Below are 57,671 nucleotides of genomic sequence, written 5' to 3'. Positions count from 1 at the left end.
GCAGCAGCGCCGTCGCCAGGCGCACGCCGAAGATGCCGAAGCGGGAGAGCAGTTCTTTCCGCGCCTTCTCGCTGAGGCTCACCGCGTCCGTCGGCCTGACGAACCGGTCGGCGGAGACGAGCAGCCGGTCGCGGTCGGCCTTGTCGAGCGCCGCCAGCTCGCGGAAGGCCGCGAACTCCTTCTCCTTCAGGGTGCGGGCACCTTCGGCGAGGAGCCCCGCGACCGGGATGACGCCGAGCGCGAGGGAGGCGAGATCGCCGTCGTTCTCGTACCGGCGGGCCACTTTGCCCGCCGACAGCAACGAGTCGATCCGGCCCGAACCGACCTCATCGGCACGGGAGAGCACCGCGAGCGCGTTCACGGTCTGCGACACACCCGCCGCGGTGTCGCGGAAGGCCTCGAGGAACTTGAGGTCGGACGCATGCAGGTGCCGCAGGAGGTACACGATCGCGTCGGCGGAGGACGGGGACTGGTCCGGCGTGAGGAACGTCGTCGACCGGGCCGAGGTCGACTGCGAGATGGAGGCGATTCCGGGAGTGTCGATCAGGATGACCGAGCGCAGCCCCGCCGAGGGCCAGCCGACGTCGATCCAGTGCACCTCCTCCGGCGCGACCCCGCCGAGGGTCAGTACGAGGTGTCCCTTGTCGCGCTTGACAGGGAGTCGCCTGGTCTCGCCGTCGTGCAGGTGCAGCGTGACGGACGGAGTGTCCGAATACCGGTACCACGTCACGACCCGCGTGCACTCGCCCGCGTCGGTCGGGGCGATCTCTTCACCGAGCATCGCGTTCAGCAGTGTCGACTTCCCGGCCTTCACCATGCCGGCGAGTGCGAGGCGCAGCGGCTCGCGCAGGCGCCGATCGAGGTCGCCGAGGATCTCCCGCGCCTGCGGATCGTCGTCGTAGAGGGCGGACGCCGCGGCGATGAGTTCGCTCGCGTCCTCGCGTACGGTCCTCACGTGGTGATGGCCTCCTGCTTCTTCGCCGCGGCCACGGCCTTGCCCTTGCCGGCCGGCAGGACAGGGATCTCGGCGCGCAGGTTCTCCAGCTGGCCGATCTGGTTCCGCAGCTGCGCCATGCGCTGGTCACGGTTGGCGGTGAAGACGCCTGCGGCCTGCTTCGCGGCGAGCACGGCATCCGACAGCGAACGATGGTGCTCGTCGGCGATCGCCCCGAAGTGGTCGCGCGCCGCGCGCTGCACGGTGCGCAGTCGGTCCTTGAGCTGCTTGCTCACCTGGAAGGTGACCTCGTCGATGTACTTGCGCACGAGCGTCTTCGCTTCGAATTTGCGCCGCGACAGGCGCGAGCCCATGTCCTCGCGATACGCGCGACGTCCCACCAGGATGCCGGCGAGCAGCGACAGCGGATTGATGAGCGAGAGTCCGATGAGGCCGGTGACCAGACCCACCATGAGCACACCGCCGTAGGAGCCACGGACGCCGATGTAGATCTTCTCGGCCGCGCCCATGCGTCCGGCCTCGAGGTGGGAGACCCCCTCGACGGGGTCCAGCACCCCGTCGGTGTTGCCCACGTCGATGTAGGGCAGTTCGGTCTCGCCCTCGCTGAACAGCTGGGCGACCTCCTCGCTGAGCCACCGGCCGCGTTCGTCCGTCCAGACGAACGTCTCCGAGACCGCGGCCGACACGCGCTGGTCGAGCCACTCGGTGATCTGATCCCAGATCGGGCCGGGGTCGCCCTCTTCGATCGCGTTCTCGGCTTCGCGCTGCACTTTGCGCAGGCGGTCGCGCAGGTCATGCTCCATGTCGGAGATGAGGTCGGCGACGCCGTCGTTCAGGGTGATCTGCCAGCGCGAGGAGCGCCCACGGAACTCGTCGGCGCGCGCCTTGGCGTCCTCGAGCTGAGCGATCAGGCGCGGGGTGTCCTCGGGGTGTTCGAGGGCGGCGAGTTCGGACTTCAGCGACATCGTGAGCTGGTCCACGACCGAGGCCAGATCATGGATCGCCGCGCGCTCGTGGATCACCTCGGCCTTGCCGAGCACTTCGCGCCGCAGGTGCGCGACCAGGGCCGGGAAGCCGGACTCGTCGTTGAGCTCGCGGTCCTGCAGTTCTGCCGCCAGGAGTCGCAGGTCGCTCGAGACCGTGAACATCGGCACGTCGCCGACCCCGTCGAGGTGGCCCTTGTCGATCTTCTCGATCTCGCGCCAGTGCGGGTAGAGATCGGTCTTGGCGAGCACGGTCGCGACGTTCGGCGACACGCGCATCGCGTGCTTGAGGAACTGGATCTCGGGCTCGGTGTACTCCTGCGACGCATCCGAGACGAGCAGCACCGCGTGCGCCGAGGACAACGCCGACAGGGTCGACAGGGAGTTCGAGGACTCCAGTCCGCCCACGCCGGGCGAGTCGATGATGCGCAGGCCGCCCTTGAGGATCTCTCGGGGGATCAGCACTTCGGCCGAGACGATGTTGCGCTCATTGCCGGGGTTCCCTCGCTCGGACACGAGCGCGCCGAGCTCCTCCAGCGGCACTTCCTGCCGTTCGATGCTGTTCGGCCCGCCCTCTTCGTGCTGGATGAGGATCGAGGCGGACGGCTCGTCGGCGTACCCCACCGAGGTCGGCACGCTCGTGGCGATGTCGTCATCCACCGGGCAGGCGGGGGCGTTGACGAGCGCGTTGATGAGCTTGCTCTTGCCCTGTTTGAATTCGCCGACGACGATGACCCGCACGTTCGGGTCGCGCAGGCGCGCCTGGGTCTGCTCCAAGCGTGCCGAGAGGTCTTCCCGCCCCGCGGAAGCGGCGAGCTTTCCGACGTTGCCGATCACCCGCACGAGTTGGTCGGTCCGTGGCGTCGAGGCCGGCACGACCGCGTCGATCTGGGCCTTCTTCGTCACGCGTTCGGTTTCGGTTCCCACTGCTTCACCCATCTCCCTCGGTGGCGTCGCCCCTCCAGGCTACGCCGCATGTGCCCCATCCGGAGGCGCGAACGCCGCTTGCCCGGCTGCCCCGAAGGGCAACCGGGCAAGCGGTTGGTGAGCTGACGGACTCAGAGGTCGATGTCCGAGTCGGCGATGCCCTGCGGGCTGAAGAAGTTGCCGCTGTTCTCCCACTCGCTGCTGTTGTCGATGTCGGTGTCGACGTCGTTGAACGAGTCGTTGATGTCGACGTCCAGGTCGGCGTTCATCGAGTTGTCGGTCATGGAGTTGTCCGAGTTGTCGTTGAACGAGTCCTCGTAGTCGTTGTCGACCGAGTTGTCCCACTCCTGCGAGTAGTCGTTGAACGAGTCGCTGATCGTGGTCTCGATGTTCGTGTTCCCGATGTTCATGTCGCCCATCGTGTTGCTGGTCCACGAGTTGTCGACAGCAGCGTCACCGCCGGCCGCAGCCGCGCCGTCACCCGAGGCGACGATCGCCGTGTTGCCGAAGGCCTGGCCCACGTCGCCGCCGGCGTTGATGACCTGGTTCACCGACTGGTCGGTCAGGGTGGACCGGTTGTCCAGCGTGAGGTTCAGGTCGCTGCCGCCGTGTCCGCCGCCGGCCAGACCCGCTCCACCGAGCATGCCGCCCAGGTTGAAGTCGCCGAAGCCGGTGTTGTACTGGCGGACGCCCACCGTCGTGGAGTAGTCGTTCAGCGTCTGCGTGTTGAACGAGCTCGTGACGTTGAACGAGTCCTGGTTGCGAACCGAGTTGTCGGTGCTGTTGTCGGTGTTGAACGAGTCGTCGATGTCGACGTCGATGTCCGTGTTGACCGAGTTGTCGGAGTTGTCGGAGTTGTCCGAGTTGTCCGAGTTGTCGTTGAAGGAGTCCTCAGCCTCGTTCTCGACCGAGTTGTCGGTGTTGAAGGAGTCCTCGGCGTTGGCCTGGTCGTTGTCGGAGTTGTCGGAGTTGTCCGAGTTGTCCGAGTTGTCCGAGTTGTCGTTGAAGGAGTCCTCAGCCTCGTTCTCGACCGAGTTGTCGACGGAGTTGTCGTTGCCCGAGTCGGCGATCCCGACGGCGATGTTGCCGTTGCCCGAGCCGTTGCCGTTGCCGGAGTCGTTCGTCGAGTTGTCGGAGTTGTCCGAGTTGTCGGAGTTGTCCGAGTTGTCGGAGTTGTCCGAGTTGTCGTTGAAGGAGTCCTCGGCCTCGTTGTTGAACGAGTCCTCCGCGTTGGCCTGGTCGTTGTCCGAGTTGTCGGAGTTGTCGGAGTTGTCCGAGTTGTCCGAGTTGTCGTTGCCCGACAGGTTGCCCGAGAAGTTGCCGTTGCCCGAGTCCGCGATGTCAGTGGACGCGTCGGTGTTACCCGAGTCGTTCACCGAGGCATCGACGTTGCCCGAGTCGTTGACCGAGTTGTCCGAGTTGTCGTTGAAGGAGTCGTTCGACTGGAGGCCCAGAAGATTGACGTTTTCATCAGCCATGATGTGTTCCTTTTCTCAAGTGCCCGATGGCGTGTAGTACGAGTGTGGAGCGGCATCCGATCCGCAACATCGGTGATCTCCCCCCGGCATCCCCGTGATCCCCCCGGGGTTCGGTAGGGGTTTTCGCACCCGCGGTAGGGGGTCCGGGGTCCGGGCCGGCGATGCCGGGCGGGGCGCCCTGGATAGGCTGACCCGATGGATTCGACCGAGCTGACCGCCCTGCTGACCCCCGAGGGACTGCGGCTCCTGGACGAGATCGGCCCGATCCTCTCCACCGACGACGTCGCGCGCACCGTGTCCCGACTGCGCAAAGACGGGCACGCCCCCGACCTCGTCTCGGCGGTCGTCGGCCAGGCCCGTCTGCGTGCGAAGGCGCAGCCGAAGTTCGGCGCGTTCGCCGACCGGATGCTGTTCACGCGCGCCGGCCTCGAACAGGCGACGCGCCTCGGCGTGGCGGCGCAGCACGCCGGCCGGGTGCGTCGCGCGGGGATCGGCACGATCGCCGACCTCGGCTGCGGGATCGGCGGGGACGCGCTCGGGTTCGCCGGGCTCGGCATCCGAGTGCGGGCGATCGACGCCGACGACGTGACGGCCGCGATCGCCGCGTACAACCTCGCCCCGTTCGGCGATGCCGTCACCGTTGCCCACGGCCGCGCCGAGGACGCCGACCTCGACGGCGTCGACGCGGTCTGGCTCGACCCCGCCCGTCGGACGGCCGGCCACAGCGAGACCTCCCGCGTACGCCCCGAGGACTATTCCCCCGCCCTGGACTGGGCGTTCGAACTCGCCGCGCGCATCCCCACCGGCATCAAGCTCGGGCCGGGGCTGGACCGCGGGCTGATCCCCGCCGATGCCGAAGCGCAGTGGGTGAGCGCCGACGGCTCGACCGTCAAGCTCGTGCTGTGGTCCGGCGCGCTCGCGCGCGACGGCGTGCGCCGCGCCGCGCTCGTGCTGCGCGGCGAAGCCGCGTGGGAGCTCACCGCCCCCGCGGACGCCGAGGACGAGGCGGTGCGCGAACTCGGGGCGTTCGTGCATGAGCCGGACGGCGCGGTGATCCGCGCGCGCCTGATCGGCGACGTGGCCCGCTTGCTCGACGCCGGGATGCTCGCGCCGCAGATCGCCTATCTCACCTCGGATGCCGCGCTCACGAGTCCGTTCGTGGCCAGCTTCCGTGTGCGCGAGGTGCTGCCCGCCGATCCGAAGCCGCTGGCCAAGGCGCTCCGCGACCGCGGAATCGGGCGGCTGGAGATCAAGAAGCGCGGCGTGGACATCGATCCCGCGCGGTTCCGCACCGCGCTCAAGCTCCGCGGCGACGAGTCCGCGACACTCATCCTCACGCGCGTCGACGGCAAGCGCCGTGCGATCCTCGCGGATCGGGTGGCCGCCGGATCAGCCGAGGCGGGCGGCTGAGGCGAGGCTGCCCGCTCAGGCGAGGAACGCGAACAGGGGCCCGCGGCTCGTGGCGTAGAGGATCCAACCCGCACTGTAGGCGAGTGACACGACGCCGAGGACGAGCGCCCAGACGGCGATCTGACGGCTTTCCAGCGGACGCCGCAGCGCGACGATCGCCGTGACGATCGCGACGAGTCCGAGCGGGAACCCCCACCCGACGAACATCGCGACCACGAGACCGGTGATCGCGAAGCCGAGCGCCCATGCCGCCATCCCGCGCGCCGGAGCGGCCGGCTCGGCCGGCGCCCACAGCACGGGGGCGTCCAGGTCGGGGGCGCTCACGGTCGGGGTGACACCGACCGGCGCGGTCGGCCAGCGTTCGAATCCGCCGCGGTGGTGGCCCGGCAGCGCCGACTCCGCCGCCACGGGGGCGACGTCCTCCGACGGCGGCTCCACCGCCGGTGCGGATGCCGGGGGCACGGCATCCGCCCGCCTCTGCTCGTCGCTCACGCCCGACCCACCAGGATCTCGGTGACCGGGAGCGTCGAGTCCGCGCCGAATGCGAGGTGGGAGGGTTCGCGTCCGGCCATGATGAGCTCCGCGGCGAGCGCGGCGATCATCGCACCGTTGTCGGTGCAGAGCGACAACGGCGGGATCCGCAGGGCGACACCCGCCGCGGCGGCGCGCGCGGCGGCGACGTCGCGCAGCCGGCGGTTCGCGATCACGCCGCCGCCGAGGAGCAGCCGGGGCACACCGTGGTCGGCGCACGCCGCGAGCGCCTTCGTCACGAGGACGTCGACGACCGCTTCGCGGAAGGATGCCGCGACATCGGCGATCGGCACCTCTTCACCCGCCGCCTCCCGCTGCTCGGTCCACCGCGCGACCGCGGTCTTGAGGCCGGAGAAGGAGAAGTCGTAGCGGTGCTTGGCCATGTCCGACGCGCGGGAGAGGCCGCGCGGGAAGGGGATGGCCTTCGGATCCCCGGTGGCGGCCGCGCGGTCGATCTCGGGCCCGCCCGGATACGGCAGGCCGAGAAGCCGCGCGACCTTGTCGAACGCCTCGCCCGCCGCGTCGTCCACGGTCTCGCCGAGGAGCTCCACGTCGGAGGTCAGATCGCGCACCAGGAGGAGGGAGGTATGTCCGCCGCTCACCAGCAGCGCGACGGTCGGGTACTCGAGCGGCTCGGCATCCGCGTCGAGGATGTCGGCGGCGATGTGCCCGACCAGGTGGTTCACCGCATAGAGAGGTGTACCGAGCGAGACGGCGAGCGCCTTCGCCGCGCCGATGCCGACCATGAGCGCGCCCGCCAGGCCCGGGCCGGAGGTCACAGCGACGGCATCCAGATCCTGCAGGGTGACGCCCGCCTCGGCGAGCGCCGCGTCGATCGAGGGCGCGAGGGCCTCGAGGTGGGCGCGCGCGGCGACCTCGGGCACGACGCCGCCGTACCGGGCGTGCTCGTCCATGCTCGAGGCGATCGTGTTGCTCAGCAGCGTCCGGCCGCGGACGATCCCGATGCCGGTCTCGTCGCAGCTGGTCTCGATTCCGAGCACGAGTGGTTCGGTGCGGTTCACGTGCACGCCCCCGCGTCCGTGTTCGGGCTCGGAACAGGCGTTTCGGCGAGCACAGGCCGATCAGCGCCCGGACCCACCTGTGTCGGCCGAATCGCCTGTTCCGGCACGGGCCGCGCCGCCCACCCGCGCAGGTCGAGCTTCATCACGAGCGCGTCGACGTCGTCGGGCTGGTAGTAGCGCGGGCGCCGGCCGACCTCGGCGAAGCCCTCCGAGGCGTACAGCTTCTGCGCCACCGGGTTGTCGGCCCGCACCTCGAGGAACACCTCGCGGACCTTTCGGCGGGCGGCCTCCTCCAACAAGGTGCGCAGCAGCGCCCGGCCGCGCCCCCGACCGCGGGCGCCCGACGCGATCGTGATCGTCTGGATGTCGGCATCCGCCGCCCCGCGCGCCGCGCGCAGGCCCGCGTAGCCGACGAGGCGTCCGGCCTCCTCGACCACGACGTACCAGCCGTGCGGCGACGCGAGCTCTTCGCGCATCATCGCCTCGGACCACGCGTCGGACGGGAATGAGGCGTGCTCGAGCGCCATGATCGCGTCGAGGTCCTCGAGCGTGGCGCCTCGGAGGCTCACGCGGTCACCCGCTTGGGTCCGTGCGGCATCGTCACGTCGGGCGAGCGGAGGTACAGCGGCTCGGTGCTCTCCGGCACCCGGCCGGCCGCGAGGAGCCGCGCGGCGATGAGCGCGACGAGGGCACCCGGAACGGCCGCGGCATCGCGCCGAGCCGCCCCGAGCTCGTCGAGCCTGGTCTCGAGCTGGTCGCGCGGCAGGAGCGCGGGCTCGGTGGCCCGCACCGGCAGGCCGTCATCGTCCACGCCGTCGAACACCGTGTAGGCGTACTCCCGCCGCCGGGCGTCGGTGACGACGGCGAAGCGGCCGGGCTCCGTACCGGTCAGCGCGCCCCCGAGCAGCACCTCGAGCGCGATCGCATCGTGGCTGACGACCGGGATGACCGGGATGCTCCGCCCGAGCGCGAATGCGCGTGCCGCCGCGATGCCGACGCGCAGTCCCGTGAACGGCCCCGGCCCCATGCCCGCCGCGACGTGCGTGATCTCCCCCGGCGCGTCGGCGAGCGCGGACTGCAGCAACCCGCCGATCGCCTCGGCGTGCCCGAGCGGGTTCGCGCTGTCGCGCTCGACGCGCACGACGCCGTCGGCGTCGATCACCGCGACGGCGGTGCCGATCGAGGTGTCGATGGCGAGGAGCACCCCTCCAGGGTAATAGGCGTGCCGCGGCGGCATCCGTTCGCCCGGCCGTGACGAATCACCCACATGACTCCTCTGCCGCACCCCCTGCCGTTGCGCACCGACCCGGCGAGGCTCGGGCTGCGTCGGTTGGTCGTCCCGACGTCGGCGGGCGAGATCGTGGTGCACGCCGGCCGCGAGACCGGTGGCCCCGCGCTCCTGCTGCTGCACGGCGCGGCCGGCTCCTGGACGACCTGGACGCCGGTGCTCTCGGCATCCGATCTGTCCGGTGCGCCGCTCACCGATGTCGTCGCCCTCGACCTGCCCGGCTGGGGCGCCAGCGGCGGGTTCGAGCGGGTGGGCTCGGTGGAAGACATGACGGATGCCGTCGCCGAAGTCGCGCGCGCACTCGGGTACACGTCGTGGCGGGTGGTGGGGCACTCGCTCGGCGGGTTGATCGCGCTGGATCTGGCCGCGCGCCACCCGCGGGAGACCGTGGCGGTGACCCTGGTCTCACCGACCGGCGTCGGCGTGCTCGATGCCGTGCGGCGCCCCGTGCGCGGGGGGCTCGCGCTCCCCTGGTTCGCCGGGATGCTGCTCGCGATGCGCGGCCTTGCTCTTCTCGGCGGCGCCGGACGGGCGCTCGTGCGGGCGCTCGACCGGTGGGGGTGGATGCCGACCCTCAGCGCACCGCTCTTCGCCGGCGCGGTGCACCCTTCGGTGATCGCCGCGCTCGCGGGCGAGCTGCGCCCCGCGGCGTTCGCGCACGCGGCTCGGCTCGCCGCGGATTACGAGCCGCGCACCTGGACGGCGATCGTGTGTCCGGTCCGCGCCGTGCGCGGCGCACGGGACGTCTTCACCGGAGAGCGGGACGCGGGCGTGTTCGCCGCGCTGATCCGCGACTTCCACGAGGTGCGCCTCCGCGACGCCGGACACTTCGCGAACGTCGAACGACCCGACGCCGTCGCCGCGGCGATCGCCGCCTCAGGGCCGGCGCGAGAGCGTCACGGTGCGCGGGGCGTCGGCATCCAGGTCGGCAGCCTCGCCGCACATCGTGTCGGCGCCGCGACCGCCCCGCTCGCGTTCGAGCTCGATCTCCCACCACGAATCGCGGATGCCGTCCACCATCCCCTTGCCCCACTCGACGATCACGACCGAGCGGTCGGCGTCGATGTCGAGGTCGTCGAGCTCGAGCGCTGAGCTGAGCCGGTAGGCGTCGACGTGCACGAGTGGAGCACCGCCCACGAGTGACGGATGCGTGCGCGCGATCACGAACGTCGGGCTCTGCACGGGCCCGCGGACGCCCAGACCCGCCGCGATCCCGCGGGTGAGGGTGGTCTTTCCCGCACCGAGCGCACCGGTGAGCACGATCAGGTCGCCGGGGCGCAGCATCCGCCCGATCTGCTCGCCGAAGGCCTCCATATCGTCCGGCGAGGCGACCTCTCGGGTGCCGAGGAGGGCGTCCAGACTCACGACGCCACCTGCCGACGGGCGACGCGGGGTCCGATGCGGGTCACGATCTCGTAGTTGATGGTGCCGGCCGCCGCCGCCCACTCGTCGGCGGCGGGCACGCCGAGCGTCGGGTCGCCGAAAAGCACGACCTCATCGCCCACCGAGACGCCGTGGTCGCCGACGTCGACGACGAACTGGTCCATCGCGATCCGCCCCGCCACGGTGAAGCGGCGGCCGCCGATCACGACCGGTCCGGCACCCGATGCGTGCCGCGGCACCCCGTCCGCGTAGCCGAGCGGCACGAGGGCGAGGGTGGTCTCGCGCTCGGTGCGGTAGTCGTAACCGTATGAGACGCCCTGGCCGCCCGGTACGCGCCGCACCGCGACGACCGGGGCGCGGAGCGTCATCGCGGGGCGCAGGCCGAGGTCGGCGGAGGAGCGGTCCGCGAACGGCGAGAGCCCGTAGATGCCGATGCCGATCCGCACGCAGCCGAGCCGCGCCTCGGGCAGCGCGATCGCGGCGTGCGTTGCGGCGATGTGCCGGAGGGGCGGCGCCAGACCCGCCGCGGAGGCTGCGCCGACGGCATCCTGGAACACGCGCAGCGCCCGGCGGTCATCGTCCGCCGAGGCGTTGGAGAGGTGGCTGAAGAGCCCGATGACCCGGAGCCGCCCGATGCGCTCGAGGCGCGCGGCCTCGGAGAACGCGACGCGGTAGTCCTCGGGCGCGATGCCGTTGCGGCTCAGCCCCGTCTCGAGTTTGAGGTGCACGCCGACGGGGCGATCTCCGGATGCCGCCGCCGCAGCCTGCAGCAGCTGGTCGATGCTCGAAATCCCCAGTTCGACGCCGGCCGCCGCGGCCTCGGCGAACGGGGCTCCCGGTGCGTGCAGCCAAGCGAGGATCGGTGCCATGATCCCGCCGCGGCGCAGGGCGAGGGCCTCGCCGATGTCGGCGACCCCGAGCCGGGCGGCGCCGCCCTCGAGCGCGGCGGCGGCGGCGCGCACGGCACCGTGTCCGTATCCGTCGGCCTTCACGACCGCGATGACCTCGGAGTCCGTGAGCCGGCGCAGGTGCCGCACGTTCGCGGCGATCGCGCTCGTGTCGATCACGGCTTCGCGCATCGCGGCGGTCATGACTGCCGCTCCGTCGCACCCGGCACGAGCCCGGTCTCGCGGCCCGTTTCCGAAGACGTGCCGCGAGCCGCAGGGCGTGCCGCGATGCCCGGCGCGGGCGGGGCGGATGCCGCGGCATCCGCTTCGGCGACGACGTAGGCCGTCGCGAAACCGGCGTCGTGCGACATCGACAGGTGCAGGGTCGTGATGCCGCGCGCGGCGACGGCGTCGGCGGTGGTGCCGGTGAGGGTGAACCAGGGCCGCCCGGATTCCTCGGGCGTGATCTCGATCTCGGTCCAGTGCACGCCGTCCGAGCCGCCGAGTGCCTTGATGAGTGCTTCCTTGGCGGCGTACCGCGCGGCGAGGGACCTCGGCGGGCGGGTCTGCTCCGCCGGGGAGAAGAGCCGGTCGAGAAGCCGCGGCGTGCGCTGGATCGTGCGCTCGAATCGTGCGATGTCGACGAGGTCGACGCCGATACCCACGATCACGCGCGTCCTCTTCTCAGCACTCCGCCACTTTATCCCTCCGCCGAAACGGTGCCTCTTCCGCCGAGATGGTCCCTCTTGCGCCGAGATGGTCCACTTTCCGCCGAAACGGTCCCACCATCTCGAGCCAAAACCCACCATCTCGGCGAAGACCCACCATCTCGGCAGGAAACTCACCACCCCGGCGACGAGGGCACCGGCCCGGACGGGCTACTCCACCGTGACGGACTTCGCGAGGTTGCGCGGCTGGTCCACGTCCAGACCCTTGGCCATCGACAGCCCCATCGCGAAGATGTGCAGCGGCACGACGGCCAGCAAGGGTTCGAAAAGAGGACCGGCGAGCGGGATGTGCAGCACCTCGTCGGCATACGGCAGCACGGCCGCGTCGCCCTCTTCGGCGATCGCGATCACGCGGGCACCGCGCGCGCGGATCTCCTCGATGTTCGAGACGACCTTCTTCTGCAGCTCCGCCGACTCACGCGGCGACGGCACGATCACGAAGACCGGCTGGCCTGGCTCGATCAGCGCGATCGGTCCGTGCTTGAGCTCGCCCGCGGCGAAGCCCTCCGCGTGGATGTACGCGAGCTCCTTGAGCTTGAGCGCCCCCTCGAGCGCGATCGGGTACCCGACGTGCCGCCCGAGGAACAGCACCGAGCGGGTGTCGGCCATCCAGTGCGCGAACTGCTCGATCCGCTCCTGCTCGTTCGAGAGGATCCGGCGGATCTTGTCGGGGATCGATTCGAGCTCGAGCACGTGCTGCGCAGCCTCGGTCGCGCCGACCGTGCCGCGGACCCGTCCGACGTGCAGCCCCAAAAGGTAGAGCGCGGTGATCTGCGCGACGAAGGCCTTCGTCGAGGCCACGGCGACCTCGGGACCCGCGTGCGTGTAGACGATCGCGTCCGACTCCCGCGGGATCGTCGCCCCCTGCGTGTTGCAGATCGACAGCGTGCGCGCTCCGCGCTCGCGGGCGTACTTGACCGCCATGAGCGTGTCCATCGTCTCGCCCGACTGCGAGATCGACACGACGAGCGTGTCCGCCCCGATCACGGGGTCGCGGTAGCGGAACTCATGCGCGAGCTCCACGTCGACCGGCACCCGCGCCCACTGCTCGATCGCGTACTTGCCCACCATGCCGGCGTAGGCGGCGGTTCCGCAGGCGACGATGATGACGCGCTGGATGCCGGCGAACAGGTCATCGAGACCGTCGAGCTCCGGGATCACGACCTGCCCGTCGCGCGTGCGTCCGAGGATCGTGTTGGCGACGGCCTCGGGCTCTTCGCTGATCTCCTTGGCCATGAAGCTCGACCAGCCGCCCTTGTCCGCGGCGGCGGCATCCCACAGCACTTCGAACGGCTCGACCTCGACCTCGTCGCCGAAGAAGTCGGTGACGGTGACGCCGGACGGGGTGATCGAGACGATCTGGTCCTGCCCGATCGCGAGCGCGTTGCGCGTGTGCTCGACGAACGCGGCGACGTCGGAGCCGAGGAAGTTCTCGCCCTCCCCGAGACCGATCACGAGCGGGGAGTTGCGTCGGGCCCCGACGACGAGGCCGGGGTGGTCCTCGTGCATCGCGAGGAGCGTGAAGGCTCCTTCGAGACGGCTGACGACCGCGCGGAACGCGGCTTCCAGGTCGCCGCCGGCGGCACGGTACTCCCGACCGAGCAGGACGGCTGCCGCCTCGGTGTCGGTTTCGCTCCGGAACGTGTAGCCCTCCGAGAGCAGGTCGGCCTTGATCTCGGCGAAGTTCTCGATGATGCCGTTGTGGATGACGGCGAGCTTGTCGTCATCAGCGAGATGCGGGTGGGCGTTCGTGTCGGTCGGACCGCCATGGGTCGCCCAGCGCGTGTGTCCGATGCCGGTCGTGCCGTCGGGCAGCGGGTGGGCTTCGAGGTCGTCCCGCAGCATCTTGAGCTTGCCGGCGCGCTTGCGCATCCCCAGGTCGCCGTCGCCGTCGATCACGGCGATGCCGGCGGAGTCATAACCCCGGTACTCGAGCCGCGAGAGCCCGGCGAGGAGGATGGCCTGGCTGTCGCGAGGGCCCACGTATCCGACGATTCCACACATGGGCTCAATCCTACGGGGGCGGGGTGCGAGCAACCTGAGGGGCGCTTGCCGGGCCCGCCGTGCGAGCATCCTGAGCGCGGCACCCGCCTCGGCGGGGTACGAACCTGCGGGCGGATGCCGCACTCACAGGGGACCGGGATGCTTGGGTGGAGTCGGAACGGGATGCCGCGGTCCCCACTGCGGCACCCCGTTCCGGGTCTGGATCTGCATCGCGGCGACCGCTCGGGGTCGGCGACGCAGGAGATTTCAGAGGTCGGTCGACCCGTCGCTGTCGATCGGCGTACCGCCCGTCGGCGGGACGAGCAGTCCCTGATCGCCGGAAGGCGCGACGCTGCGTGCCGAGAGCGAGCGCGAGGTCGGACCGGTGGGGGTGACGCACGCGTTGTAGCTGAGGTTGCCGATGCCGACGTGCTGGTTGCCGGAGTTGCCGGTGATGCCCGCGACGTAGCGGATGACGACGGTCTGGACGGGGCCGGCCCACGTGAGCCGGATCGCGTTCTCGCCGCTGTTGATCGGGTAGTCGCCGTTCTGAATGGGGCGGAACGGGTTCGCTTCCGAGCCGGTGCCCTGGATGTTGGTGGGGCTGCCGAGGTTCGCGGTGTAGCCGGCCGTGCGGACGTTGATGAGGTCGCGCCACCCCGACTGCGTCTGGTCGATGTCGTGGATGATGAACGAAAGGTTCGTGACGGGCTTGCTCATCGTGATCGTCAGCTGAACCCAGTCGCCCTGCGTGAGCGCGCGCTGCCCGTTGCGCTCCATCTCCATCTCCAGATAGCGCCACGACGGGGTGGTGCTCGTCTGCGCGACCTCGCCGGTGTTGCCGCGGTTGACCTGGTTCGACGACGAGGACCACGCGAGGGATGCCGTCACCGGCGGGTTCTCGGAGGGGAAGAAGGTGATCGAGGAGGGCTTCGTGCCGACGGCGAGCGAGTCCAGGGCCGTGGTGGGCGTGCAGCGCGAAGCCGCGAACGCGGGAACCGGAGCGGCGAGGGCGATGACCGGGACGGCCCAGGCCGCACCCTTTACCAGCGTGCGACGGCTGACGCCGGTCGCCGTGGGCGTTTCGTTTTCGGGCGCGCCAATGGCCATGTTCATCCCCAGATCTCACAAGCGATACGGGTGCGCTTCGGGTGCACAGCCGCAGTATCGTCACCCCAATGACGGTACGAGGGTGAACCTAGCACAGCCCCCGACGCGGGCGCCAATGCCGGGTTGCGAATGACGCGGAGGCGTCACAATTTGCGCAGCAGCACCCGCTCGACGGTGTGCCCGGCGCCCTTCTGCAGGATCAATCGCGCCTGGTGTTTCGTGGGCAGCACGTTCTCGCGCAGGTTCGGCAGGTTGATGTCGTTCCAGTACCCCATCGCGGTCTGCACCGCTTCGTCGTCCGAGAGGTGCGAGAAGACATTGAAGAACGAGTTCGGGTTCGCAAACGCTCCGCGGCGGAGCGCAAGGAATCGGTCGACGTACCACGACGCGATGTGATCGGTGTCGGCATCCACGTAGATCGAGAAATCGAACAGCTCGCTCACCGCGATGTCCCCCGGGGACGGAGAGGGCTGAAGGACGTTGAGGCCTTCGACGATCACGACGTCCGGCCGCCGGACGGTCACGTGCGCGTCGGGCACGATGTCGTACCGCATGTGCGAGTAGAACGGAGCCCGCGCTTCGGCGGCGCCGCTCTTGACCTCGGTGAGGAAGCGGACGAGCGCGCGGCGGTCGTAGGACTCGGGAAAGCCCTTCCGCTCCATGAGTCCGCGGCGCTCGAGCTCGGCGTTCGGATAGAGGAAGCCGTCGGTCGTGACGAGCTCGACACGCGGGGTGCCGGGCCAGCGGCTCATGAGCTCGCGCAGAAGCCGCGCGATCGTGGACTTGCCGACCGCGACGCTCCCCGCGACCGCGACCACGAACGGCGTCGTGGTCTCGGAATCGCGCAGGAACGCGCTCGTGTCGGCGCCCAGGCGCTGGGTCGCGTTCGCGTACAGGCTGAGGAGCCGGCTGAGCGGCAGGTAGACCTCGCGGACCTCGGCGATGTCGAGCCGATCGCCGATGCCGCGGATCTGGACGATCTCGGTCTCGCTGAGCGGCTGCGCCATGTCCGCCGCGAGGCGCGCCCACTCCGCTCGGTCGATCTCGCGGTACAGCGAGGGGGCGGGGGCGGCTGCGTCGACGGACATCGGAGACATCGTATCGGGGCACGTGCCGCTAGCCTGTGATCCGTGCGCCTCGGAGTCCTCGACATCGGCTCGAACACCGTCCACCTGCTCGCCGCCGACGTCCACCCGGGCGGCCGCCCGCTCGCGACGACGAGCCAGCGCACCGTGCTGCGGCTCATGCGGTACCTCGACGCGGACGGCGCGATCACCGAGGAGGGCGTGCGCGCGCTCGTGGATGCCGTCGCCGAAGCCCGCAGAACGGCCGAGGCCGAGGGGGTCGACGAGCTGCTCGCGACGGCGACCTCTGCGGTCCGCGAGGCGACGAACGGCCCCGAGGTGATCGCCCGGATCGAAGCGGCCCTCGGACAGGAGCTGCAGGTGCTCGGCGGCGAGACCGAGGCGCGGTACACGTTCCTCGCGGTGCGGCGCTGGTTCGGCTGGGCGGCGGGGCAGATCCTGCTGTTCGACATCGGCGGCGGATCGCTCGAGATCGCGGCGGGGGCCGACGAGCTTCCGGATGCCGCGGAGTCGGTCCCGCTCGGCGCCGGGCGCATGACCGTGCAGTTCCTCCCCGAGGACCCGCCCGGTCCCGATGCGATCGACGCGCTGCGCGCCCACGCCGCGAGCGTGCTCCAGCCGGTCGCCGAGCGCTTCGCGGGGCTCCCCCGTCCCGATCACGTCGTGGGCTCGTCCAAGGCCATCCGGTCTCTCGCGAAGCTCGCCGGATACCCGGCGCCGGGCTGGTCGAGCATCGAGAAGATGATCCTGCCGCGCAAGGAGCTGAAGGCGTGGATCCCGCGCCTCGCGCGCATCCCCGCCGAGATGCGGCAGGAGCTGCCCGGGATCACCGCGGACCGCACGTTCCAGATCGTCGCGGGCGCGGTCGTCCTTCATCAGGCGATGAAGATCATGGACGTCGACGAGCTCGAGGTCTCACCGTGGGCGCTGCGCGAAGGCGTGCTCCTGCGTTACATCGAGTCGCTGAACTGGAACGCCCCGACGCCCTGAGGCTCCCCGGACGAGCAGAGACCCCCGGATCTGGGGGAAACCGGGGGTCTCTCTTCCGCTAGGGGGTTATGCCAACCGCCTCAACCCGAATGTCGGCGGCTGCAGCATCAGCGGGGGGATGCTCACGTTCGAGCCTACGGACGCGATCGGACGCTGTCTGTCGGCACTTCGGGGGACATTCCGGCCCCTGCATACGTCTTCCTGTCCCCCGTTCGGCGGACATCCGCAGCACCACCGATAGCGTGGCCCGATGAGCGCGCCCATCTCGCACACCCCGGTCACCCAGTTCGCCGTCCTCGACGCCCTCCTCGTGGGCGCATACGAGTCGGGCATCGGCGTCGGCGAGGTGCGCGCGCTCGGCGACTTCGGCATCGGCTGCGTCGACCACCTGGGCGGCGAGGTGATCGTCCTGGACGGCGAGGTGTTCGAGTGCACGGTCGACGCAACTCCCGAGCGGATGACCGATGAGCAGATCCTGCCGTTCGTCGACGTGTGCCCGGGGCCGGACGCGTCGGCGGAGGCCGTGCGCGACGCCGACCTGGCAGCCCTCACCGCCCAGGTGGAGGCAGGGCTGGCGAGCCGCAACCTGTTCCATGCGGTGCGCCTCGACGGAGAGTTCGCGAGCGTGCGCGTGCGCGTGACGCCGAGGCAGCGGCATCCGTTCCGCCCCCTCGCCGACGTGACCCGCAGCCAAATCGAGACGGTACTCGAGGGGGTTCGCGGCACGGTGGTCGGGTTCTGGGCGCCGGCGATCTACCAAGGCATCACGGTCGCCGGTCTGCACATGCATTTCCTGGCCGAGGACCGCCGCTCCGGCGGCCACGTGCTCGACGTCTCGGTCGCCGACGCCGCGCTGCGCCTGGCTGCGCACGCGCGGTTCGATCTGCGGCTGCCGACCGACCCGGTGTTCTTGTCGACCGAGCTCACGCACGGCGAGGACCACCGGATCGCCGTCGTGGAGGGCGGCATCGGGCGCTGAGAGCCGCCGGCGGTTCTTTACTCCCGCAATCCGCGCGCAGGCATGGACCGGCGCCGCGGATTTCTGCGGTTCCGACGCACCACGACGAGCAGGTTGCGGGAGTTATGCACGCCGGAGCGCGGCGACGCGTAGCACGACCACCCGTTTCGCGCCACGGGATGCCGCCACGCGGGCGGACGCGTACGGTCCGGCTATGGATGAGACCACGAACACCAGCGACGACGGCGCGCTCGAAGGCCCCGACGTCGAGACTTCCCCCACCGGCGGCGCGGAGCCCGCGCCCAAGCCCGACGGGCTCGGGCAGGACGGCACGATCCCGAACCATCCAGACGGCGTCGCCGCGGGTCACACCGGCGAGGTGTCGACCTTCGAGCCCGAAGAGGACGAGGCCGCGCCCAACTGACCTGCGACGTTCATCCGTCACCTGCGCACGCGAAACGGCTCGATGCGCGTGCGCGGGTGACGGATGAGCTACAGCGCGAGCCGCTCGCGCACGACGTCGGCCAGGCGGTCGGCGTAGTCCTGCGCGACGTCCGCGGACGCCGCCTCCACCATGACGCGCACCATCTCCTCGGTGCCCGACGGGCGCAGCAGCACGCGGCCCGAATCGCCGAGCTCGGCCGAGACCTCCGCGACCGCGGCCGCGACGCCGGCATCGGATGAGGCCCGAGTCCGGTCGACGCCGCGCACGTTCACCAGCACCTGCGGGTACACGGTCATGATCGAGGCGAGGTCGGCGAGCGATCGGCCGGTGCGCGCCATTTCGGACATGAGGTGCAGCCCCGTCAGCAGCCCGTCGCCGGTGGTGGCGTATTCGCTCATGATCACGTGGCCGGACTGCTCGCCGCCGAGCGAGAATCCGCCCTCGTTCATGCGCTCCAGCACGTAGCGGTCGCCGACGCCGGTCTGCTCGACCGTGATGCCCGCGTCGGCCATCGCCCGGTGCAGACCCAGGTTGCTCATCACGGTCGCGACGAGCGTGTCGTCCACGAGGTGTCCGCGCTCCTTCATCGACACCGCGAGAATCGCCATGATCTGGTCGCCGTCCACGATCCGACCGCGGGCGTCCACCGCGAGGCAGCGGTCCGCGTCGCCATCGTGCGCGATGCCGACGTCCGCACCGACCCGCACCACGTGCTCAGCCAGCAGGTCGAGGTGCGTCGAGCCGACGCCGTCGTTGATGTTCAGCCCGTCGGGATCGGCGCCGATCACCGTGACCCGGGCCCCCGCGTCGCGGAACGTCTCGGGCGAGACTCCGGATGCCGCGCCGTGCGCGCAGTCGAGCACGACGTGCAGCCCATCCAGGCGGTGGGGCAGCGACGCCAGGAGGTGGACGACGTAGCGGTCCTCGGCATCCGCGAACCGTCGGATGCGGCCGACTCCGGCGCCGGTGGGCTGCAGCTTCGGGGCCGAAAGGGCCGCTTCGATGCGCTGCTCGACCTCGTCGGGGAGCTTGACGCCGCCGCGGGCGAAGATCTTGATCCCGTTGTCGGGAGCCGGATTGTGGGACGCCGAGACCATCACGCCGAAGTCGGCGTCGATGTCGGCGATCAGGTACGCGGTCGCCGGGGTCGGCAGAACGCCTGCGTCGAGCACGTCCACACCGGACGAGGCGAGCCCCGCCGCAACGGCGGCAGCGAGGAACTCACCCGAGACGCGCGGGTCGCGCGCGACGACGGCGGTGAGACGCTTGCCGGCGGCCTTGCGGGCCTCGGCAGTACGGCCCTGGCCCAGGACGACGGCGGTCGCCTGGGCCAGGGTGAGTGCGAGATCGGCGGTGAGGGGGCCGTTGGCCAGCCCCCGCACCCCGTCCGTGCCAAAGAGCGGCATACGGAGGGTGTTCCCGATCAGCGCTTCGAGTACTGAGGGGCCTTGCGGGCCTTCTTGAGACCGGCCTTCTTGCGCTCCTTCACGCGAGCGTCGCGCGAGAGGAAGCCGGCCTTCTTCAGGGTGGCGCGGTTGTTCTCGACGTCGACACCGTTCAGCGAACGGGCGATGCCCAGGCGCAGCGCCCCGGCCTGACCGGAGGGGCCGCCACCGGAGATGCGCGCGATCACGTCGTACGCGTCAGTGAGGTTGAGCACGGTGAACGGATCCTTCACGAGCTGCTGGTGCAGCTTGTTCGGGAAGTAGTCCTCGAACGTGCGGCCGTTGACCGTGATGACACCCGTACCGGGGACGATGCGCACGCGGGCGATGGCCTGCTTGCGACGACCGACCGCGGCGCCGGGGACGCTGAGCACGGGGCGCTCAGCAGCAACGGCTGCCTGGTCGACCGCGGTCTCGGTCGAGTAGGAGGTTTCGGTGGATTCTTCGATGTTCGCCACGAGTATGTCCTTCGTCAGTCTGGGCGGCGCTTACTGGGCGACCTGGTCGAGGGTGAAGGTCTTGGGCTGCTGCGCACCGTGGGGGTGCTCGGCGCCGCGGTAGACCTTGAGCTTGGTGAGCTGCTGCGCACCCAGGCTGTTCTTGGGGAGCATGCCGCGCACGGCCTTCTCGACGGCCCGCTCGGGGTTCTTGGAGAGGAGCTCGTCGTACGTGACCGACTTCAGGCCGCCCGGGTAGCCCGAGTGGCGGTAGGCCTTCTTGTTCTGGAGCTTCTGGCCGGTGAGGGCCACCTTCTCGGCATTGATGATGATGACGAAGTCGCCCATGTCCATGTGGGGGGCGAAGGTCGCCTTGTGCTTCCCGCGGAGGAGTGCTGCCGCGTGCGAGGCGAGGCGGCCGAGAACGACGTCGGTGGCGTCGATGACCAGCCACTCGCGCTGGGCTTCGCCAGCCTTGGGGGTGTACGTGCGCGTCACAGTAGTGCTGCTTTCTTGTTCGAACGGAGATGTTCGTGAATCCCGCTCCGGGGTGGTTCTCCGACCAGAAGGCCGGCGGAACACGCCAGTGGAGGGCTCACGTTCGCGGTGCAGGGCCAGCAGGGCGCAGGCACCAATGGATCAGCTTACACCACTCAGGCGACTCGCACCTCGACCGGCAAGGCTGTCGAGCATGCGGCAGCCCCTCATCGTTTCGACTCTCGCCCTCGCGGCGCTCATGATCGGCGGCTGCGCAGCATCGGCCGAGCCGCGCGGCGCTGCGGCCGAGAGCGAGATCATCGCCACCGACCTCGCGGCACCGTGGTCCGTGGCGTTCCTCGCGGACGGAACCGCGCTCATCAGCGAGCGGGACACCGCGCGCATCCTCGAACTGCTGCCCGACGGCACCACGCGGGTCGTCGGCACGGTCGAGGGCGTCACTCCCGGTGGCGAGGGCGGCCTGCTGGGCCTCGCCGTCGATGCGGAGGAGCGCCTTTACGCCTACTCCACCGCGGCGAGTGGCAACCGCATCCAGCGGTTCCGGCTGTCGGGCTCGCCGCTGCGCCTCGGCAAGCCCGAGACGGTGCTGGACGGACTGCCCTCGGCGCGCACGCACAACGGCGGGCGTATCGCGTTCGGCCCGGACGGGATGCTGTACGCCACGGTCGGCGATGCCGGGGAGCGGGCCGCCGCGCAGGATCCGGCCTCGCTCGCGGGGAAGATCCTGCGGATGACCCCCGACGGCGCGGTGCCCGCCGACAACCCCCTGCCTGGGTCGCTCGTCTACAGCCTCGGCCACCGCAATCCGCAGGGGATCGCCTGGGATGCCGAGGGCACCCTCTACGCCGCCGAATTCGGTCAGGACACCTGGGACGAGCTCAACGTGATCGAACCCGGCCAGAACTACGGATGGCCGATCGTGGAGGGCATCGCGGACGATGACCGATTTGTCGATCCGGTCCAGCAGTGGAAGCCCGCCGACGCCTCGCCGAGCGGCATCGCGGTCGTCGGCGACGATCTTCTGATCGCGAACCTGCGTGGAGAGCGACTGCGGAGTGTGCCGCTGGATGACCTGAGCGCATCGACCGACCGGTTCGTCGGCGAGTACGGGCGTATCCGCGACGTCGTGCGCGCGCCGGACGGGTCGGCGCTCTTCGTCACCAGCAACCGCGATGGGCGCGGGGACGTGCGGGAGGGTGACGACGTCCTGGTCGGCGTGGACTGAACGCCGTGCTCTCCGCGCGGATCTCGCGTCCCCCTGATCCGCGCCCATCCCGCGTCCCCGAGGCGCGCGCATACCGCACATTCCCGCGGTGTGCGAGCCCGGCGGCACCGGAAAGTCGGCGTGCTGGCTTCGCCGACCGTGCCGACGTCTGAGAGATTGCGATCGCTCGGCGGTCTGCGCGGAGTCGCGGCCGCCGTGGTCGTCATTTCACCATTCGCTCCTGACGTTCCCGTCGCTCGCCGACGCGTACTACGCCACCGCCGGCGGCAACCCCGTCGCCTCGAATGGGAGCATCTGACGAGGACCATGCGCGGGCATCGCGATCTCCGTGCCGCTCGCCTTGCTGGTCGCGCAGCTGTTCGCGTCGTACGTCGAAGCGCCGTCGCACCGGCTGGCGAAGTGGCCCGGAACCCGCACCGCACACGGTCTGCAGCCGGCGCGCGAACCCGCCGAACCGGGGCGCTGATGTCAAGGGGCCGCTGGGGCCCGGCCTCGACCGCGTCGCCACTGTACGAACGCGACGATCAGCAGGCCCAGCGCCGCCCCGGTGAGGTTCGCGACGATGTCCATCACGCTGGGCGTGCGCTTGTCGAGCATCAGCGCTTGAAACGACTCGATCGCGACCGTCGACACGAGGGCGATCGGCAGGATCAGGTAGCGCTGCCGCAGGATGAGGGCGAGCAGGATGCCGAGCGGCACGAACAGCAGGATGTTGGCCCCGAACTCGATGCGCGCGTACGTGGCGAACGGGAAGACCCGCGTGATGCGGCGCAGCAGCCCGCCCGCACCGCTGTCGACCGGCACCGGCCACACCGCGATGAGCGTGAGCACGACGAGGTACGCGGCCAGCAGCACACGCGGGTTCCGCACCGCGGAGCGCAGCCGCGAGGGACGCGTCAGAGGTGCGGGCCGCGGGGGGCGGGGAGGGATCGACGGATGCCGCGCCACCGGCGCCGCGGCGACGCCGAGCCGACCGCTATTGATGTGCCGGCCCGCGGCGGCAGGCGCCGGCACATCCGCGGCGGCAGGCGCCGGCACCGGGGCACCCGAAGCACCGGGAACGACCGGCGCACCGGGCAACGGCGGCCGCGGCGGGATCGACCCCGCCGGTGTGTTCGGCTGTGCGTTCACGCGACTCCTCACCCTCGGACGCCGCGTCGCTGCCGCTGAAGAATGTCCGCGCCGACCGGCACCGGACTGATTCACGGCATGATACCCGGGCCCGCCCGTGCTAGAGATGACAGCAACGTCCTACCCCCGGAGGAGTCCCCGTGTCCGCGACGCGCCCGCGCACCCGAACCGACAGGCGCCGCGGCGTGCTCATCGCCGGCATCGCGGTGGGGGCGGTCCTCCTCATCGTCGCGGTGGTCGCCGTCGTCATCGCGGTCCTGCCCAAGCCCGCGGCCGCAGGCCCGGCACCCGGGACGACGCTGCTCGTCGCCGCCGACACCGCCGCGGCCGCGGCATCCGATTCCGGCTCCGCCGCCGCCCGCGAGGCCGCCGCGTACCTGGCCGCGCAGCCGACCGCGGTGTGGCTGACCCCCGAGGAGTTCGGCGTCGGTGAGGTGGGCCCTGCCGTCACCGCCCTCGCCGACGAGGCGCGGCAGCAGTCCGCGATCCTCACGCTCGTGGTCTACGGCCTGCCCGAGCGCGACTGCGGGCAGTACTCGGCGGGCGGGCTGCCGCCCGCGGACTACCCGGTCTGGACGACCGAGATCGGCGAGGCGCTGCGCGCGGCATCCGATGTGCACGCGATCGTCGTCCTCGAGCCCGACTCGCTCGCCCTCGCGCCGGAGTGCGGCAACGTCGACGAGCGCACCGCGCAGCTGCGCGCGGCGATCGAGGACCTGCAGGCCGACGGCGTCTGGGTCTACCTCGACGCCGGGCACTCGAACTGGCTCCCCGTCGACCAGATGGCCGACCTGCTGCGGCAGGCGGGCGTGCAGGACGCGCGCGGATTCGCGACGAATGTGTCGAATTACTACGACTCGGATGCCGAGATCGACTACGCCCATCGCCTCGCCGACGCGCTCGGCGGATCGCACGCGGTTATCGACACGTCCCGCAACGGAGCGGGGTCGGACGGGCAGTGGTGCAACCCGCCGAAGCGGCTGGTCGGCGATGTCGGCGGCACGTTCGGCGACGACGTGGTCGATGTGAACCTGTGGATCAAGCCGCCCGGCGAGAGCGACGGCGAATGCAACGGCGGACCCGCCGCCGGGCAGTGGTGGCCGCAGAGTGCGATCGAGTTGACACGCGCGTCGCTTGAGTGACATATGCGTGTGAAAGAATCGCCTCTCCAGCACCACTCCAGTCGTCTTCGGACGGTCGTTTCCCTGCGACGCCACACGGCATCCGGAGCACCCGTACCGAACTCGGCACGACTGGAGTAAGTGAATGACCGAAACCACCGACAGCGGACGCACGGCGGTCATCGTCGAAGACGATGCCGAGCTCAGGCACCTGCTGGTGGACGTCCTGGAAGCAGCCGGTTTCTCCACCGTCTCGGTGGGCAACGGCATCGACGGCATCCAGGCGGTGCTGTCGTATCAGCCGATGATCACGACGCTGGATGTCAACATGCCCGGCATCGACGGCATCGAGGCGGCGCGGCGCATCCGCGCCCACAGCGACACGTACATCGTCATGATCACCGCGATGGGCGAGGAGGCGGATGTCGTCCTCGGACTCACCGCCGGGGCCGACGAGTACATCACGAAGCCCTTCCGTCCCCGCGAGTTCCGCGCGCGCATCGACGCGATGCTGCGCCGCGGGCGGGTGGCGGCGCCGGCGCCGGTGCGCACGCAGGAGAGCGCGGGCCCGTCGTTCCCGTCGGCTCGCCCCGCCGCCGCGCCCGTGGCGGCCCCGGCACCCGCGGCGGCCCCCGCCGCACCGCAGGAGGTCATCGTGCACGAGGCGGGAGCCACCGGCACCGGCGCGCTCGAGCTGCACAACGGCGAGGGCCAGTGGCTCGCGCACCGCAACCTCCGGCTCGACCTCGACAGCCGCATCGTCCTGATCGACGACACCGAGGTCGACCTGACCCGAACCGAGTTCGACCTGCTGGCCGCACTGCTGGAATCCCGCCGGCGCGTGCGCAGCAAGGCCGACCTCACGCTGCTCCTGCGCGGCGAGTCGTACGTCACGACGTACTTCGTCGGAGATGCCGACAAGCGGGCGGTCGAGGCGCATATGACGAACCTCCGCCGCAAGATCGGCGACAACCCCGCACAGCCTCGATTCATCGAGACCGTGCGGGGTGTCGGGTACCGCCTCACCTCAGAGGTCACTCCTCCCCCGGCGTGACCTTCGGATCGCGCTCCCCAGCTGCGTATCCGAGTGAGTGAGGGGTCCTGAGCCGTTCGGGCGACTCAGACCTTGTATCCGTGCTGGCGACGGATGAGCTTGGTGAACATCAGGAGCGTCTGCAGGACGGTCACGACGCCGACGATCGGCCAGCCGATCCAGAGGATCGTGGACTGCACGACCGGGCCGAGCATCATCCAGATCACCGCGACGGCGACCATGACGGCGATCGCGACGATGAGGGGCACCCAGTGTCCGTGGCCGCCGCCGCCCTTCTCCGCCTTCGCCTGCGCCGCCCAGTTGTCGACCTTCTTCTTGGAGAGGAAGCTCGACCAGGCGCGGGTGAAGTGCGACAGCCGGATCCACATGTAGACCTCGGCGGGCACGATGAGCAGCGCGAAGAGCACGTCCTTGCGGGTGCGGTTCGCCATCGTCATCGCCATGCGCAGGTTCAGCATCACCGCCATGCCGATCGGGATCAGCCAGACGGGCGAGAACACGAACGCGCCGATCGACAGCGACGCCGCGAGCAGGAGGAGGAACGCCACGCGCACGAACAGGTTCGTGAGCATGCCGAAGTTCTCCGCCCACCGGATCCGCAGGTTCGGGTGCAGCGGCTGCCCCTTCGTGTCGCCCCGCTGTCCCGGCCACATCAGCTCGATCGCGCCGTAGGTCCACTTGACCTGCTGCGCGTCCAGCGCCCGCAGCGTCGTCATCCCACCGACGTCGGCGCGGGCGGCCGGGCTGATCTTCGTCAGGTACCCGGCGCTCTTGATCTGCAGAGAGAGCAGCGAGTCCTCCACCTCGCTGTCCTTGACCCACGGCGTGGACTGGTGGTTCTGTTCCATGACCTCGCGCAAGGCATGGGTGGAGAACACCGAGAACTGTCCGCCGAGCACGGCCATGTTGCGGCCGCGCAGCAGGTTCTGCAGGTTGAAGGCGGCGAACTGCGAGCGCTGGCCGCTGATGAGGAACGAGGCGAGCCCCTTGAAGGGCTTGTTGTCGATCGAGTAGATCGCCGAGATGCCGCCGATGCGGCTGTCGCCGATGATCTCGGTCTCGAGGTACTCCACGGCGTGCTCTTCGGCGATCGTGTCGCCGTCGACGCCGAGGAGGTAGTCGTAGCCCTCGACAAGGGCGTAGCCGTAGTTGAGCGCGCCGACCTTCTTGTCGGGGTTCTTGCCGATGTCGTGGACGAACACCTCGGTGAACTGCTCGCCGAGCTCGGTCGTGATCTCGTGGGCACCGGCGTACTGGGACGCGATCTGCACCGTCTTGTCGGTCGTGTTGTTCACGACGACGTGGATGACGTCGGGGACGCGGGTCTGCGCGAGGAGCCCCTCGATCACGGCCGCGATCGACTCCTCCTCGTTGTACGCGGGGATGACGCATCCGATCGTGGAGCGCTGCGTGGTCGAGCCCTCGAAGACCGAGTCGAAGTCCTCGGGGAAGGCGTGGTCGAACACGGGCTCGGAGGGCACGACGACCGGGGCGCGGTGGTGGGCGCGCAGGGCCAGCTCGCTGCGGGAGGAAGCCGGGGTGGTGATCGTGGTCATGTCCGTGTCCTTCTCGAGGTACCGCGTGTCCCCCGAAGGGGGGACGGGGGCCGGAGCACCTCGTTGGAGACCAGCTTGTTATGCTCAACTCCACGTAGCACCCGTGGTTCGTCCAGGCGACCACAACGAATCCGCAAGGTTTGCGCAACGCCCCCGAAGCCCCTCCGGGACGCCGGGTGCGGACCAGACGACAGGTGAATGGATGATCACCCTGTACACGGTCACCCTCACGGTGGCGTGCTGCGTGGCCGTGGCTCTGGTGATCGTTTCCGAGCGCCGCGCCCGCTCCACCGACGGGCCGTGGGCGTCGGCATCCACGCTGTCCGTCCTCGGGGCCAGCAGCGCGACGCTCTCGACGCTCGCATACGCGATGTCGGGGCCCGACGACGAGCACCTGATCCCACTCCTGATCGGCGACATCTCGATGCCGCTGTCGATCGGGTTGATCCTGGCCGCCGTCAGAGTCGCCGGCGGGATGCCGCGGACCTGGCTGATCCTCTCCGGTACGGTCTCGGTCGCGGTGGGTGCGACGACCCTCCTGCTCTCCCCCGAGACCGGGCAGGCCGTGAAGCTGGTCGCGCTGGCGCTCCTCAGCTTCCTGACGGTCGCCTCCTGCGTGCGCGGGAAGCTCCCCGAGCTCGGTGCGTGGCTCGTCGGGGGGACGCTCGCCGTCTACGGCACGTACTGCGTGGCCCGGTTCGTCGCACCGCTGCTGCAGATCGAGCTGAACCGCTGGGTCGTGCTCGGCTTCTCGCGCGGAGTCGCGACGATCGTCGCGGCGACCGCGGTCGGGATGGTGGCGTGGGGCATGATCGTGATCATCCGGCGCGCTCAGGGGCCCGATCCGACGGCGATCGTGAGCAACGAGACCCTGACGAACTGGATCGAGGCGCTTCTGGCGCAGCGCAACGTCGTGCTGGCGATCACGGTGACGGTTCCGGCGCTGCCGCTGCACCGTGCGGCGTTCGGCCGGGCCTGGGCGCAGGCGATCGCGACGGCGGTGACCCGCGCATCGGCGGACGTGCTCCCCACCGGCAGCGTGATCGGGCGTGCCGCCCCGGGGTCGCTCGTGGCGCTGCAGTTCGGCACGAACTTCGACCTCGACGCGATCCGCGCGACGCTGCAGCAGACCTTCGAGAGCCTGCTGCCCGATCCCTCCCCGACCGACCCGCCCGACCTCGAGGTGGCGCAGCTCAACATCACCTCGACCTCCGACGTCCGCCGGTTCGCCCGACACGCCCGCTCGGCGGCGCGACGGGTGCTGACCTCTCAGGGAGTGTGAGCGTATGACCACGCCCGCGTCCCTGCCCGTCGGCACGCGCACGTACTCGATCTGGCTGTCGCAGCTGCTGCTGTCGATCGTCGTGGTCGTCATCGTGCTGCTCGTGCAGGCGCTCGCCCCCGAGACGCTGGGCATGTGGACCTTCACGGTCGGCGTCTCGATGATCGTGATCCTGACCGGACTCGCTCTCGCCGTGCCGTGGCAGAAGCTGCCCCGCTGGGCCGTGTTGGCCGTGCCGCTGCTGGACATCATCGCGGTCGGTCTCATGACCCGGGACACCCCGATCGACTTCGCGTTTCTCTGGGTCTTCCCGGTGACCTGGATCGCGTCGCACTTCCCGCTCTGGGCGACCGGCACGGCTCTCGGGACGGTGGCGGTGCTCGTGCTCCTGGAGGAGCTCAACCACCCCGAGAACCCCAACGGGACCCTGCGCCTGATCATCATCACCCTCTCGCTGACCTTCATCGCGATCAGCACGCAGAGCGCCGCGCGTCAAACCCGGGCATTCAAGCGGCTGCTGCGCCGTGAGGCCACCAAGCTCAACGAGACGCTGTCGCGCTCGACGCGGCAGGAGCGCGAGCTCTCGCGCGTGCTGGGTTCGCTCGATGTCGGCGTCGTCCGCCTTTCCGCCGACGGAGAGATCGTGGAGGCGAACGCGACCTACCTGGCGCTGTACGACATCGTGCCCGACGATCTGACCTTCGCCCCACGCTCGGTCGAGTACGACGGCTTCGAGGGCTCACCGCTCAGCCCCAGCCGCCGCCCCATCAACCGCGCCCGCAGCGGCGAGCAGTTCGAGGACGAGCGCACCTGGCTGTTCACGACGGATCTCACGTGGCGGGCGCTCGCGGTGACCTCGATCCGTCTCCCGAACGATCAAGGCGTCGCCAGTGGCGACCGCCTGATGATCGTCCACGACATCACCGCGATGATCAGCGCCGAGCGCGCCCGGGCCAACCTCGCGACGCGCGTCTCCCACGAGCTGCGCAATCCGCTCACCACGATCCTCGGGTTCTCCGATCTGCTGCTCGAGGACACGACGCTCCCCGAACCGACCCGCGTGCGAGTCGAGGCGATCACGTCGGCGGCGGAACGCATGCTCACGCTCGCGAACGAGATCCTCGCGTCGGGCAAGCAGGCGCAGAAGGCCGAGGCGACCGTCACGAGCACCGACCTGGCGAAGGTCGTCGCCGACTCGGTCGAGTCGTTCACGCCGGCCGCGGAATCGGGCGGCATCCGCGTAGTGCTCGCCGTGTCCGATCATGTGAGCGTCATGGGCGACGCGTTCCGCCTGCGCCAGGTGTGCGACAACCTGCTGAGCAACGCGATCAAGTACACCCCGAAGGGCGGCCGGGTCACCGTCGAGGTGTTCCGCTCCGGCACCGAAGGCGCCTCGCGGGCGAACGACCAGGCCGTGCTGGTGATCACCGACACCGGAATGGGCATGTCGCCGGAGGACCTCGAGCGCATCTACGAGCCGTACTTCCGCAGCGCCGCCGCCGAGGCGAGCACGATCGCCGGTACGGGCCTGGGTATGGGCATCGTCCGCTCGCTCGTGGCCGAGCACAAGGGCGAGCTGAGCATCGAGAGCGCGGTCGGCCGAGGGACCGTGGCGACGGTGAGCCTGCCCGCCGAAGACGCGCCGGATGCCGGCGTCCTGGCCGATGGATCGTGGAGGGCCCGCACCGATGCTTGATCCCGTGACCACGACGATCGCCACCGGAGACCTGGTGGTCGGCCTGACCGTGACGATGACCACGTGCGTGGCTCTCATGATCTGGGTGGGCCTCCTCGGTCGCGCCAGCCGCGCGACGCTCCTGTGGACCTTCGCTTTCCTGCTGGGACTCCTCGCCGCCTACGGCTCCCTGGCCTCGGCGGCGATGGGCACGGACGTGCTCCTGCATCCGGTGGGCCTGGGATTCCTGTGCGGCATGCCGACGGTGATCTGGTCGGGGCTGCGAGCCGCCCAGGGCAAGCGCCCGCACGCGTGGATCGGATTCGCGCAGTCCGCGCTGTCGGTCGGGATCCTCTGGGCGACGACGAACGCGGAAGCCGGCTTCGCCGTGTTCCGCTGGCTGTTCCTGGCGTCGGCGATCGGAGCGGCACTCGCCGCGGTCGAAGTGCTGCGCGGCGCGTTCCAAGGGTCTCGATTCGGGATGCCGCTCGTCGTGGCCGCGGGTACCCTGCTTCTTCTCGCGTCGGTCGGTGCGGCCGGGACGGTCGCGGGCTCCAGCACGGCCACGGATCTGTTCTTCGTGCGCGGCATCGTGATCGCCGTGACGATCTACGCGATCTGCGCGACCGTGAGCCTGCTGTTCCTCGCGAACCGACGTCCCGGTGCCCGCGATGTGCTCGAGGCATTGGACGCCTTCCTGCCCGAGCCGGCGATGCGCGCCGTGGTCCGCGAGCGGCTCGTGCGGGCCCGCGCCCGCGGCGAGCACTCGTGGTCGTTCGTGGACCTGCAGCTCGACGACGCGAACGACCTGCGCGAAGCGACCGGTGAGGCGGGGTACGCCGCGATGACCCGCCGCTTCGAGGAGATCGTCGCGGCGACCTTCCCGGCGGAGGCCGACCTGTGCCGCGTCTCGCCCGGTCACGTCACCGCGTTCGCATCCCAGCCGTCCGGGGCCGTCCGCGAATACGTGCGGGCGATCCTCAACGATGTGTCGGTTCCGCACGAGCAGGCGCCGACGAGTCTGCGCATCACGGCGAGCGCCGGGATCGTGACCGTGGACACCGCGTCCGACCGGTACGAGACCCTCGTTGCTGCCGCCGCTGCGCAGACGGCCGCGGCACAGGAGGCCGGGGGCGATCGCTGGCGCCGAGCGGATGCCGATCTCTCGGCATCCTGATCGGGATTACTTCTGCGCGATCGCGACGGTGATCGTGTCGGTCGCAGTCTGCTTCGCGTAGTCGCTCGAGGTCGGCGTGGACTGCACGAGGTATTCGTAGGTGAACTCGAGCGAGACGTAGGTCGCGTCCGCCGGCGTCGGTCCGACCGTGAAGGTCTGCGAGTAGCTGTACGGGTCGAGGACCAGATAGCCCGGGTTCGTCGTCGCGCTGTCGACCTGGGCGCTGAGCGGATCGAAGGTCTCGGTCGCCGCCATCGGGGTGGCGATCATGGTCGCGCGCTGGAGGTAGACCTTCTGGCCGTCGTTGGGCGTGATCTGCGTGATCATCGAGAGGCTGACCGGCTTGAGGGCGTCGGCGGTCCACTTGTCCATCGTGAGGGTGGACCAGTAGTCGATCGTGATCGTGAGCGGCCCCGCGGTGAGTCCGCGCTCGGTGGATCCCGACGACAGGTCGTTCGGGACGGGCTGAGGCACCTCAGTGGAGGTGGGCGTGGGAGTCGGCGAGGCGGTCGGGGTCTCCCACGGGGGCGAGCTGCATCCGGCCAGCGCGACGGCAAGTGCAGCAGCCGCGGCGAGCGCGGTCGTTCGTCGTGGAAAGCGCATGTGCGGCCCCTCTGTGCCCGAGTCCCCCGAACGGGGTGATGTCAGCGGAATGTTGCGTCACCAGGCACCTGCGACCGGGTCCGGCCAGTCTATGCGGGGGTGGGGTCGAGACCGGTGTCCCCTCTTCGGGGGACACGATTGGGGCTTCTCCCTGGTGAGGCCGCTTTTCGGTGTCACCACCCGGAAACATGGCATTCACGCGGAATCGGTACGGTTCTTCCATGACCTCCCCCACCATCAAGGCCGTGATCCCCGCAGCCGGTCTCGGCACCCGTTTCCTTCCCGCGACGAAGGCCATGCCGAAGGAGATGCTGCCGGTCGTCGACAAGCCGGCCATCCAGTACGTCGTCGAGGAGGCGGTCGCCGCCGGGATCGACGACATCCTCGTGATCATCGGCCGCAACAAGAACGCGCTGGCGAACCACTTCGACCGCGTGACGGAGCTGGAGCACACGCTCGAGGCGAAAGGTGACCACGGCAAGCTGGCCCGCGTGATGGAGCCGAGTTCGCTCGCCGACATCCACTTCGTGCGGCAGGGCGACCCGAAGGGTCTCGGTCACGCGGTGCTCCGCGCGAAGAAGCACGTCGGCAACGAGACGTTCGCCGTGATGCTGGGTGATGACCTGATCGACGCGCGCGACCCGCTGCTGTCTCGGATGATCGAGGTGTCGCTCGGTCGTTCGGCGACGGTCGTCGCGCTCATGGAGGTCGACCCGTCGCAGATCCACCTGTACGGGTGTGCTGACGTGGACACGACCGACGAGTCCGACGTCGTGAAGATCAAGGCGCTCGTCGAGAAGCCGTCCGCCGAAGAGGCGCCGAGCAACCTCGCGATCATCGGTCGCTATGTGCTCAAGCCCGAGATCTTCGAGGTGCTCGAGAACACGGAGCCCGGCAAGGGCGGCGAGATCCAGCTGACGGACGCTCTGGAGGAGCTGGCCGCCGACGAGTCGATCGCGGGTCCCGTGCTGGGCGTGATCTTCTCGGGTCGTCGCTACGACACCGGTGATCGCCTGGACTACCTGAAGTCGAGCATCCTCCTCGCTCTGGACCGTGAGGACCTCGGTCCGGGTCTCGCCGGCTTCATCAAGGAGATCGCACCGACCCTCCCGGAGTGATCCGGGTCGTCATCGCGCCGACCCTTCCGGGGTGACCCTCGTCGGGGCTTTTCGTCGCTACGGCGTGGGCACGGGCGGTGGCGGCTCCGTGGGCGTCGGAGTGGGTGTGGGTGTGGGTTCCGGGGTCGGCTGGGGCACCGGATCGGGTGCCGGCGCGGGATCGGGTGCTGGTGCCGGATCGGGTACCGTCACCGGCGGTGTGACGGGCTCGACGACGCCCTCGGCGCGTTTCTGGTCTTCTCTGAGCGCCGTGACCGCGGCCGCGTAGGCGAGCAGTTCGGCGTCTCCGGATCCGCCGGCATTCTGCGCGGCCGGCACGGCGACGGATGCTGCGACCACCGCATCGCGGAACCTCTGCTGTGCCCGCCGATTCTCCTCGACGATGACGAGTGCCGCGTCGGGCACTGCGACCCCGAGCGCGACCTGCGCTGCTCGCAGCGCTTCGCTCTTTTTCTGCACCGAAGCCTGCGCCGCGGTGAGCGCGCGGACCGCGGCAGCGACCGAAGCGAGGTGCTCTTGGGCGCGGCCGGTGGCGTCTGTGATCTGTTCGATATCGGTTTCGTCGATGTCTGCCCGCACGTACGCCTCCGGGATGCCGGTCGGGCCGCCCCGGTCGAGTTCGTCGGTGAGCGCGGTCAATGCGGCGTTCGCCTCATCGAGCGGAGCCTGCGGCACCATCCCCGCGACCGCCGCGAATGCAGATGCCGCGCTCGACGCGGCGATGTTCGCCGCGTCGACGGTCTCCGTGTAGTCGTCGACGGCCGCATCGAGGAGCGTCTGAGGTTCGGTCGCCGCGTTCTCCGCCTCTTCCCACAGCGCGATCGCGGTCGCGAGCTGCGCCGCCGCGAGGTTGCTCGCCGCCACTCTCTGCGCGACGAGGGCCGATGCGCCGACCACTCCGGCGAGCAGGACGATCGCGGCGACCGCCGCCCATCTCGCCTTCGTGCTCGACGTCCGAAGCCTGCGCTTCTCTGTGACGGGTCTGCCGAAGACACCCCGGGTCGCCGCCCCCCGGGCTCCCGGTTCCGACACCGGCGCGACCGGATCCTCCCCCTCCGGCATCCCCGCCTCGGGCGCGACCGGATCCCGCGTCCCCGCCGCGGACACCGAGACCGGCGCGACCGGATCCTCCCCCTCCGGCATCCCCGCCTCGGACACGACCGGGCGCCGCACCACCTCCGCGGGCACGGTCGGATCCCCCGCCGATTCCTCCGGCGATGACGGCACCGCCACCCCCGACAACAGGGTGGTCGGCACGTCGGCGTCCCGCACCATGCCATCCGGCACGTCCGGTTCCAGGGCCGAAGTCTCCGCCATCGCCTCGGGCATGGCCGGGACCGCGTCACGCGGTGCGGGCACCGCCGCCGGATCCCACGCGAACTGCGGCAAGTCCTCTGCACCGTCGCCGAATCGGTCCGATGACGGCTCCGGCGCCGAGCCCCACGCCGAGACCGGCTCCGGCAATGGTTCGGCCGTCGCTCGCGACGGCTGCTCTTCCGTCGAATCCGCATCGACCCTGGCTGCGGCGCCGCCGAACAACGCCGCCAGGCTCGCCCGGCGGGCCTCCGAGTCGGCGTCCCTCGCCTCACCCGAATCCGCGTCCTCGTCGAGACCGCCGAAGAGCGCCGCGAGGTCGTCCGCGCGCGCGGCATCGCCGTCGAACCGGGCGTCGTCGCGCTGCGGTCCGCCGTGGTGCGAGTCGGGCGGTTCGGGTGCTGTCACGCGTATTGCCTTGCTCCACGGGTCGGAGCGGCGCCAGCCTACACCGCAGCTCGATCCCGCACCCCTCAGTCACGACGTGAGCGGATGAGATGGTGTTTACCCACCCCGCACCGCCCACCCGCGCCGCCCACCCGCACTGCCCACCCGCGCCGCCCGCCCGGCCGTCTACCCCGCCCCGCACCGCCCGCCGCGCGCCGTTCACCCCGGGCCGTTCACCCCGCCGACTGACACCGCCCGCCGTAAAACCACCCGACGACTCAGGCCGCCCGCCACCCCGTGCGACCGCCGGACGGTGGCGGATCCCACGCCCACCTCACCGCGGACTTCGACTGCAGCGGGATGGGCTCCCCCGCCCCACCAGGTGGCCGATGCAGAAGAAACGGTCCTTTGCCGACCCGCAGAATCCGCCATCCCGCGTTGTGCAGAAGCATGTGGTGGAACCGGCAGAGCAGGATTCCCGCGTCGATATCGGTCTTGCCGCCCGTCGCCCAGTGCTCCGAATGGTGAGCCTCGCAATACGACGCGGTGACGCGGCATCCGGGCCACACACACCCTCCGTCGCGCACGGCGAGCGCGAGCTTCTGCCGCGGAGTGAACAGCCGCTGCTCGCGGCCCACATCGAGCGGGTTGCCGCACGAGTCGACGGTGACCTCGACGGCGCCCACCTCGCACAGCGCTCGGTCGATCACCGAGCCCGCCAGGGCGTCGCCACCGTCCTCGAGATGACCGGTCGCGAGCATGCGTCCGAGCGCATCACGCGGCCCGATGGCATCTTTCACGACGACCATGCGGACGCCCGGCCGGCGGACGCCGAAGACATCGGATGCCGACGCCAGGGCCCCGGCACGGAACACGTCCGTGATCAGGTCGTACGTCAACTGCTCGTTGGTTCGCGGATCGGCGATGAGGTCGTCGGCGGCCGCGCGCTCGGCGTCGGTCATGAACCGGGGTCCTCCGCGGCGGGGTCGCAGCGCGGACGAGATCACGGAGTTCCAGAAAGCGGCGTCCTCGTCGGCGAAGTCGATGCGTGCGTGGTGCCCGCCGTCCGCGTCGGTCCAGGTCCGCAGCGAGCGCGCCGCGAATCGCCGCGACTGTCGCTCCTCCAACCCCGCCGGATCCAGCGCGTCGCGCACCTGCCGTGCGCGCCGGGCGAGCTCTTCGACATCGATGCCGTCGGATTCTGCGACCAGCTGCGCTGCGGCGAGCGCCCAGACCTCGTCGAGCTCGCTCTGCGGCTCTCCCAACCCGCGGCGGATCGCATCGTGCTGTGCGGAGGTCAGCGACCCGGCGAGCAGAGCCCGGTCGAGACAGTCGTGCCAGCACGAATCAGCCGCCACATCCGACTCTATGTTCGATACATCCGCATTTTCGAGCAACGCCTCGCCCACCCGCACCGCGCGCACGGCATCCGCTCGCGTACCACCCGAGATCGACTGCACCAAGGAGACGGGAGTGGGATACCCGCGCACCGCCGCCGCGCCGGACTGGCCGAGCTCGCGAGTGGATCTCTCGGCGACGATCGCGGCACCGACAGCGATCAGGCGGTCGGCATCATGCTTGATGCCCGACGCGATCGAGACCAGGTCGACGACGTCATCCGTGCTCAGCACCCGGATCGCGTCGAGCAGAGCTCGCCCCTCGGCATCCGTCCCGCCACACGATTCCAGCGCGGTGACGCGCTGCTTCATGTCGCTGAGGATGCCCATGACTCATCGTTGCACCAACCGCCGACATTCATACACATGTGCGAAGACCTGTGGATAACATCCCGTGCCCGCCCGTCTGGGGAGGAGCGGCGCTTGACGCCACCACGCCCCGCCACGAGCATGGAGGCCACCGTCCGCACGCAGCAGGGGGGCTGCCATGGCAGGACCACGCACGACGGAGTCCATCGCGGCGCCTGAGCGGCCCGCGGCGCGCATCGCCTTCGGAGCGGTCGCCGTGACCCTCGGGGCGGCGGCGCTCGGCATCCTCACCCTCGTTCTCTGGGCGCAGACGGCCACGAGCGCACAGACGCCACAAACCCCGCAGCCGACCCCGACCCCGACCCCGACCCCGACCCCGACCCCGACCCCGACCCCGACCCCTACCCAGACCCCCGCCGTCCCCGAACGCCTCGGCTCCGCATGGGACACCTTCTGGACCGACTCGCTTCTCCCCTTCGCGGGCGCGCTCGCATTCGCGCTCGGGGTCGTCCTCTTGTTCTTCGTCCTGGCGCGGCTGATGGTCGAGTCGCCGATCATTCGCCGGCGCCGGTCATCGACAGCCGAGCGCGCCCTCCTCGGCTGGACCGGCTGGCTGGTCGTGATCACCGCCGCGGTCGGGGCCGTCGTGATCGGCATCCAGCTCACGATAAGCAGCACCGCGACGAACCCGCTGTGGGTCCTCCTCACACTGGCCGCGTTCGGGATGCTGGGCTCGGTCGCACTGGCGATGTGGCTCGGTGCGCGCCTGCGTCTGGACGTGAGCGTCGCGGCGGGCGGCGAGACGGCCGACAAGAAGGATGCGTCGGTCATGGACCGCGCCGATGTGATCACGCGGATCCGCGCGCTTTCAGTGCCGTCGTCACGACTCCTCGAGGTGCCGTCGGGAATGGACCTCGCCGGCGTCGCCACGGGACTCGGCGCTCTCTCGGATCACCCGCTCGCGAAGGCCGTGCAGGGCATCGTGCTCTTCGTGATCGGCGTCGTGCCGTGGAAGGTGTCGGTGACGCAGCTCTCCGCCACCGAGGCGACGGTGCAGATCGTTCGGCACGGCCGGGTCCAGGCCGAAGAGCGCCTATCGGTCGCGGCCTCTCCCTACGACGTCGCCCCCCTGCGCGCGATCACGTCACCCCCGCCTGATCCGCCGACGACGGCACCGGATGCCGCTCCGCACGGTCCCGAGACAGTCCCCTCCGCCCGCGGCGCGAAGCACAGCGCGACGCGCGGAAGCGCGAAGCCGGGAAAGAAGCGCCGCAAGAAGTCCGAGACTGCTCAGAGGGGCGCCGCGCCCGACCCGACCGTGATCCGCAGTGCGCCCGAGCCACCGGAGCCCGCGCCGACGCCGAAGCCCGCGACGCGGGATCTGCTCGCGACCGCGATCGCCGCGCGCGTGGTGGTCGCACTGCGCGACACCGAGACGTATGACGTCGATCGGGCACTGATGGGGGCGACGTCGGCCCCGAGCATCGGCCTGCGCACGATCGCGGCGACGTGGTTCCTGAACGACCGGACGGAGGCGGAGGAGATCCTGACGAAGGCGATCGAGCTCGACCCGTTCAACCGCCTCGCGCACTCCACTCAGGATTGGGTGCAGAGCCGTTCCTGCACCGACCCCGATGAGATCGACGCCTTCTGCGACCGACTGATCGCGCGGCTCCGCGATCGGCGTTCGGAGCTCGGGCTCCGCGCGGCCGCCGGCGACGCCTTCTACGCGTCGACGCTCATGACCCTCGCCGCGATGTCTCGCAACGGCGCGGCGAAGAGGCCCAACCGGGCTCGACTCGACACCGCGAGCAGCCTCCTCTCCGACTGGATGTCGCTGGCCGAGCGTTCGTCGACGAACCGGGTGCGCCGGGCGCGGGCCGAGATCGACCTGCTGGCCCTCGATGCTGCCCGCGGACGCGCGCGCCCGCACGGACGCTTTCTCGCGGATCCGGCCGTCGCGGTGACTCCGTCCCTGGGCTACTCGCTGGGCTGCTACCTCGTGCGGTGGGCCGACGTGCCGTTCGCCGACGCCGATGCACGCCGGCTCCTGGCCGCCGGCATCCGCGATCCGCAGCAGCGGGATTTCGCGCGGACGGACCCCGAACTCACGACCGCGCGCGACCACGCGGGATTCGAGGCATGGCTCGCGAGGTAGAACCCCGAGGGCTCACCGCCCGTAGTAGTACTCCACCGCATCGCGCGAGCCGACGACGAGCAGCGCGTACAGCGCGATCGGAACGATCACGGCGACGCACGCCAGCGTCAGAATCAGCCGTCGGAGCACGAGGGGGGCAGGCTTCCGGTGTTGCGAGGTCCGGCCGGGGCCGGGTCGGCGGGGGAACCGACAGGACGAGCCTACGTACCCGGCCGCCGCGTGACCAATCGAGCCACCAGCCCCTCGAATCGAGCCACCAGCCCCTCGAAGCAAACTCGAAACAACGCTCTCCTACGATTGACGGATGCTGCCTGACGACGAGACCGCCCCCGTAGACGGCCCGCCCGCCACGCGGCGCGAGCGCCGCACCCCCGCAGCCGACACCGAGAGCACACGCGAGACCGCGAAGACTCAGACCCTCGACGACCTCATCGCCCCCGAAAACGCCGAACCCGACAAGCCCAAGCGCCGACGCCGGATCTGGCCGTGGGTGCTCGGCATCCTGCTCGCTCTCATCCTCATCGTCGCGGTCGCCGGAGTCTTCGCGGTGATCTTCTTCGGGCAGGCCTCCGACGCCCGCGCCGCGCTGAACGACGCGAAGAAGCAACTCGCCACGCTCAGCACGCAGCTCAAGGACGGCGACGAGGCCGCGGTCGCCGCGACCGCGCAGCAGATCACGGCGAGCACGACCGAGGCCGCCGACATCGTCGACGGCCCCCTGTGGGACGTCGCGGCACGCGTGCCGTTCGTCGGGCAGAACGTGGATGCCGTGCAGCGGGTGACCCGCGCGGTCGACACGCTCGTGCAGCAGGCTCTTCCGCCGGGCATGCAGGTCATGACCGCGATGGACTTCGACAAGATCACGGTCGAGGGCGGCGGCATCAACCTCGAGCCGTTCCGGCAGGCACAGGGAGCGCTGCCCGCGATCTCCGAGGCGTTCACGGCGGCCGAGGCTCAGGTCGCGCCGATCGACCGCAGCCAGCTGTTGCCGATCGTGGCCGAGCCGATCGACGACATCCTCTCGATCATCCAGCAGGCGGCGCCGACCCTCGACGTCGTGAACCGGTACATGCCGACCCTGCTCGACATGGCGGGTTCCGGCGGCACGAAGACCTACCTCGTGATCTTCCAGAACAACGCCGAGATTCGCGCGACCGGGGGCAACCCGGCCGCGAGCATGATCCTCACGGTGACCGACGGCCGGCTGGGCTTCGCGGACCAGGCCAGTTCGCAGACGTTCTACGACGCGGGCACGGCCGGCAACGTCTACTCGTCGATCCCCGAGGAGACGACCGGCCTCTACCTGTCGGGCTTCACGCGGTATTCGCAGGACTACACGATGACCCCCGACTTCCCGACGACGGCGCAGCTGTTCCAGGATCTGTGGCGGCAGACTTCGGGCGCGCAGTTCGACGGCGTGATCTCGATCGACCCGACTGTGCTCTCGCACATGCTCGAGGTCGCCGGCCCCGTGACCCTCGCCTCGGGCGAGCAGATCACCGCCGAGAACGCGGTGAAGGTGCTGCTGAGCGACGCGTACGAGCGCTTCCCGAACGGCCGCGATTCGGACGCGTTCTTCGCCGACGTCTCGCAGAGCGTGTTCGCCCACCTGACGAGCTCGAGCTGGGACCCGATCGCGATGCTCGGCGCACTCGAAACCTCGGCGAAGGAGCAGCGGGTCAACCTCTCGTTCACGAATCCCGACGCGCAGGCACTGAGCACCGAGCTCGGCGTCGACGGCGCTCTGCCTGCCGACTCGACGACGAAAACGCAGGTCGGCATGTACCTGAACAACTCGTCGGTGAGCAAGCTCGAGTACCACTTGACGCAGACGGTGGCTGCGACCTGCGACGCGAACGCACGCACGGTCACCACGACCCTGACTCTGCACAACGGGATCACCGATGACATCCAGAGCCCCTACACGCTCGGCGCCAGAAACGGGCGCTTCGGCATCCCGGACACGACGATGATGCTCGACGTGCTGACCTTCGCCCCTCCCGGCGCGTCGATCGTGAACACGGTTCCGGCGGTCGGCGAAGTCGGCGACTGGGAGCGCACCGGTGTCGAGAAGGGCAACACCGCGGTCAGCCACACGGTGTTCGTACCGAAGGACGAGACGGTCACGGTGTCCTCGACGGTCGCATTCCCCGAGGGCCCGCTTGGCCCCCTTGTCGTGCGCCACACGCCGACCGCTCAGGCGACCCCGGTGACGATCGACGCGTCCTGCCAGGCGATGTTCGGCTCGGCCGTCGGCTGAGCGCGACGCAGCGACGAAACACGACATCTTCCCGTCACACACCGTCGCTAGAGTGAGCGAGGCTCCTCGCCTCGCCGAACTGCGCCCCCAGCGCCCTCCCCCGTGACAGGTCCATGATCGAGATCTTCGCCGTCTGCACCGGCAACATCTGCCGCTCCCCTCTCGCGGCGCAGCTGCTGCGCGCGCGTCTGGCCGACTATCCCGTGGTGGTCGAGAGCGCGGGAACCCGAGGGCGGCCGGCGGCGATGACGCCCGACGCGAAGCGTCTCGCCGAGATGCACGGCGCCCTGCCGGGCGATGCCGAAGAGCATCGGGCGCGCTACTTGACCGAGCGGATGCTGGCCTCTCAGGATCTGATTCTCGGCATGGCACGCGAGCATCGGCGGGCGATCGCCGAGCTCGTGCCGGCGAAGGTGCAGGTGACGTTCACGGTGCGCGAGCTCGCGCGTCTCGCGCAGGCGGCCGACCCGCTCGACCTCGAGGCGGCGGCCCAAGGTCCCGATGCGAAGACGCGGCTGCGCGGCATACTCCGTCATCTGTCCAGCCTGCGCGGCCGGGTGACGCCGCCGCGGGACGCCGCGGAGGACGATGTCGTCGACCCGTTCGGCCGCTCGTGGAACACCTACCAGCTGTCTGCGGCACAGCTGGTTCCGGCCGTCGACGAAGTCGCTCGGGTGGTCGAACTCGCCCGACCCGGCCGCTGAATTCCGCCGAGACGCAGCGCCGCACGAGCGCAGAAAGCCACCTGCCGGCCATGCCCGCGAAAAGCGGACGAAACACAGACATGGCACCATAGATGGCGACGAGGGTGTCGAACGTCCCCCAACCACACCCCTCGGAAGGCTCCACATGGAACTCAGCGACTACATCCGAGTCCTGCGCAAGAGCTGGCTGATCATCGTCGCCGCGGCTCTCGTCGGCGTCGCCGCGGCCGCCGCGTACTCGCTCACGCGCACCCCGATCTACTCGTCCGAGAGCCAGGTGTTCGTCTCTACGCAGGGCGCCGGCACGATCGGCGAGCTGCAGCAGGGCAACACGTTCTCACAGGCGCGCGTGACGACGTACACGAACCTCGCGACCACCCCGCTCGTCCTGCAGCCGGTGATCGACGAGCTCGGTCTCGACCTCACGCCCGCCGAACTGGCTAACCAGGTCAGCGCGTCGAACGCGGTGAACACGACGATCATCTCGATCGCCGCGAAGGATGCCGACCCCGCTCTCGCTGCCGAGATCGCCAATGCCGTGAGCACCAGTCTCACCACGACGGTCGAGCAGATCGAGACGCCCGCCGGCACCGACGTCAGCCCGGTCCGCCTCACCTCGGTCACCGAAGCACAGCCCGGCCTCTCACCCGTCAGCCCCAATGTTCCGATGAACCTCGTGCTCGGTGGCCTGATCGGCCTCGCACTCGGCATCGGCATCGCCGTGCTGCGCGAGGTGCTCGACACCCGTGTGCGCACCCAGCGCGACGTCGCGTCGGTCACCGACCGTCCGCTCATCGGCGCGATCCCGTTCGACCCCCGCGCGAAGGATCGGGCGCTCATCGTGCACGATGACCCGCTGAGCCCGCGCTCCGAGGCGTTCCGGGCCCTGCGCACCAACCTGCAGTTCCTCGACATGGACGGCGGCCACAGCTTCGTCATCACGAGCAGCCTTCCCTCCGAGGGCAAGTCGACGACGGCGCTCAACCTCGCGCTCGCGCTGGCGGATGCCGGCAAGAACGTCGCCCTGCTGGATGCCGACCTGCGCAAGCCGAAGGTCGCCGAGTACCTCGGTATCGAGGGCGGCGCCGGTCTCACCGACGTGCTCATCGGACGCGCCAAGGTCGAGGACGTCATGCAGGGCTGGGGCGACCGCAGCCTCTACGTGCTGCCCTCGGGACGCATTCCCCCGAACCCCAGCGAGCTACTCGGGTCGCAGCACATGCAGACCCTGCTCGCCGATCTCGAGCGCGCCTTCGACATCGTCATCTGCGACGCACCGCCCCTCCTGCCGGTGACGGATGCCGCGATCCTCGCGAAGCAGACCAGCGGCGCGATCGTGATCGTCTCGACCGGACGCACCACGACCCACCAGCTGAGCTCCGCGATCGACGCGCTCGACACCGTCGGCGCGCGCGTGGCCGGTCTCGTGATGACGATGACGCCGACCAAGGGTCCGGATTCGTACGGATACGGCTACGGCTACGGATACGGGTACGTTCAGGAGCCCCTGCCCCGGGCGCGTGGCCGCAAGGCTCGCCGCGCCGAGGCCGAGGCCGCCGCGGAGGCCGCGCGTCTGGCCACCGCCGCTCCGCGCGTACAGCCGGCGCAGTTGCGCGCACGCCCCGAGGCACCGTTCGCGCAGGCTTCGGCCGAGCCGACGTCGGTCGAGTAGATCGCACCTGTCCCTCACCACCGACACCCCGGTGGTCCGATCGACAGTCCCGCTGGAAGGTCCCCCGTGTCGCCCAGAACGCGATCGCAGAAGGCGCGCGCCCGGTATCGCCTGACCACGCCCGGTTGGGCGATCGCGGGGCTCGTCGCGCTCGCGGCGGGCACCGTCGCCCTCACGGTCGCGGCCGTCGCGCACGGCAACCCCGACGAGGCGGATGCCGCATCCCCCGTGCCCGCTACTACCGCGACTCCGACCGGCACGCCGTCGCCGACCGCCTCGCCGACCCCGCCTACGCTTACGCTGGCCCCGCTCGCGCGGGCAGACGAGCGCTTCCTGATGATCGACGCATCGGGCACGGCCTGGCGCGGCGTCGCCGGCTCCTGCGCAGCCGGTACCGCGCCGCAGGTCGAGCGCTCGGCCGACGGCGGCTCCACCTGGGCCGACGTCACGCCGGCGTATCTCGGCATCCGCCAGATCGCCGGCATCCTGCCGCTGACCGCGGGCGAGGCGCAGCTGGTTGCCGCGACGGACGCCGCGTGCACCACGCTGGGTCTGCGGACATACACGCAGGGTGTCTTCTGGGAGCCGTATCCCGAGGTTCTGACCGGCGCGACCTATCTGCCGATTGCCGACCCCGTCGCCCTCGTGACGCCCATCGGCGCTCCCCCGGCGCCGTGCGCGGAGCCGACCTCGCTCTCCGTCTCGGGGTCATACGCCGCCCTTCTCTGCGACCAGCAGCCGTACGTCTGGAGCGCCGAGCTCGGTGAGTCATGGGCCGGGGTCGCTGCCGCCTCGCCGGCGCGCGCGGTGCTCGTCTCCAACGACACCCTCACGATCGCACGGGCGAGTGCCGAGTGCTCAGGGCTCGCGATCAGCTCGACGGCCGCATCCGACCGCTCCACCTTCACGACGTCGTGCCAGCCCGATCTCGACGCGTCTGCGCCGGCCGTGCTCGCCGCCGACCCGCGAGGAGTGGTGTCGCTGTGGAGCGGGGACACCCTGGTCACTTTCTGATAACCACCCGCACATCGCGTGTCGTTTCGCGACGTTCCGTTCACATTCCCGACACACACCCCGGGTAGGGTTGTTTCTAAGGGAGCCGACTGCCCCCAAAGCTCCGATGGTGTGAGCAGAGGGATTTACACACCGAGGAGGAGTGACTTGACGGCCGGAGCGACTATTCGCCCCGCGGTCTCGACAACGGCGACGAGCTCTCGCACCTTCGACTGGCGTCGGCAGTATGCCCGCCAGGTAGCCATCACTGACCTGATCGTTCTGATCTGGGCGGTCTTCGGCACGCAGCTGGTGTGGTTCGGGCTCGGCAGCGCCGAGGTGTCGATCCGCGAGGATTCACGACTCAGCGACATCAGCTATTGGACCTTCTCGACGGGCCTCATCGCGGTCTGGATGATCCTGCTGGCGACCTTCGACACCCGCGGCTATCGCGTGATAGGCGCCGGTTCGATCGAGTACAAGCGCATCTTCGAACTCAGCGTGCGCCTCTTCGGGGCCATCGCGATCCTCGCGTTCCTCCTCCGCGTCGATGTCGCCCGTGGCTACCTCCTGATCTCGTTCCCGCTCGGGGTCGCCGCGCTCTGCGTCAGCCGGTGGCTGTGGCGCAAGTGGCTCATCGCCAAGCGCGCGAACGGCGAATGGGTTGCTCGAGTCCTCCTCGTCGGCTCGGAGCAGTCGGTCGCGACGATCGCTCGCGAACTCGCCCGTAGCTCGGGTGCCGGCTATCACGTGGTCGGTGCGTGTGTGCCTTCGGGCCGCATCGCCGACACGATCGAGGGCACCGACATCCCGGTCATGGGCAGCGTCGATGCGGTCGATCGCGCCATGCGCGCCTGTGGTGCCGACACTGTCGCGGTGACCAGCACCGACGACCTGCCCGCCGACAAGGTGAAGCAGATCAGCTGGAACCTGCAGCCGGGTCGCCAGCACCTCGTTCTCACCCCGAGCATCGTCGACATCGCCGGCCCTCGGCTCATGACGCGTCCGGTCGCCGGTCTCCCTCTCATCCACGTGGAGACACCGCGATTCACCCTCGGTCAGCGGATCGTCAAGCGCACGGTGGACCTCGTTCTCTCGGGAATCGGCATCGTCCTCCTCTCTCCCGTTCTGCTCGTACTCGCCCTGCTTGTGCGAGCCGACTCCCCCGGTCCGGTGCTGTTCCGCCAGACGCGCGTGGGTCTGCGCGGCGAGACCTTCACGATGCTGAAGTACCGCTCGATGGTCATCGACGCCGAGGCACGTCTGCAGGCGCTGCGTGATCAGGCTCGGGATGCCGGCAACGACGTCATGTTCAAGATGAAGGACGACCCGCGCATCACGCGGATCGGCGGATTCATGCGCCGATTCAGCCTCGACGAACTGCCCCAGCTGTTCAACGTCTTCGGCGGCAGCATGTCCCTCATCGGCCCCCGCCCGCCGCTCGTGCACGAGGTCGAACTGTATGACCCGCACGTGCACCGCCGCTTCCTCGCCAAGCCCGGCATCACCGGCCTCTGGCAGGTGAGCGGCCGCAGCAACCTGTCGTGGGACGACACGGTGCGCCTCGACCTCTACTACGTCGAGAACTGGTCACTGACCGGCGACGTCGTCATCCTGGCGAAGACCGTCAAGGCCGTCCTGGCTAGCGACGGGGCGTTCTAAGCCTCGGCGACTTTGCACGTCGGCTCGTCCAAGGGAAAAGGGACGTCGCTGACAATCGCTCTTCGGGCGATGCTTGGCAGCCGATGGTCTTACTCTCCCACTGCGCGAATCTCGGGCGCCATGCCTTTCTCGACGATTCTGCACCTGGTTCGTCTCGCCCGAGAGCGCGCATTTCGGCGCCGCGGGTGACGTTTGAGTTGGTTCAGCCCCCTTGAGGTGCGGCTAGATTCCGGAGAGCCCGGGCCAAGAACTGCTCCGCGCTGATTCCAATTCTGTTCGCGGCGACGACCATGACTATCGCCGCAGCAGTGCTCACTGTGTTCTTCGCGCTGGCATCAGTCGCGCGCGCCTCCGCGCGCTCGGCACGTCATTTGCCTCGCTCCAAAGGACGCTGAGCGCCGACTCGACCTCTGTCGCGAACGGCCGACATTAGGACTCCTAGCTACGCCGACACCGCTCGCCCGCCAGCGCGAGCGGGATCCCCACTCAACACGAATTCGAGGTATCGACCACACGAGGTTCGGGATGGCTTCATCGTCTTCCATGAGTAGAGGCAAGCCGCCGGAAGCGTTGTACAGGAGTCGCCGGCTTCGAGCGAATACATCCGTCCGGGCACGAGGCGGATATCCGAATCTGTCCCCCTAAAGGAGGACAGTCGTGTTCACGGGCGCGAAACTTCGCCGTGTGAGGATTGTGGACATGCCTACCGGAGCCGCAGTCGGTCAGATCGCTCCCGAGGGTGCGAAGAAGTCATTCTTCCGCCCCGATATTCAGGGACTCAGGACGGTCGCCGTCGTCGCGGTGATCCTCGACCACCTCTTCGGGTGGCCCGTCGGCGGGTTCGTCGGCGTCGACGTTTTCTTCGTCATCAGCGGATTTCTGATCACCGGCCTACTGCTCCGCGAGCACGACAAAACGGGGACCATCTCCTTTGGCGGCTTCTACATCCGCCGGGTCAAGCGCATCATGCCCGCCGCGCTGCTCGTGATCATCGTCACGGTCGGCGCCGGCTACCTGTTCTTCAACTCCCTTCGCGCCGCTCAGACGCTGTGGGACGGGATCTGGGCGACGCTCTTCGCCGCCAACTGGCACTACGCCATCCAGGGCACCGACTACTTCAACGCCGGCTCCGCAATCTCACCCCTGCAGCACTACTGGTCGCTCGCGGTCGAGGAGCAGTTCTACTTCATCTGGCCCTGGCTGATGCTGCTCATCTTCTGGATCGTCGGCAAGCGTCGCAGCTCCGACGTCCTCCTCGCGCACCGCGCAGTCGGCATCGCGATGGCCGTCATTGTCGTGGGATCCTTTGCCTGGGCCCTCTACGAGACCTCCACTAATCCGACCTGGGCCTACTTCTCCCTGTTCACCCGAGCGTGGGAACTCGGAATCGGCGCTCTCCTCGCCGTCATCGCCGGTTCGCTGGCGCGCATCCCATCTCTTGCACGCCCCTTTCTGGGATGGATCGGACTCGTCGGCATCGCCGCCTCGCTCTTCGTCGTAAACGACGCGAACGGCGGATTCCCCGCTCCATGGGCGGCGCTTCCCGTGCTGTCGACCGCGCTCGTCATCGCCGCAGGAACCGGCGGTAAGCAGCGTTACCTCTGGCCGATCATGAACCCCGTCACCTCGTGGATCGGCGACATCTCGTACAGCCTGTACATCTGGCACTTCCCCCTGATCATCTTCGGCATCGCACTCTTCGGCGATGACCCTCTCGTGCTCGGGTCCATTTTCGTTCTCACGTTCGCGGTGGCGTGGGTGTCCTACGTACTCGTCGAGGATCCCCTTCGCCGCGCTCGGTGGTATGGCGGCCGCAGTGCCCACCGCCGATCCAAGAAGCGCCTCTTCCCCGACGGCGTCTGGACGCGCCAGGAAGGCATCATCGGCGTCGGCGCACTGGCCGTCATCGTCGCCATCATGAGTGCCACTGCGTTCGTGAGCGTCGAGCCTCCCGCCTCCGCTTCGTCGTACAAACGCGACACCACCGAGAGCCCGACCCCGACGGCGGACGCCGCATCCACAACCCCCGAGCTCGATGCCCTACAAGGCGAGATCTCTGCGGCTCTCAACACCGTGACGTGGCCGACCAATCTGACGCCCACTATGGATGACGCGATCGCAGAGGACCAGGCACCGGCCGACATCTACGGGTGCGGTTTCGTCAATCGTGACGAAGCGGGGTGCACCTGGGGTGATCCGAATGCGGCTCACTCAATCGTCCTCGTCGGCAACTCGATCAGCATGACCTATGTGCAAGCTATCCGTTCCGCTATCGGAACCGACACAGGATGGCGAATAGTTTCCTGGGGCATGTTCGGGTGCCCGTTCACCGACTGGGCGGTGGACAACATCAATGAGGACAGGCAACGGCCGAGTGGCTGCGACGACCGACATAACCAGGCGGTAGATGCCATTAACTCGATGGCGCCCGACGTCGTCGTCGTAAGCGGTCTCTTGAGCGAAGAGGGAGCACGCGCCCAGCTCAGCAAGATCACGACGTCCCCACGAATCCTTTTCACTCCAGGGCCCCCGACGACCGAGAACCCTCAGGACTGCTACACACCAACGAGCACGCCGACGGCCTGCGTAAGCACTGTTCCTGCCGACTGGGCGGCGACTGAGCGGAAGCTTGAAGACGTCGGCACCTTGGTCGACACTCGTCCGTGGTTCTGTGCCTTCGGCAAGTGCCCCCCGTTCGTTGGCACGATCCCAATGAAGATCGACAGCGGGCATATGACCGCGGAGTACGCCGATCGGATTGCGCCGGTCATTCGTGAGTACCTGACGGCTGCCGGAATCGGCTTCCCGCAAGCGCCCTAGAACGAACAAGGTGCCCCCTCCCACCCGAAGATGGAAGGGGGCGCTCTTGTCTCAGACCGCTGACTCGAGGATCCCGGCGACCTGTCCGGCGACGGAATCCGCTGAAGCGACAACGCACATCTCAGTATCCGTTGCCGTATCCCTAGCCGAGCGAATAGAACGCTATTAGATTCCGTTCGTGAGTCTCGTCAGAAAACTCTCGACCGTATCGCGCGAGTGCCGTTGCTCTCATCTCGTTCATCGCGGTAGGCGAACGAAGAATTGAAACGATGGCATGGGCGAGCGCATCTGGATCGTCGACCTCTACGACAAGACCCGTGCCGTCGGCTAGGCCCGGCATACCCCCCACATTGGTCACGACCATAGGGACGCCCCGGCCCATTGCTTCGATAAGGAACATGGGCTGCCCCTCGGCCCTCGATGGCAAGACGGCACAAGCCGCGCCATTAAGAAATCGTCCGACCTCACTCGAGGGCACAGCGCCCGCATGATGAGCGTTAACGGTTCGTGCCAGCGATTCGGGTAGGTCGGCATCGACCGGTCCGAGGAGCACAAGTTCGGCGTCAGGAATTGCCTTTACTACCGACGGCCAAGCGGCCACAAGAACATCAATTCCCTTTCGAAATCCGAGTCGACCTGCGAAGACAACTCGTGGGCGAGCGGCGTCATTCCCCACCACGCTCGTGCCGCGATCCCAACTGCGAACCGGACCAGGATTCGGCAGAACAACAACTGGCACCTCGGGCGCAAGGCGTTGAGCTTCTTGCAGAGACGCGTTGTTTAGGACTCCGATTGCACTCAACCGTCGCAGGACGAACGCATACACCTTCGACCAGAATCGCGATTGCGCGGTCCCCACAAAGCTGGATCCGTGGATGGTCGCAAAGACCTTGCGGCGTCGCGCCTCGCGAACAGCGATCATCCCCTCCCGGATGAAGGACCCCTTCTGGCTCAGGTGACAATGAATCGCGACTGTAGAAGGCAACGCGCGGCATGCGCGTAGAGCTGCGACGAAAATTCGGGCTTGATCAATGAGCCCGACCCGGGCGGATGATGCGACAACACTCGTCGATAATCCGGTCCAGTCACGTTGGTCGTAAGTCTGCAGGACCGTTTCCATGCCCCCAACCTGAGCCACGCTCGGGCCGACATGTACAACTCGTGCTAGTGGGGCTTTTTCACTCACGACGATCCTCCCGATTATCATCCGTCTTTCCTATGTTTCGTGAGGTGACGACTACTGCAACCCACCAGAAGACAGCCTGTATCGCGCCGCCGACAGCGGCACCGAGGATTGCGCCACTCGCCCCTTGCAGGTAGGCACCGAGGATCACGAGTCCGAGTACGAATGGAACCGTGCCAATCCGCAATCGGAGACTCAGCTTCGCCGCTTCCATTGCTCGAAGCCCAGCGGTCGCCCCATACGAAATATTGCTTACCGCTAACTGCAGGAGAAGAAGCGGGACAAGAGCAATCCCAGCACTCCATGTGTCTCCCAACAGGAATTCCCCCCAGCTGGGAGGCAAGACCGTCAATATAGCCCCATAGAGAAGGGTGCTGAGTAGAAGCATCAATGAGATCAGCACTGATGTCTTGAGGAGCGGCCCACGATGCGACTTCTTGGCGCGCCGGGAGAGCGCCGGCAGAGCGACTACTGCTACGCCCATCGTCAGCATGCTCAGAGGGCCGAGGATGACCTGCCCGCCTCTGATCGCGCCAGCGGCTGCTAGGCCAGCGAAGATCACTGACACATAGACGACGCTCTGCTGGACGCCGGACACGGCCAGGTACTCACCGAAGAATCGAAATGACAATCCTTGGTGAGCACGGACCCATGACTGTGCTTGCAAAACAGACGGATAGGTCCGTCGCAGCACGAAGAACACTATCGCCGCTGCGAGAGCCCCCAATGCCCAGGTGACTACTACGGCGATCACACTCGAACCACCGGCGAGGACGACCAGGCCGTACAGCGCCAGCTGACCCGCCAGCCATGTTGAGTCCAAGATCACAGCGACGTTCGCCCGGCCTCTCGCGAACTCCCAGTAACGAGCGCCATCGGCAACCATCAATATCGGGAACGCGGCACCCATCACGACGAAGATCTGCCAGTACGGTCCCGCAAACAGTGCTGCCACGAGGTTGACGAGGAGGCCAATGGCACCAAGGAGGATCGACGACCCCAGCATCCCTCTGAGCGGAGTCGCGTCCTCGTTCTCGGCTGACGCCCGTATCAGCGTGGGCTCACCGATGAATGCGCGCGACGAACCAAGGCCGAATTGATAGATCGTGAATGCAATCGCGAAGGCGCCGAATGCGTCCGGGCCAGCCACCCGCGCTGCCAGGATTGACAGCAATAGGTTTGAGACGCTCGAGATGCCCTGGTCGACAGATGACCAGAAAACTCTTCTGAGTCTCACTGGCTAGCCGATGCGCGCATGAAGCCGATCACGGATGAGACGAGCCGGAATCCGCGCGCGCTCACTCAACGCCTCCAACTCGGTCAGCGATAGCTTCGCGGCGTGAGAAATGACATCGCCGTCTACGAACAGCGAGTCCGCCCAATTCTCTGATGTTTTCTCGATCTCGATCACGGCATCCCCACGACCAAGGGATCGAAAGAGCTCCAACGACTTCGGCTCGTATGCAATTGCAATCACGGGCGTCTGGGATATCAAACTCAGAATCGCCAGGTGCATTCGAGTAGCCACTACCAGTTGAGCGCTCCGAATCCTCTGCACCAGTTGGTCTGGAGTGTGGAAGTCGGAGTCGATCGCCACATCGAGTCCGTCGAAGATGCTACGAGCTGTGTTGGCATCATCGACGTTGTAGCCAGCCACACCCTGACACGTTGATACGGCGACACATCGCCAGCCCTGCGACATCAAATTGACAGCTATTCGACGCATCGCCGCCCGATAAGCGGTGAAGTCAAGCTGCCCACCCTCGGCTCCCTGACCCCACGACCGCACAGAGATAAGCGCGAGCGGTGAGTCCGCGTCGCGTTGCAGGGGCACCTGCGCTGAGCCGTCGTGGAGACCGAACACGCAATCCGGGGCGACGGATTCGCTGCTCGGCAGTGCTGAGATGGACGACCAGGCAGCCCGCGACCGTTCGTCGCGAAAGAAGATTCCGTCCAGCTGAGGCGTGAGTCGCTCGATAAGGGCGCGAGCACGGGCGTCTTTGAAGGGGCCGGCCGACTGGGTCCAGAGGTAGATCGGCTTCCCCATGACACGGGCGAGTTCAAGTTCCTGTACACGATGACGAAAGTTGTAGTGGTCGACGAGGTAGGTCCCTCCACTACTGAGAACCAGATCCGCACTCGAGATCGCGTTGACAGCGCGCGCAAAAGACGTGCTCGATAGCGGCGCCCTCTTCAATGCTGTCCGGAGGAGCCGCGATCTCAAGAGGCTTCCTGTCAGGACTCGACGCCAGGCGTTCGAAGCTCGTCGACTCCACTTGCTTCGCGCGGCAGAACGAGTTGGCTGCTGGAGGACATTCCAGTTCGGGTATAGGACTGCTGTGTCGCGCGCGGAACTGTCCAGGGCGGAAACCTCGCCAGGCGTGGCTATGCCTTCAGTTTCGAGAGCTTCCACGATTGCCTGGTAGATTGCCGCGTCTCCAGTGTTGCTGAGAACGGTATTTAGAACGACAACATTCACGGGGGCGCGAGTTCCTTCGGTCGAGGGTCAACCTACGACGCGCTATGCGCGTCGCTCGGTGGTCGAAAACTGTGTTGCACGGACGAGATCAGCCGCGGTCAACTCTTGCGAGTCGGCAACAGTGGCCACTCCAAGCGATTGAACGAGGGCGGTGATCTGAGCCTGATGATTGTCGACGTGCTCGCCGCGCTCGGACTTTCGCGCGACAACAACGGGATGGATCCCCCACTCGAGTAACTCAAGAATCGTTCCCACGCCGGCGTGCGTTACGACGACATCGGCGTTAAGCGCGGCTTCCTTGAACGCCTCGGCCGCCATTTGTTGATGCACGCTGCCAGGCAGATCGTCGCGTTCGGTCACTCCGAGTTGCCAGACCGTGCGTTCCGACGCCAGGCCAGTCCCAAGAACTCCATCGACCAGCGAGTCGAATCTGTAGGGGCGTATAGTCCCCAGCGTTACGAACATCTTCAGTTCTCCACCGATGTCCCGAGTTTTCGCAACGGGTTCGTAGTGTGACAAGACGCTCGGGATCGGCTTCCACCGGCCGTTCGCCCAGGCGTGCTGGCTGCGCAGGCCGGTCAGGCGACTGGCGTGGAGCAGCTTTCCGGTGAGAGACGGACCGTTGACTCGGGAAACACTCTCAATGTAGGTAGACCGCAAACCCTTCGCGCGAACAGCTGGCAGCACGCCAAGAGCGAGCGCCGCTCCCGTGCTCACCGCCCAATCGAATCTCTCCCGCTCAAGGATTTCGCTCGCGCGCCGCGATGCAACCAGCGCCTCGCGGAAACCCCGAGGAGGCACATAAGGCACGTACTCGACTCTCCTCCCCTCCAGCAACGAGCGGCTCTGTGGGCTGTCGAACGTGATCCACACCGAGTCTTCTGAGAGATTCCACCGCCGTGAGAATTTCACCAGTTGCGCTAGGTGCCCGCCGGTCGAGGCGACTAGCAGCAACTTGCTCGGCGTACGCGCATGGACGATTTTCTCCAAGTCCCCGGACGCATCGAGCCATGGACCTTCGGTCAGTCGTGTGTCGTTGTGTGCTGACACTGCGCGCCTTCCGCTTAGTGAGGCGCAGCACCCAAGGCGGGGACTGAGCCCGTCTTTGGTTCGCGCTAAGCCTACCTTGAGCCGATTACGGCGAAGTTACGGCCTGCAGTCCGAAAATGACCCGCCGGCCGCGCGGTTGGTTGTCTCGTCCAGCTGTCAGTAACCCTCCGGCCAGGGCAGTGGATTGGCAACACGTCCGAGCAGATTTGCGGTTCCGAAATCGACGTTCGCGAACTCCGTGACGATCGTTTCCGAGGTAGCACTCCGGTACTGACCGAACTTGAACTGAGGCAACGAATCGTCGGTCGTGTCGTTGTACCCGATAGAAGCGTCCCGGGATCGGACAACTCGTGTGCCATCGATCCAGACATCAAGCTCACCGCCGAACGCATTCAAACGAGTCCGGTATACGACGTGGATAACCCTTCCATCGTTAGCGTTCGGGATACTCGTTCTCACCACAGTGCGGGGGGTAGTAACCGTGATCGCATTCTTGTCGCCCCTCGTGTGCACCTCGAGGGCTCCTGCCGGCGTGATCTTGAATGCGATCGCCGGTGGCTTGTTCTTCTCACCCGGCTCCACGTTTGTGAAGATCTGACTGATGTTCGGTCCACCACCGTCCCAGGTCTTGGACACGTCACCCGTTACCCGAACATCGAACGCACCCCACAGGTCAGTGTCGCGCGGGTAGTAGCCCACTCGAGCGAGTTCAGCTCGCTCCATCTCGCCGTCGCTCGCCACCCACTGGTCACCGCCACGAACTTCGAACCTCGAGTAGTTGGGCCCAACCTTTATGGAGTAGCTCGTCGACGCAGACTGAGCTCTGTAAGTCCGACCACCGACACCGACGAGTTGCCCGGGATTCGCCAGCACAAGCGGTCCGACACTCGTCGGATCGAGAGGGAACCCAGCCGCACGCCACTGCGAGTACGTGATCGTTCGATTCAGGAGACTGCTCGTGTATTTGATGTCTGACGTACCCTCCACCGAAGTAAAGGACTCTCCAGGGATGTGTTGCACAACAGAGGGGGTTGGAAAGTCCTCCCTCTTCTGCTCGTCCCACGCGGCCTGGTAACCGGTCCAGCTGGAGAGACTTGTCATCCGAAATACCTCGCCAGCCCACGGCAACTTAATGAAGCCCTCGTCAGAAAGGGTTTGCGCCGCTGGTGAGCCCGCGCGCTGCCACTCGTCGGCACTGACTCGATGACGCCGTCCATCTGGAGCGAGAAAAAAGATTTCGTCCGATGTGGCCCATCGATAGACGGAAGTGCCAGCGACCCACGCTATGGGCACGCCCGCGGGGAAGCCCGCGCGGCGCTGAAAGTCGTACGTCATGCGGTCCCACTGCCATTTGGACTCTCCGCCCGGCCAGCGAGTCACTGCGTAGAGGGTCGGGGACCAGTCGTACTTGACGTACTCAGTGTCGGTCGGGATAGGCGTGGCACTTCCGTACACGGCCTTCCATCGCGTGCTCGACAATGGGACGGGCGTGGTGTTGTCCACCAGTTCGTACATCAATCCCGAATACGTAGCTTTATATATCGGCCATGTTGCCTCGTCCGCACGTGCGGGCGACGGCAGAAGTACTGCAAGAAGAACTACGACTAGGGCTAGACAGCGCATGCGACGGAATCGCATCTGATCTCCTCAAAGATTCGATGTGCATCAGCTCAGCCCTCCCTTACTCGAACCGTACACGCGACCTCTCCCGTTGCAAATGGCGTCGCCAACTCGTTACCTCGCGCAACACGCTCGACACTTGACCTGCGTAGACTCTCGACGGCACCCACTCTCCGTAGGCCCGTGGGCGCGACCGATCGAGCCACCACACGGCAACCGCGATCAGGTTCGACAAACAGAGTCACGATGGAGTGAGGGCCTGCAAAGCCCCCAATCGAGAGACTCCAACGTGCGCCTTGCCCAAACTCGCCGGGAGCCCGGCGCCCGCTCAGGGACGCTTCGAGATGCGCGCTGGCTGGCGGTCAGCGTTCCGTTAGTTGTAGCCCTAGTTCTGCTCGCGTGTGTGGCGCCCGTCTTAGGCTTCGCGCTTGTGGCGGCCCTTGGGCTGGGGCTCTTCGGGGTGATGCGGCCGAAGTCGTTCTTTGCGTTGGGCATGCTTGTCATGCTTCTCGAGCGCACTCTTGCGCTCCACGTTCCCGGCGGCGCGGTCGACTATCTCGACGAAATCTTCGTTGCGGCTTGCGCGGTTTTGTTTCCGCTCCACCGCCTGGCTAGGAAGAAAGCACTTCGCGGTCTACCCGGACAGATACCTATGACCGCGTTCCTCCTCGCCGGGGTCGCGAGCAGCATAATCAACGCTGTGCCGTTCGGCGTCGCCGGCCAGGGGATGCTCCTCATCGCGAAGGGGTTCATCCTCGCCTGGGGCGTCGCACAGTTGGACTGGCTCCACGAGGATCTGCGCCGACTCGCTAAGCAATCTGCGGCAGTGGCGATCACCCTGATTCTCGGCGCCGTCGTCAATTTCCTGTTCCCAGGCCCGTGGTCGTCGATCGTCCTGGCCGGACAGGGATACGGTGGCAGATTCGGCCTGACTCCAGTGACGTCCTTCTTCCAGCACCCTGGCTACTTCGGCACAGTTATGGCACTCTCGTGCCTGGCCGCTCTCGCCCACGCGTCCGTGTTCAGAGTTTCGAAGACGACGATGTTCATCATTGTCGGCAGCCTGGTCGCAGCTTTCTGGTCGGCTCGACGCAAGATCTTTGTCGGCCTAGCGGCAGCAGTAGCCACCCTGGGCATCAGGCTGCGGTGGACTCCACTGCTGGTGATCGCACTAGTTGGCCTGCCGATCCTGCTGATCGTTGCTTGGGGCGCCGTCGCCAATATTGTGGTCTATACGTACGCCGAGTACTTCGTAAACCCCGACGCAGTCGCCCGCGTCCGCCTAACGATTGACTCGGTAGGCATCGCCGCAAACGCGTTGCCCTTCGGCGCCGGTTTCGGCCGGTTCGGTAGTGCCGTGGCACGTCAAAACTACAGTCCGCTCTACTATCAGCTCGGTTACCCGAATGTATGGGGCCTGGGAAACACAGAGGAGTCGGGGACGTTCCTCACGGACACGTTCTGGCCAGCAATCATCGGTGAGACCGGACTGCTCGGAACAATCTTCTTCATTGCAATCCTCGCCACGATCTTCAGACTGTTCTTTCGGCTCACAAAGCAAACGGCGGATTGGGATCGTTGGCTGGGCCTCGTCGGAGTGGCATGGTCAGTTCAGCTTCTCGTCGAATCTGTCGCCGGCGCGGTCTACACGGCGGTTCCGACATTCGCTCTGTTCTTCGCGGTCGTTGGCATTGCGGCCGCGAGGGGTCAGATGACCCACGCGAACCATCTGGCCGACAAGCTGCCCGAGGACAAAGAACGACGGAAGATGTTCAGCAGGTCCAGTTCATGAGTCAGCGACTCGCTTGGCCGGACATCGCGCGCGGTGCATCAGTGCTTCTCGTCGTATTGCACCACGTAGTCCGACAGATGGAGGCGCAGGCACCCTCTACCTGGATGAATGCGGCTGACGCCTGGAGCGCAGCTGACCAGTTCCTGACTCCAATACGCATTCCCTTCTTCTTCTTCATCTCGGGATTCCTGGTCGCCCGTGCGATCCAGGGGAGCCTGCGACAGAACCGCAAGCCCTGGCTAGTCCCCGCATACCTCTATGTCATCTGGAGCACTCTGCTGACACTCCGTCTACTGCTTCCGGCAGCTTCGTCCGAGCACACCTTCGCAAGCAATCTGCTTGGCAACCTTCTGTTGGCAGGCAGCGGCTACTGGTATCTCTACGCGCTACCGCTCTACTTCCTCTACACGCACTTGACGCGTTCATGGAAAGGTTGGATTGCAAGTGTTCCCTTGGTGGCCCTCCTCGTGGCTCGCGAACCCCTCACGGAGTGGACAACATCGATCGGCTATTCGACGATGGACAGCGCAAGCCTTTTAGGAAGCGTCTTCGCTAACGGCATCTTCTTCTGGCTCGGGGCTCGCTACGGCAAACAGATCGTTCACGTGTTCGCAGGTCGAGGGGCGCTGTGGGTTCTCGGTACCGTGGCGGTGTACTCGATCGTCCAGCTCACCGCGATGCTCGCGAAGATCACGGTCATTGTCTTGCCCTTGGCGAGCATCCTAGGCATCGCCGTCGGCATCATGCTCACTTCTGGCTTGAGCGGCGATCACGGAGTAATCCGTGGTATCCGGTACATCGGCCAACGCACACTACCGGTGTACGTACTGCAGTTCTTCTTCATCTCCGTGCTCAGTCTTGCCTGGGGACGCCTCGGACAACTTCCAGCAATCGCCGATGCAGCTGCCGCAAGTTGGGTTTATCCGATCGTCATCACGGCAGCGGCTGCGAGTGTCTCCTTGCTCTTCTATGCAATCGCGATGAGGACGCGCGCTCTGTCCTGGCTATTCGTTCCGCCAGCAGCCCTTACCCGCAAGCGAACCGAGACACGCAACTAGGTGAGATGACGACCCTTCATGGATTCGACACAAGCGCGGCGCCGGTTTCCCCTGGCACACGGCGCCCAATACAGGAAGTACGAGTGAGGAGCTGCTGATGAGACTCTCAGTTATCGGTTGTGGATACCTCGGCGCCGTCCATGCGGCCGCCATGGCATCCATCGGCCACGACGTCGTCGGAATCGACGTCGACGAACGGAAGATCGCCTCACTGTCGAAGGGCGAAGCGCCCTTTTTCGAGCCCGGACTGCCCGAGATCCTCAGCGAAGGCATCTCCTCAGGCAGGCTGAGGTTCACGACCGACATGAGCGAGGCTAAGGGCGCCAAA

47 protein-coding genes and 2 pseudogenes (2 of these 49 cut by a window edge) are annotated in these 57,671 nt (G+C 68.1%); 23 read left to right on the top strand and 26 right to left on the bottom strand.

Features of this window, described 5'->3' with window-relative positions; translation table 11 throughout:
- From ABD197_RS04315 to ABD197_RS04305, 3 genes are all read right to left on the bottom strand, one after another.
- A protein-coding gene (locus tag ABD197_RS04315) for a dynamin family protein (protein ID WP_344051953.1) crosses the window boundary here: on the bottom strand, positions 1-955 show its 5' portion. It extends 671 nt beyond the left edge of the window; the window shows 955 of its 1,626 coding nt (coding positions 1-955); it begins with the start codon at positions 953-955; the stop codon falls past the left edge of the window.
- Complete coding sequence (locus tag ABD197_RS04310) at positions 952-2,877, bottom strand: dynamin family protein (RefSeq protein ID WP_425560999.1); 1,926 nt, start codon at positions 2,875-2,877, stop codon at positions 952-954. Before ABD197_RS04310 ends, ABD197_RS04315 begins: the two co-directional genes overlap by 4 nt.
- A 119-nt stretch (positions 2,878-2,996) precedes the next feature.
- Positions 2,997-4,343, bottom strand: coding sequence for a hypothetical protein (locus ABD197_RS04305; RefSeq protein ID WP_344051949.1), 1,347 nt, complete (start codon positions 4,341-4,343; stop codon positions 2,997-2,999).
- 195 nt (positions 4,344-4,538) lie between these two features.
- On the opposite strand from ABD197_RS04305, the gene ABD197_RS04300 reads away from it, so the two are divergent.
- Positions 4,539-5,753: a class I SAM-dependent methyltransferase gene (locus ABD197_RS04300; protein WP_344051947.1), complete on the top strand. Its 1,215-nt coding sequence runs from the start codon at positions 4,539-4,541 to the stop codon at positions 5,751-5,753.
- A 15-nt stretch (positions 5,754-5,768) separates the two neighbouring features.
- Here the strand turns inward: ABD197_RS04300 and ABD197_RS04295 are convergent, their stop codons facing one another.
- From ABD197_RS04295 to tsaB, 4 genes are read right to left on the bottom strand one after another with little or no spacing between them, the layout of a single operon-like run.
- The gene (locus ABD197_RS04295) at positions 5,769-6,245 is read right to left on the bottom strand and encodes a hypothetical protein (RefSeq protein ID WP_344051945.1); all 477 of its coding nucleotides are present in this window, start codon (positions 6,243-6,245) and stop codon (positions 5,769-5,771) included.
- Entirely contained in the window at positions 6,242-7,306 is a 1,065-nt protein-coding gene (gene tsaD, locus ABD197_RS04290) for a tRNA (adenosine(37)-N6)-threonylcarbamoyltransferase complex transferase subunit TsaD (RefSeq protein WP_344051943.1), read from the bottom strand. Before tsaD ends, ABD197_RS04295 begins: the two co-directional genes overlap by 4 nt.
- Positions 7,303-7,875 carry a ribosomal protein S18-alanine N-acetyltransferase gene (rimI, locus tag ABD197_RS04285; RefSeq protein WP_344051941.1) on the bottom strand — a complete coding sequence of 191 codons (573 nt, stop codon included), beginning with the start codon at positions 7,873-7,875 and terminating at the stop codon, positions 7,303-7,305. The genes tsaD and rimI overlap by 4 nt, the downstream gene beginning before the upstream one ends.
- A complete protein-coding gene (gene tsaB, locus ABD197_RS04280) occupies positions 7,872-8,510 on the bottom strand; it encodes a tRNA (adenosine(37)-N6)-threonylcarbamoyltransferase complex dimerization subunit type 1 TsaB (protein WP_344051939.1) in 639 nt (212 codons plus the stop codon). The genes rimI and tsaB overlap by 4 nt, the downstream gene beginning before the upstream one ends.
- Before the next feature lie 63 nt (positions 8,511-8,573).
- On the opposite strand from tsaB, the pseudogene ABD197_RS04275 reads away from it, so the two are divergent.
- Positions 8,574-9,449 (top strand): annotated as a pseudogene (locus ABD197_RS04275) (alpha/beta fold hydrolase); the annotation flags it as partial.
- Positions 9,450-9,470: 21 nt separating this feature from the next.
- Here the strand turns inward: ABD197_RS04275 and tsaE are convergent.
- From tsaE to coaA, 6 genes and pseudogenes are all read right to left on the bottom strand, one after another.
- Entirely contained in the window at positions 9,471-9,908 is a 438-nt protein-coding gene (gene tsaE / locus ABD197_RS04270) for a tRNA (adenosine(37)-N6)-threonylcarbamoyltransferase complex ATPase subunit type 1 TsaE (RefSeq protein WP_344055788.1), read from the bottom strand.
- A gap of 47 nt (positions 9,909-9,955) precedes the next feature.
- Positions 9,956-11,068 (bottom strand): alanine racemase, encoded by a 1,113-nt coding sequence (gene alr, locus ABD197_RS04265; RefSeq protein WP_344051937.1) that lies wholly within the window; start codon positions 11,066-11,068, stop codon positions 9,956-9,958.
- A gap of 113 nt (positions 11,069-11,181) precedes the next feature.
- Positions 11,182-11,535, bottom strand: a pseudogene (locus ABD197_RS04260) (holo-ACP synthase); the annotation flags it as partial.
- Between the two features lie 207 nt (positions 11,536-11,742).
- On the bottom strand, positions 11,743-13,596 hold the full coding sequence (glmS, locus tag ABD197_RS04255; RefSeq protein WP_344051935.1) for a glutamine--fructose-6-phosphate transaminase (isomerizing): 1,854 nt from the start codon (positions 13,594-13,596) through the stop codon (positions 11,743-11,745).
- 246 nt (positions 13,597-13,842) lie between these two features.
- Entirely contained in the window at positions 13,843-14,691 is an 849-nt protein-coding gene (locus ABD197_RS04250) for a hypothetical protein (RefSeq protein ID WP_344051933.1), read from the bottom strand.
- A gap of 137 nt (positions 14,692-14,828) precedes the next feature.
- Complete coding sequence (gene coaA, locus ABD197_RS04245) at positions 14,829-15,773, bottom strand: type I pantothenate kinase (RefSeq protein WP_344051931.1); 945 nt, start codon at positions 15,771-15,773, stop codon at positions 14,829-14,831.
- A 42-nt stretch (positions 15,774-15,815) separates the two neighbouring features.
- Between coaA and ABD197_RS04240 the strand changes: the two genes are divergently transcribed.
- From ABD197_RS04240 to ABD197_RS04230, 3 genes are all read left to right on the top strand, one after another.
- Positions 15,816-16,760 (top strand): Ppx/GppA phosphatase family protein, encoded by a 945-nt coding sequence (locus ABD197_RS04240; RefSeq protein WP_344051929.1) that lies wholly within the window; start codon positions 15,816-15,818, stop codon positions 16,758-16,760.
- A gap of 250 nt (positions 16,761-17,010) precedes the next feature.
- Positions 17,011-17,739, top strand: a complete 729-nt coding sequence (gene budA / locus ABD197_RS04235) for an acetolactate decarboxylase (protein WP_344051927.1) — start codon at positions 17,011-17,013, stop codon at positions 17,737-17,739.
- A gap of 193 nt (positions 17,740-17,932) precedes the next feature.
- Positions 17,933-18,142: a hypothetical protein gene (locus ABD197_RS04230; RefSeq protein ID WP_344051925.1), complete on the top strand. Its 210-nt coding sequence runs from the start codon at positions 17,933-17,935 to the stop codon at positions 18,140-18,142.
- Positions 18,143-18,210: 68 nt separating this feature from the next.
- On the opposite strand, the gene glmM is transcribed toward ABD197_RS04230, so the two are convergent.
- From glmM to rplM, 3 genes are read right to left on the bottom strand one after another with little or no spacing between them, the layout of a single operon-like run.
- On the bottom strand, positions 18,211-19,569 hold the full coding sequence (glmM, locus tag ABD197_RS04225) for a phosphoglucosamine mutase (RefSeq protein WP_344051923.1): 1,359 nt from the start codon (positions 19,567-19,569) through the stop codon (positions 18,211-18,213).
- A gap of 17 nt (positions 19,570-19,586) precedes the next feature.
- Entirely contained in the window at positions 19,587-20,066 is a 480-nt protein-coding gene (rpsI, locus tag ABD197_RS04220) for a 30S ribosomal protein S9 (protein ID WP_344051921.1), read from the bottom strand.
- A gap of 30 nt (positions 20,067-20,096) precedes the next feature.
- Complete coding sequence (gene rplM, locus ABD197_RS04215) at positions 20,097-20,543, bottom strand: 50S ribosomal protein L13 (RefSeq protein ID WP_344051919.1); 447 nt, start codon at positions 20,541-20,543, stop codon at positions 20,097-20,099.
- A 193-nt stretch (positions 20,544-20,736) separates the two neighbouring features.
- On the opposite strand from rplM, the gene ABD197_RS04210 reads away from it, so the two are divergent.
- Both ABD197_RS04210 and ABD197_RS04205 read left to right on the top strand, forming a co-directional pair.
- On the top strand, positions 20,737-21,768 hold the full coding sequence (locus ABD197_RS04210) for a PQQ-dependent sugar dehydrogenase (RefSeq protein ID WP_344051917.1): 1,032 nt from the start codon (positions 20,737-20,739) through the stop codon (positions 21,766-21,768).
- Positions 21,769-22,096: 328 nt separating this feature from the next.
- Positions 22,097-22,234, top strand: coding sequence for a hypothetical protein (locus ABD197_RS04205; RefSeq protein WP_344051915.1), 138 nt, complete (start codon positions 22,097-22,099; stop codon positions 22,232-22,234).
- Between the two features lie 2 nt (positions 22,235-22,236).
- Here ABD197_RS04205 and ABD197_RS04200 read toward each other — a convergent pair whose 3' ends face one another.
- Complete coding sequence (locus tag ABD197_RS04200; RefSeq protein ID WP_344051913.1) at positions 22,237-22,899, bottom strand: VanZ family protein; 663 nt, start codon at positions 22,897-22,899, stop codon at positions 22,237-22,239.
- 140 nt (positions 22,900-23,039) lie between these two features.
- Between ABD197_RS04200 and ABD197_RS04195 the strand changes: the two genes are divergently transcribed.
- Positions 23,040-24,041, top strand: a complete 1,002-nt coding sequence (locus ABD197_RS04195; RefSeq protein ID WP_344051911.1) for a glycoside hydrolase family 6 protein — start codon at positions 23,040-23,042, stop codon at positions 24,039-24,041.
- 124 nt (positions 24,042-24,165) lie between these two features.
- Positions 24,166-25,074 carry a response regulator transcription factor gene (locus ABD197_RS04190; RefSeq protein WP_344051910.1) on the top strand — a complete coding sequence of 303 codons (909 nt, stop codon included), beginning with the start codon at positions 24,166-24,168 and terminating at the stop codon, positions 25,072-25,074.
- A gap of 65 nt (positions 25,075-25,139) precedes the next feature.
- On the opposite strand, the gene ABD197_RS04185 is transcribed toward ABD197_RS04190, so the two are convergent.
- Entirely contained in the window at positions 25,140-26,630 is a 1,491-nt protein-coding gene (locus ABD197_RS04185; protein ID WP_344051908.1) for a glycosyltransferase family 2 protein, read from the bottom strand.
- A gap of 202 nt (positions 26,631-26,832) precedes the next feature.
- On the opposite strand from ABD197_RS04185, the gene ABD197_RS04180 reads away from it, so the two are divergent.
- Genes ABD197_RS04180 through ABD197_RS04170 form a run of 3 tightly spaced genes read left to right on the top strand, consistent with a single transcriptional unit; the run spans position 26,833 to position 30,764 of the window.
- Positions 26,833-27,912: a hypothetical protein gene (locus ABD197_RS04180; protein ID WP_344051906.1), complete on the top strand. Its 1,080-nt coding sequence runs from the start codon at positions 26,833-26,835 to the stop codon at positions 27,910-27,912.
- Positions 27,913-27,916: 4 nt separating this feature from the next.
- Entirely contained in the window at positions 27,917-29,608 is a 1,692-nt protein-coding gene (locus tag ABD197_RS04175; protein WP_344051904.1) for a sensor histidine kinase, read from the top strand.
- A gap of 4 nt (positions 29,609-29,612) precedes the next feature.
- Positions 29,613-30,764 (top strand): hypothetical protein, encoded by a 1,152-nt coding sequence (locus tag ABD197_RS04170; protein WP_344051902.1) that lies wholly within the window; start codon positions 29,613-29,615, stop codon positions 30,762-30,764.
- A gap of 6 nt (positions 30,765-30,770) precedes the next feature.
- On the opposite strand, the gene ABD197_RS04165 is transcribed toward ABD197_RS04170, so the two are convergent.
- Positions 30,771-31,367, bottom strand: a complete 597-nt coding sequence (locus ABD197_RS04165; RefSeq protein ID WP_344051900.1) for a hypothetical protein — start codon at positions 31,365-31,367, stop codon at positions 30,771-30,773.
- A gap of 221 nt (positions 31,368-31,588) precedes the next feature.
- Here ABD197_RS04165 and galU point away from each other — a divergent pair, with 221 nt between their 5' ends.
- Positions 31,589-32,485: a UTP--glucose-1-phosphate uridylyltransferase GalU gene (gene galU, locus ABD197_RS04160; RefSeq protein ID WP_344051898.1), complete on the top strand. Its 897-nt coding sequence runs from the start codon at positions 31,589-31,591 to the stop codon at positions 32,483-32,485.
- A 57-nt stretch (positions 32,486-32,542) separates the two neighbouring features.
- Here the strand turns inward: galU and ABD197_RS04155 are convergent, their stop codons facing one another.
- A complete protein-coding gene (locus ABD197_RS04155; protein ID WP_344051896.1) occupies positions 32,543-34,207 on the bottom strand; it encodes a hypothetical protein in 1,665 nt (554 codons plus the stop codon).
- A 257-nt stretch (positions 34,208-34,464) separates the two neighbouring features.
- Entirely contained in the window at positions 34,465-35,913 is a 1,449-nt protein-coding gene (locus tag ABD197_RS04150) for an HNH endonuclease signature motif containing protein (protein ID WP_344051894.1), read from the bottom strand.
- Positions 35,914-36,070: 157 nt separating this feature from the next.
- Here ABD197_RS04150 and ABD197_RS04145 point away from each other — a divergent pair, with 157 nt between their 5' ends.
- The 7 genes from ABD197_RS04145 (at position 36,071) to ABD197_RS04115 (ending at position 48,161) form a co-directional block, all read left to right on the top strand.
- On the top strand, positions 36,071-38,050 hold the full coding sequence (locus ABD197_RS04145; protein WP_344051892.1) for an ABC transporter permease: 1,980 nt from the start codon (positions 36,071-36,073) through the stop codon (positions 38,048-38,050).
- A 304-nt stretch (positions 38,051-38,354) separates the two neighbouring features.
- Positions 38,355-40,310, top strand: coding sequence for a DUF4012 domain-containing protein (locus ABD197_RS04140; RefSeq protein ID WP_344051890.1), 1,956 nt, complete (start codon positions 38,355-38,357; stop codon positions 40,308-40,310).
- A gap of 113 nt (positions 40,311-40,423) precedes the next feature.
- Complete coding sequence (locus ABD197_RS04135) at positions 40,424-41,014, top strand: arsenate reductase/protein-tyrosine-phosphatase family protein (RefSeq protein ID WP_344051888.1); 591 nt, start codon at positions 40,424-40,426, stop codon at positions 41,012-41,014.
- 145 nt (positions 41,015-41,159) lie between these two features.
- Entirely contained in the window at positions 41,160-42,686 is a 1,527-nt protein-coding gene (locus tag ABD197_RS04130; RefSeq protein ID WP_344051885.1) for a tyrosine-protein kinase domain-containing protein, read from the top strand.
- Positions 42,687-42,752: 66 nt separating this feature from the next.
- Entirely contained in the window at positions 42,753-43,700 is a 948-nt protein-coding gene (locus tag ABD197_RS04125) for a hypothetical protein (protein ID WP_344051883.1), read from the top strand.
- A gap of 147 nt (positions 43,701-43,847) precedes the next feature.
- Complete coding sequence (locus ABD197_RS04120; protein ID WP_425560998.1) at positions 43,848-45,341, top strand: sugar transferase; 1,494 nt, start codon at positions 43,848-43,850, stop codon at positions 45,339-45,341.
- Positions 45,342-46,040: 699 nt separating this feature from the next.
- Entirely contained in the window at positions 46,041-48,161 is a 2,121-nt protein-coding gene (locus tag ABD197_RS04115) for an acyltransferase family protein (protein WP_344051881.1), read from the top strand.
- Between the two features lie 142 nt (positions 48,162-48,303).
- Here ABD197_RS04115 and ABD197_RS04110 read toward each other — a convergent pair whose 3' ends face one another.
- The 5 genes from ABD197_RS04110 to ABD197_RS04090 form a co-directional block, all read right to left on the bottom strand.
- Positions 48,304-49,281, bottom strand: a complete 978-nt coding sequence (locus tag ABD197_RS04110) for a glycosyltransferase family 4 protein (RefSeq protein WP_344051878.1) — start codon at positions 49,279-49,281, stop codon at positions 48,304-48,306.
- Between the two features lie 58 nt (positions 49,282-49,339).
- Complete coding sequence (locus tag ABD197_RS04105) at positions 49,340-50,494, bottom strand: MATE family efflux transporter (protein ID WP_344051876.1); 1,155 nt, start codon at positions 50,492-50,494, stop codon at positions 49,340-49,342.
- A 90-nt stretch (positions 50,495-50,584) separates the two neighbouring features.
- Entirely contained in the window at positions 50,585-51,823 is a 1,239-nt protein-coding gene (locus ABD197_RS04100) for a polysaccharide pyruvyl transferase family protein (RefSeq protein WP_344051874.1), read from the bottom strand.
- A 42-nt stretch (positions 51,824-51,865) separates the two neighbouring features.
- Positions 51,866-52,873: a glycosyltransferase gene (locus ABD197_RS04095; RefSeq protein WP_344051872.1), complete on the bottom strand. Its 1,008-nt coding sequence runs from the start codon at positions 52,871-52,873 to the stop codon at positions 51,866-51,868.
- Between the two features lie 156 nt (positions 52,874-53,029).
- A complete protein-coding gene (locus ABD197_RS04090) occupies positions 53,030-53,974 on the bottom strand; it encodes a heparin lyase I family protein (RefSeq protein WP_344051870.1) in 945 nt (314 codons plus the stop codon).
- Positions 53,975-54,896: 922 nt separating this feature from the next.
- Between ABD197_RS04090 and ABD197_RS04085 the strand changes: the two genes are divergently transcribed.
- The 3 genes from ABD197_RS04085 to ABD197_RS04075 all read left to right on the top strand — a co-directional run.
- On the top strand, positions 54,897-56,285 hold the full coding sequence (locus ABD197_RS04085) for a hypothetical protein (protein WP_344051868.1): 1,389 nt from the start codon (positions 54,897-54,899) through the stop codon (positions 56,283-56,285).
- Positions 56,282-57,343: an acyltransferase family protein gene (locus ABD197_RS04080; RefSeq protein ID WP_344051866.1), complete on the top strand. Its 1,062-nt coding sequence runs from the start codon at positions 56,282-56,284 to the stop codon at positions 57,341-57,343. The genes ABD197_RS04085 and ABD197_RS04080 overlap by 4 nt, the downstream gene beginning before the upstream one ends.
- Positions 57,344-57,440: 97 nt before the next feature.
- Positions 57,441-57,671: the beginning of a UDP-glucose dehydrogenase family protein gene (locus tag ABD197_RS04075; RefSeq protein ID WP_344051864.1), read on the top strand. 1,080 nt of this gene lie beyond the right edge of the window; the window shows 231 of its 1,311 coding nt (coding positions 1-231); its start codon is at positions 57,441-57,443; its stop codon lies beyond the right edge, outside the window.

The sequence above is a fragment of the Microbacterium lacus genome, from assembly GCF_039531105.1.
GTDB classification, from domain to species: Bacteria; Actinomycetota; Actinomycetes; order Actinomycetales; family Microbacteriaceae; genus Microbacterium; species Microbacterium lacus.
This window is presented reverse-complemented; position numbering and strand designations above follow the sequence as displayed.

What these genes read in the sequence shown, in the direction of transcription:
- ABD197_RS04310 (WP_425560999.1), bottom strand. Translation starts at nt 2,877, where the DNA reads ATGGGTGAAGCAGTGGGAACCGAAACCGAACGCGTGACGAAGAAGGCC.
- ABD197_RS04305 (WP_344051949.1), bottom strand. Translation starts at nt 4,343, where the DNA reads ATGGCTGATGAAAACGTCAATCTTCTGGGCCTCCAGTCGAACGACTCC.
- ABD197_RS04300 (WP_344051947.1), top strand. Translation starts at nt 4,539, where the DNA reads ATGGATTCGACCGAGCTGACCGCCCTGCTGACCCCCGAGGGACTGCGG.
- tsaE (WP_344055788.1), bottom strand. Translation starts at nt 9,908, where the DNA reads ATGGAGGCCTTCGGCGAGCAGATCGGGCGGATGCTGCGCCCCGGCGAC.
- alr (WP_344051937.1), bottom strand. Translation starts at nt 11,068, where the DNA reads ATGACCGCCGCGATGCGCGAAGCCGTGATCGACACGAGCGCGATCGCC.
- glmS (WP_344051935.1), bottom strand. Translation starts at nt 13,596, where the DNA reads ATGTGTGGAATCGTCGGATACGTGGGCCCTCGCGACAGCCAGGCCATC.
- ABD197_RS04250 (WP_344051933.1), bottom strand. Translation starts at nt 14,691, where the DNA reads ATGAACATGGCCATTGGCGCGCCCGAAAACGAAACGCCCACGGCGACC.
- coaA (WP_344051931.1), bottom strand. Translation starts at nt 15,773, where the DNA reads ATGTCCGTCGACGCAGCCGCCCCCGCCCCCTCGCTGTACCGCGAGATC.
- budA (WP_344051927.1), top strand. Translation starts at nt 17,011, where the DNA reads ATGAGCGCGCCCATCTCGCACACCCCGGTCACCCAGTTCGCCGTCCTC.
- ABD197_RS04230 (WP_344051925.1), top strand. Translation starts at nt 17,933, where the DNA reads ATGGATGAGACCACGAACACCAGCGACGACGGCGCGCTCGAAGGCCCC.
- glmM (WP_344051923.1), bottom strand. Translation starts at nt 19,569, where the DNA reads ATGCCGCTCTTTGGCACGGACGGGGTGCGGGGGCTGGCCAACGGCCCC.
- ABD197_RS04210 (WP_344051917.1), top strand. Translation starts at nt 20,737, where the DNA reads ATGCGGCAGCCCCTCATCGTTTCGACTCTCGCCCTCGCGGCGCTCATG.
- ABD197_RS04190 (WP_344051910.1), top strand. Translation starts at nt 24,166, where the DNA reads ATGACCGAAACCACCGACAGCGGACGCACGGCGGTCATCGTCGAAGAC.
- ABD197_RS04185 (WP_344051908.1), bottom strand. Translation starts at nt 26,630, where the DNA reads ATGACCACGATCACCACCCCGGCTTCCTCCCGCAGCGAGCTGGCCCTG.
- ABD197_RS04180 (WP_344051906.1), top strand. Translation starts at nt 26,833, where the DNA reads ATGATCACCCTGTACACGGTCACCCTCACGGTGGCGTGCTGCGTGGCC.
- ABD197_RS04175 (WP_344051904.1), top strand. Translation starts at nt 27,917, where the DNA reads ATGACCACGCCCGCGTCCCTGCCCGTCGGCACGCGCACGTACTCGATC.
- ABD197_RS04165 (WP_344051900.1), bottom strand. Translation starts at nt 31,367, where the DNA reads ATGCGCTTTCCACGACGAACGACCGCGCTCGCCGCGGCTGCTGCACTT.
- galU (WP_344051898.1), top strand. Translation starts at nt 31,589, where the DNA reads ATGACCTCCCCCACCATCAAGGCCGTGATCCCCGCAGCCGGTCTCGGC.
- ABD197_RS04150 (WP_344051894.1), bottom strand. Translation starts at nt 35,913, where the DNA reads ATGGGCATCCTCAGCGACATGAAGCAGCGCGTCACCGCGCTGGAATCG.
- ABD197_RS04145 (WP_344051892.1), top strand. Translation starts at nt 36,071, where the DNA reads ATGGCAGGACCACGCACGACGGAGTCCATCGCGGCGCCTGAGCGGCCC.
- ABD197_RS04140 (WP_344051890.1), top strand. Translation starts at nt 38,355, where the DNA reads ATGCTGCCTGACGACGAGACCGCCCCCGTAGACGGCCCGCCCGCCACG.
- ABD197_RS04135 (WP_344051888.1), top strand. Translation starts at nt 40,424, where the DNA reads ATGATCGAGATCTTCGCCGTCTGCACCGGCAACATCTGCCGCTCCCCT.
- ABD197_RS04130 (WP_344051885.1), top strand. Translation starts at nt 41,160, where the DNA reads ATGGAACTCAGCGACTACATCCGAGTCCTGCGCAAGAGCTGGCTGATC.
- ABD197_RS04115 (WP_344051881.1), top strand. Translation starts at nt 46,041, where the DNA reads ATGCCTACCGGAGCCGCAGTCGGTCAGATCGCTCCCGAGGGTGCGAAG.
- ABD197_RS04110 (WP_344051878.1), bottom strand. Translation starts at nt 49,281, where the DNA reads ATGGAAACGGTCCTGCAGACTTACGACCAACGTGACTGGACCGGATTA.
- ABD197_RS04090 (WP_344051870.1), bottom strand. Translation starts at nt 53,974, where the DNA reads ATGACAAGTCTCTCCAGCTGGACCGGTTACCAGGCCGCGTGGGACGAG.
- ABD197_RS04080 (WP_344051866.1), top strand. Translation starts at nt 56,282, where the DNA reads ATGAGTCAGCGACTCGCTTGGCCGGACATCGCGCGCGGTGCATCAGTG.